49 protein-coding genes (1 of these 49 running past the window's edge) are annotated in these 56216 nt (G+C 71.4%); 16 read left to right on the forward strand and 33 right to left on the reverse strand.

All coding sequences use genetic code 11. The annotated features are described in order from the left end of the window. Positions 1-484: 484 nt before the first annotated feature. Together ACW9J6_RS29280 and ACW9J6_RS29285 are read right to left on the reverse strand one after the other, a co-directional pair. Positions 485-2071 (reverse strand): DHA2 family efflux MFS transporter permease subunit, encoded by a 1587-nt coding sequence (locus ACW9J6_RS29280; protein ID WP_457119944.1) that lies wholly within the window; start codon positions 2069-2071, stop codon positions 485-487. A gap of 5 nt (positions 2072-2076) precedes the next feature. Then, positions 2077-3297, reverse strand: coding sequence for an HlyD family secretion protein (locus ACW9J6_RS29285; protein ID WP_457119872.1), 1221 nt, complete (start codon positions 3295-3297; stop codon positions 2077-2079). A gap of 322 nt (positions 3298-3619) precedes the next feature. Between ACW9J6_RS29285 and ACW9J6_RS29290 the strand changes: the two genes are divergently transcribed. Further along, positions 3620-4234 carry an HdeD family acid-resistance protein gene (locus tag ACW9J6_RS29290; protein ID WP_457119873.1) on the forward strand — a complete coding sequence of 205 codons (615 nt, stop codon included), beginning with the start codon at positions 3620-3622 and terminating at the stop codon, positions 4232-4234. 116 nt (positions 4235-4350) lie between these two features. On the opposite strand, the gene ACW9J6_RS29295 is transcribed toward ACW9J6_RS29290, so the two are convergent. Together ACW9J6_RS29295 and ACW9J6_RS29300 are read right to left on the reverse strand one after the other, a co-directional pair. Beyond that, positions 4351-5274: an ROK family protein gene (locus tag ACW9J6_RS29295; RefSeq protein WP_457119874.1), complete on the reverse strand. Its 924-nt coding sequence runs from the start codon at positions 5272-5274 to the stop codon at positions 4351-4353. Further along, entirely contained in the window at positions 5271-6623 is a 1353-nt protein-coding gene (locus ACW9J6_RS29300) for a dicarboxylate/amino acid:cation symporter (RefSeq protein WP_457119875.1), read from the reverse strand. Before ACW9J6_RS29300 ends, ACW9J6_RS29295 begins: the two co-directional genes overlap by 4 nt. Positions 6624-6931: 308 nt before the next feature. Between ACW9J6_RS29300 and ACW9J6_RS29305 the strand changes: the two genes are divergently transcribed. Then, complete coding sequence (locus ACW9J6_RS29305; RefSeq protein ID WP_457119876.1) at positions 6932-7354, forward strand: L,D-transpeptidase; 423 nt, start codon at positions 6932-6934, stop codon at positions 7352-7354. Positions 7355-7363: 9 nt separating this feature from the next. Here the strand turns inward: ACW9J6_RS29305 and ACW9J6_RS29310 are convergent, their stop codons facing one another. Together ACW9J6_RS29310 and ACW9J6_RS29315 are read right to left on the reverse strand one after the other, a co-directional pair. Continuing rightward, positions 7364-8191, reverse strand: a complete 828-nt coding sequence (locus ACW9J6_RS29310; protein WP_457119877.1) for a hypothetical protein — start codon at positions 8189-8191, stop codon at positions 7364-7366. A 236-nt stretch (positions 8192-8427) separates the two neighbouring features. Further along, positions 8428-9027 (reverse strand): TetR/AcrR family transcriptional regulator, encoded by a 600-nt coding sequence (locus ACW9J6_RS29315; RefSeq protein WP_457119878.1) that lies wholly within the window; start codon positions 9025-9027, stop codon positions 8428-8430. Between the two features lie 76 nt (positions 9028-9103). Between ACW9J6_RS29315 and ACW9J6_RS29320 the strand changes: the two genes are divergently transcribed. Beyond that, positions 9104-10402 carry an MFS transporter gene (locus ACW9J6_RS29320; RefSeq protein ID WP_457119879.1) on the forward strand — a complete coding sequence of 433 codons (1299 nt, stop codon included), beginning with the start codon at positions 9104-9106 and terminating at the stop codon, positions 10400-10402. Between the two features lie 2 nt (positions 10403-10404). Here the strand turns inward: ACW9J6_RS29320 and ACW9J6_RS29325 are convergent, their stop codons facing one another. The 9 genes from ACW9J6_RS29325 to ACW9J6_RS29365 all read right to left on the reverse strand — a co-directional run bounded on the left by ACW9J6_RS29325 (position 10405) and on the right by ACW9J6_RS29365 (position 19417). Continuing rightward, positions 10405-10653 carry a DUF6894 family protein gene (locus ACW9J6_RS29325; RefSeq protein ID WP_457119880.1) on the reverse strand — a complete coding sequence of 83 codons (249 nt, stop codon included), beginning with the start codon at positions 10651-10653 and terminating at the stop codon, positions 10405-10407. A gap of 238 nt (positions 10654-10891) precedes the next feature. After that, on the reverse strand, positions 10892-11893 hold the full coding sequence (locus ACW9J6_RS29330) for an asparaginase (protein WP_457119881.1): 1002 nt from the start codon (positions 11891-11893) through the stop codon (positions 10892-10894). 73 nt (positions 11894-11966) lie between these two features. Further along, entirely contained in the window at positions 11967-12209 is a 243-nt protein-coding gene (locus tag ACW9J6_RS29335; RefSeq protein WP_457119882.1) for a hypothetical protein, read from the reverse strand. A gap of 74 nt (positions 12210-12283) precedes the next feature. Further along, entirely contained in the window at positions 12284-13123 is an 840-nt protein-coding gene (locus ACW9J6_RS29340; protein ID WP_457119883.1) for an ABC transporter ATP-binding protein, read from the reverse strand. Between the two features lie 231 nt (positions 13124-13354). Further along, a complete protein-coding gene (locus ACW9J6_RS29345; protein ID WP_457119884.1) occupies positions 13355-14635 on the reverse strand; it encodes an ABC transporter substrate-binding protein in 1281 nt (426 codons plus the stop codon). A gap of 60 nt (positions 14636-14695) precedes the next feature. Beyond that, a complete protein-coding gene (locus ACW9J6_RS29350; RefSeq protein WP_457119885.1) occupies positions 14696-15769 on the reverse strand; it encodes a branched-chain amino acid ABC transporter permease in 1074 nt (357 codons plus the stop codon). An 8-nt stretch (positions 15770-15777) separates the two neighbouring features. Next, positions 15778-16671: a branched-chain amino acid ABC transporter permease gene (locus ACW9J6_RS29355; RefSeq protein WP_457119886.1), complete on the reverse strand. Its 894-nt coding sequence runs from the start codon at positions 16669-16671 to the stop codon at positions 15778-15780. A gap of 5 nt (positions 16672-16676) precedes the next feature. Beyond that, on the reverse strand, positions 16677-18608 hold the full coding sequence (locus ACW9J6_RS29360) for an AMP-binding protein (protein WP_457119887.1): 1932 nt from the start codon (positions 18606-18608) through the stop codon (positions 16677-16679). Then, on the reverse strand, positions 18608-19417 hold the full coding sequence (locus ACW9J6_RS29365) for an ABC transporter ATP-binding protein (protein ID WP_457119888.1): 810 nt from the start codon (positions 19415-19417) through the stop codon (positions 18608-18610). The genes ACW9J6_RS29360 and ACW9J6_RS29365 overlap by 1 nt, the downstream gene beginning before the upstream one ends. A 407-nt stretch (positions 19418-19824) precedes the next feature. Between ACW9J6_RS29365 and ACW9J6_RS29370 the strand changes: the two genes are divergently transcribed. Beyond that, positions 19825-20487, forward strand: coding sequence for a TetR/AcrR family transcriptional regulator (locus ACW9J6_RS29370; protein WP_457119889.1), 663 nt, complete (start codon positions 19825-19827; stop codon positions 20485-20487). Here the strand turns inward: ACW9J6_RS29370 and ACW9J6_RS29375 are convergent. From ACW9J6_RS29375 to ACW9J6_RS29410, 8 genes are all read right to left on the reverse strand, one after another. Next, entirely contained in the window at positions 20459-21691 is a 1233-nt protein-coding gene (locus ACW9J6_RS29375; protein ID WP_457119890.1) for a phenylacetate--CoA ligase family protein, read from the reverse strand. The two genes, ACW9J6_RS29370 and ACW9J6_RS29375, sit on opposite strands and share 29 nt — an antisense overlap. A 53-nt stretch (positions 21692-21744) precedes the next feature. Further along, positions 21745-22242, reverse strand: a complete 498-nt coding sequence (locus ACW9J6_RS29380) for a DUF3368 domain-containing protein (protein WP_457119891.1) — start codon at positions 22240-22242, stop codon at positions 21745-21747. Between the two features lie 3 nt (positions 22243-22245). Continuing rightward, on the reverse strand, positions 22246-22509 hold the full coding sequence (locus ACW9J6_RS29385; RefSeq protein WP_457119892.1) for a UPF0175 family protein: 264 nt from the start codon (positions 22507-22509) through the stop codon (positions 22246-22248). A gap of 51 nt (positions 22510-22560) precedes the next feature. Next, a complete protein-coding gene (locus ACW9J6_RS29390) occupies positions 22561-23433 on the reverse strand; it encodes an HpcH/HpaI aldolase/citrate lyase family protein (RefSeq protein WP_457119893.1) in 873 nt (290 codons plus the stop codon). Beyond that, entirely contained in the window at positions 23433-23945 is a 513-nt protein-coding gene (locus ACW9J6_RS29395; RefSeq protein ID WP_457119894.1) for a MaoC family dehydratase, read from the reverse strand. Before ACW9J6_RS29395 ends, ACW9J6_RS29390 begins: the two co-directional genes overlap by 1 nt. Beyond that, positions 23942-25915 (reverse strand): ATP-binding protein, encoded by a 1974-nt coding sequence (locus ACW9J6_RS29400; protein ID WP_457119895.1) that lies wholly within the window; start codon positions 25913-25915, stop codon positions 23942-23944. Before ACW9J6_RS29400 ends, ACW9J6_RS29395 begins: the two co-directional genes overlap by 4 nt. Before the next feature lie 466 nt (positions 25916-26381). Continuing rightward, the gene (locus ACW9J6_RS29405) at positions 26382-27989 is read right to left on the reverse strand and encodes a carboxyl transferase domain-containing protein (RefSeq protein ID WP_457119896.1); all 1608 of its coding nucleotides are present in this window, start codon (positions 27987-27989) and stop codon (positions 26382-26384) included. Positions 27990-27997: 8 nt separating this feature from the next. Then, positions 27998-29170 (reverse strand): isovaleryl-CoA dehydrogenase, encoded by a 1173-nt coding sequence (locus ACW9J6_RS29410; RefSeq protein ID WP_457119897.1) that lies wholly within the window; start codon positions 29168-29170, stop codon positions 27998-28000. 106 nt (positions 29171-29276) lie between these two features. On the opposite strand from ACW9J6_RS29410, the gene ACW9J6_RS29415 reads away from it, so the two are divergent. The 4 genes from ACW9J6_RS29415 (at position 29277) to ACW9J6_RS29430 (ending at position 32703) form a co-directional block, all read left to right on the forward strand. After that, the gene (locus tag ACW9J6_RS29415; protein ID WP_457119898.1) at positions 29277-30974 is read left to right on the forward strand and encodes an AMP-binding protein; all 1698 of its coding nucleotides are present in this window, start codon (positions 29277-29279) and stop codon (positions 30972-30974) included. 276 nt (positions 30975-31250) lie between these two features. Beyond that, a complete protein-coding gene (locus ACW9J6_RS29420; protein WP_457119899.1) occupies positions 31251-31562 on the forward strand; it encodes an ArsR/SmtB family transcription factor in 312 nt (103 codons plus the stop codon). Next, the gene (locus ACW9J6_RS29425) at positions 31562-31993 is read left to right on the forward strand and encodes an SRPBCC family protein (protein ID WP_457119900.1); all 432 of its coding nucleotides are present in this window, start codon (positions 31562-31564) and stop codon (positions 31991-31993) included. The genes ACW9J6_RS29420 and ACW9J6_RS29425 overlap by 1 nt, the downstream gene beginning before the upstream one ends. A 74-nt stretch (positions 31994-32067) precedes the next feature. After that, a complete protein-coding gene (locus tag ACW9J6_RS29430; RefSeq protein ID WP_457119901.1) occupies positions 32068-32703 on the forward strand; it encodes an ATP-dependent Clp protease proteolytic subunit in 636 nt (211 codons plus the stop codon). A gap of 251 nt (positions 32704-32954) precedes the next feature. Here ACW9J6_RS29430 and ACW9J6_RS29435 read toward each other — a convergent pair whose 3' ends face one another. Next, positions 32955-33986: a cysteine synthase A gene (locus tag ACW9J6_RS29435; protein WP_457119902.1), complete on the reverse strand. Its 1032-nt coding sequence runs from the start codon at positions 33984-33986 to the stop codon at positions 32955-32957. 223 nt (positions 33987-34209) lie between these two features. Here ACW9J6_RS29435 and ACW9J6_RS29440 point away from each other — a divergent pair, with 223 nt between their 5' ends. From ACW9J6_RS29440 to ACW9J6_RS29450, 3 genes are all read left to right on the forward strand, one after another. Continuing rightward, positions 34210-37695, forward strand: a complete 3486-nt coding sequence (locus ACW9J6_RS29440) for an indolepyruvate ferredoxin oxidoreductase family protein (RefSeq protein WP_457119903.1) — start codon at positions 34210-34212, stop codon at positions 37693-37695. A gap of 295 nt (positions 37696-37990) precedes the next feature. Further along, positions 37991-40345: an Orn/Lys/Arg family decarboxylase gene (locus ACW9J6_RS29445; RefSeq protein WP_457119904.1), complete on the forward strand. Its 2355-nt coding sequence runs from the start codon at positions 37991-37993 to the stop codon at positions 40343-40345. Positions 40346-40432: 87 nt separating this feature from the next. Next, a complete protein-coding gene (locus ACW9J6_RS29450) occupies positions 40433-41485 on the forward strand; it encodes a serine hydrolase domain-containing protein (RefSeq protein WP_457119905.1) in 1053 nt (350 codons plus the stop codon). Between the two features lie 58 nt (positions 41486-41543). Here the strand turns inward: ACW9J6_RS29450 and ACW9J6_RS29455 are convergent, their stop codons facing one another. Continuing rightward, the gene (locus ACW9J6_RS29455) at positions 41544-42284 is read right to left on the reverse strand and encodes a sulfite exporter TauE/SafE family protein (protein WP_457119906.1); all 741 of its coding nucleotides are present in this window, start codon (positions 42282-42284) and stop codon (positions 41544-41546) included. Positions 42285-42468: 184 nt separating this feature from the next. Here ACW9J6_RS29455 and ruvC point away from each other — a divergent pair, with 184 nt between their 5' ends. Further along, positions 42469-43101: a crossover junction endodeoxyribonuclease RuvC gene (ruvC, locus tag ACW9J6_RS29460; RefSeq protein WP_457119907.1), complete on the forward strand. Its 633-nt coding sequence runs from the start codon at positions 42469-42471 to the stop codon at positions 43099-43101. Here the strand turns inward: ruvC and ACW9J6_RS29465 are convergent. Both ACW9J6_RS29465 and ACW9J6_RS29470 read right to left on the reverse strand, forming a co-directional pair. After that, positions 43001-43636: a glutathione S-transferase N-terminal domain-containing protein gene (locus ACW9J6_RS29465; protein WP_457119908.1), complete on the reverse strand. Its 636-nt coding sequence runs from the start codon at positions 43634-43636 to the stop codon at positions 43001-43003. The genes ruvC and ACW9J6_RS29465 overlap by 101 nt on opposite strands. 67 nt (positions 43637-43703) lie before the next feature. Next, the gene (locus ACW9J6_RS29470; RefSeq protein WP_457119909.1) at positions 43704-43934 is read right to left on the reverse strand and encodes a DUF1127 domain-containing protein; all 231 of its coding nucleotides are present in this window, start codon (positions 43932-43934) and stop codon (positions 43704-43706) included. A 105-nt stretch (positions 43935-44039) separates the two neighbouring features. On the opposite strand from ACW9J6_RS29470, the gene gcvA reads away from it, so the two are divergent. From gcvA to ACW9J6_RS29485, 3 genes are read left to right on the forward strand one after another with little or no spacing between them, the layout of a single operon-like run. Beyond that, a complete protein-coding gene (gene gcvA / locus ACW9J6_RS29475) occupies positions 44040-44957 on the forward strand; it encodes a transcriptional regulator GcvA (RefSeq protein ID WP_457119910.1) in 918 nt (305 codons plus the stop codon). A gap of 54 nt (positions 44958-45011) precedes the next feature. Further along, positions 45012-45632 (forward strand): DUF1007 family protein, encoded by a 621-nt coding sequence (locus tag ACW9J6_RS29480; protein ID WP_457119945.1) that lies wholly within the window; start codon positions 45012-45014, stop codon positions 45630-45632. Then, on the forward strand, positions 45623-46633 hold the full coding sequence (locus tag ACW9J6_RS29485; RefSeq protein WP_457119911.1) for a nickel/cobalt transporter: 1011 nt from the start codon (positions 45623-45625) through the stop codon (positions 46631-46633). Before ACW9J6_RS29480 ends, ACW9J6_RS29485 begins: the two co-directional genes overlap by 10 nt. Before the next feature lie 608 nt (positions 46634-47241). Here the strand turns inward: ACW9J6_RS29485 and ACW9J6_RS29490 are convergent. From ACW9J6_RS29490 to ACW9J6_RS29510, 5 genes are all read right to left on the reverse strand, one after another. Beyond that, the gene (locus tag ACW9J6_RS29490; protein ID WP_457119912.1) at positions 47242-48573 is read right to left on the reverse strand and encodes a sulfatase-like hydrolase/transferase; all 1332 of its coding nucleotides are present in this window, start codon (positions 48571-48573) and stop codon (positions 47242-47244) included. A 141-nt stretch (positions 48574-48714) separates the two neighbouring features. Next, positions 48715-49584, reverse strand: a complete 870-nt coding sequence (locus tag ACW9J6_RS29495) for an MBL fold metallo-hydrolase (protein WP_457119913.1) — start codon at positions 49582-49584, stop codon at positions 48715-48717. A 163-nt stretch (positions 49585-49747) separates the two neighbouring features. Further along, positions 49748-52447, reverse strand: a complete 2700-nt coding sequence (locus tag ACW9J6_RS29500; protein WP_457119914.1) for an ABC transporter ATP-binding protein — start codon at positions 52445-52447, stop codon at positions 49748-49750. Positions 52448-52563: 116 nt separating this feature from the next. After that, positions 52564-53529, reverse strand: coding sequence for an oxidoreductase (locus tag ACW9J6_RS29505; protein ID WP_457119915.1), 966 nt, complete (start codon positions 53527-53529; stop codon positions 52564-52566). A 23-nt stretch (positions 53530-53552) separates the two neighbouring features. Continuing rightward, positions 53553-53888 (reverse strand): hypothetical protein, encoded by a 336-nt coding sequence (locus ACW9J6_RS29510; RefSeq protein ID WP_457119916.1) that lies wholly within the window; start codon positions 53886-53888, stop codon positions 53553-53555. 255 nt (positions 53889-54143) lie between these two features. Here ACW9J6_RS29510 and ACW9J6_RS29515 point away from each other — a divergent pair, with 255 nt between their 5' ends. Next, positions 54144-54527 carry a response regulator gene (locus ACW9J6_RS29515; RefSeq protein WP_457119917.1) on the forward strand — a complete coding sequence of 128 codons (384 nt, stop codon included), beginning with the start codon at positions 54144-54146 and terminating at the stop codon, positions 54525-54527. Between the two features lie 15 nt (positions 54528-54542). On the opposite strand, the gene ACW9J6_RS29520 is transcribed toward ACW9J6_RS29515, so the two are convergent. Further along, positions 54543-56216 carry the 3' portion of an EAL domain-containing protein gene (locus tag ACW9J6_RS29520; protein WP_457119918.1) on the reverse strand. 1206 nt of this gene lie beyond the right edge of the window, so 1674 of the gene's 2880 nt are visible here — the last part of the coding sequence; the start codon falls outside the window, past its right edge; it ends in the stop codon at positions 54543-54545.

Here is a 56216-nt window from a genome sequence, read left to right on the forward strand (position 1 = left end):
CCACCCGGAACGATGCGGACGTCGAGGGTCTTTGCGGCGACGTCCACTCCACAGATGATCTGGGTCACGGTAACCTGCCTTGTGCGTGCGATGGGCGATCAGGCGACTGTCCGGTCGTGCGTGACAGTGGCGACGGTCCCAAAGCTCACCAGCGGTTGCAGCCAGAGGGGGCGCGGGAGCCGTCCGCCACGCGCGGGGACCGGCGGCCGCCGGTCCCCGCGCAGCCCTCATCACATCATCCAAAAGGGCCGGCTTCCAGATACAAGGGGGCCGTGCCGGATGTGGCTCCTCCGGAACCGCCCCCTCACCTTCGGGCCGATCGCTTCGCGATCGGTGCGCCGCCTCGTCTCGCCCCCGGCAAGGGGGGCTCGACCCTCTCCCCGCACGCGGGGAGAGGGCATGCGAACCACCCGAAGTGTGAATCCGCAACCCCGCATGAGGGGGAGGATCACGCATCGCGTCTCCGGCACTCCGGCGGGCCGCCTCAGTGCCCGACCGCCTGGGCACCGCCTTCGCGCTTGACCGATTTGAGGATCATGGCGAGCGGGATCGCCGAGGCCGACACCATCGCGAGCACCCAGAACACGTCGATATAGGCGAGGAAGGCCGACTGCGTCGCGACCTGCTGGCCGATCCAGGCGACCGCCTGGTTCTGCGCGTCGACGCTCGATCCGCCCTGGCTGGCGAAGTAATCCGTCGCGCGCCGCAGCGTCTCCTGGTAGGCGGGCGCGGAGGGCACGACGTGCTCCACGAGCCGGCTGGTGTGGAATTGCTGGCGGTAGGCGAGGACGTTCTGGGCCAGCGACACGCCCATCGACCCGCCGACGTTGCGCGCCACGTTGATCAGGGCCGAGGCCTGGTCCGTCTGCTCCCGGGAGATCCCCTCGTAGGACGCTGCGGTGATCGACAGGAAGATCATCGGCAGGCCGATGCCGATGTAGATCCGCGACCACACGAAGAACCCGAAGTTCAGGTCGCCGTAGAGGTTGGTCAGATCATACATGGCGAAGGCGATGATCGTCGCACCCGCCGCGATCAGGTATTTCGGCTGCACGAAGGACGAGACGCGGCCGATCACGAACATCATCAGGCAGGTGACGAGGCCTCCCGGGGAGAGCGCGAGGCCGGCCCAGGTCGCGGTGTAGCCGAAGTAGTCCTGAAGCACCTGGGGCAGGAACTGCGTGGTGGCGATCAGGATCGCGCCCGTCGCCATCATCACGAGGAAGCAGGAGCCGAACTGGCGCCTGCCGAGGAGGCGCAGGTCCACCACCGGGTTCTTGCGCGTGAGTTCCCAGGGGATCATCGCCACGAAGGACACCACCATCAGGCAGGCGAAGACGATGATCAGGGTCGAGCCGAACCAGTCCTTGCGCTGGCCCTCGTCGAGGACGACCTCGAGCGAGCCCAGGAACGTGGCGACGAGGAGAAAGCCGACAAGGTCGAACTCGACGCCCTCGCGGCGCATGCGGCGGCGCTCCTCGACGGCCGATTTCGGGTCCTGCACCAGGATCTGGATCAGCACGAGGGCGAGCACGCCCACGGGCGCGTTGATCAGGAAGCACCAGTGCCAGGAATAGGTGTCGGAGAGCCAGCCGCCCAGCGTCGGGCCGACCACCGGCGCCACCACGATGGCGACCCCGTAGAGCGCGAAGGCCTGCCCACGCTTCTCGGGCGGGAAGGAATCCGCCAGGATCGACTGGGCGAGGGGCGCCATGCCGCCGCCGCCCAGCCCCTGCAGCACGCGGAAGAACAGGAGCGATTCGAGGCTCCAGGCGAAGCCGCACAGGACCGACGAGACGGTGAAGAGCCCGATCGCCACCATGAAGAAGGCCTTGCGGCCGTAGCGCTTGGCGATGAAGCTCGACGCCGTGAGCACGATGGCGTTGGCGACGAGGTAGCTCGTGACCACCCAGGCCGCCTCGTCGGGGCCGACCGCGAGGCCCCCCGAGATGTAGCGCAGCGCGACGTTCGCGATGGTGGTGTCGAGCACCTCCATGAAGGTGGCGATCGCCACCACCACCGCGACGATCCAGGGATTGTGGTCGCCGGCCGCGCTGTCGGCCGGGGACATCCCGCTCACCGCACCCTCACGGTCGGGACGACCGAGAGGCCGGGACCGATCGCGACGTCGTCGGGCCAGCGCGCGACCACGATCTTCACGGGGACGCGCTGGACCACCTTCACGTAGTTGCCGGTGGCGTTCTCGGCCGGGAGCAGGCTGAAGGCGGTGCCGGAACCGGGCTGCACCGAGTCGACCGTCCCGGAGATCTTCCGGTCCGGATAGGCGTCGATCTCGACGTCGACGGACTGGCCCGGCCGCATGTCGGTGATCTGGGTCTCCTTGAAGTTCGCCGTGACCCAGATTTCGTCGGGCACGAACATGCTGAGCGCTTGGCCCGCCTGGGCGTACTGCCCGACCGCGCCGGTCAGGCGCACGACCCGTCCGGACTGGGCCGCCGTGATCGTGGTGTAGCCGAGGTTCAGCCGGGCCTGCGCCTCCTGCGCCCGCGCCTGGGCGAGGCTCGCCTCGGCGCTCGCCTTCTGGGCCTCGAGCGAACCGATCTGCTTCTGCGCCACCGTCACCGCGGCTTTCGCCCGCGACAGGTTCGCCTGCTGCTGCTGCAGGTTGGAGGTCGATTGCTGCGACTGCTGCACGCTGCCGGCGCCGCGCTGGGCGAGGTCCTGGTAGCGGGCGGCGTCCTGGCGGGCGAAGCCGAGCGCGGCGTTGGCCTGCTCGACCTGGGCCTGGGCCTCCTCGATGCTGCCGTACTGCGCCTGGATCTGCGCCTCGATGTTGCGGATCGAGGCCTCGGCCGCCGTGACCTGCGCCTGCGCCTGCTGGAGGGCGACCTCGTAGTCGCGCGTGTCGATCCGGAACAGGACGGCGCCCGCCGCGACGTGCTGGTTGTCGGTGACCGGGACCTCGGCCACGTAGCCGGAGACCTTCGGGGCGATCGAGAACTGGCGGGCGGCCACGAAGGCGTCGTCGGTCGACTCGTAGGGATGGACGAAGACGAGCCAGTACCAGAACACGGCCGCGCCCGTCGCCACGAGCAGGATCGCGCCGAGGAGGAACCAGAGCGGATGCCGCCGGATGATGGACGGTTTCCTGCCGCCCTGCTCCTTCGCGCCCCGATCGTCCTCCCCGTCGCTGTCCGCGGCCTTGCCCCGCGGCTCGCTCTCGTCCTCGCGCCGGCTCGGCTCGCGCGCCTGCGGCGGGGCGGATTGGTCTCCGGGCGCGCGGACAGCCCCGTCCCGCCCGTCGCGGCCGGCCGCCCGGGATTGTTCGTCCAGCATGTCTGATATCCCTGGTGCGGCCGCTGTCGCGGCCGCCGCACGGGCCCGCCTCGCGCAGGACAATCGCAAGCCCGCGTTCCGGTTCCGCTAGGTGACGAATTCGCGCAGACCTTCATCTCGGGCCGGCGCATCGGAACGCCTTCCGCCGCTTTGCGTTCTGCGCGCAGGACGACGGCGGTCGAGCTTCCGGTTTGTCCTCGGGAGTCGAACCAAGCGCGGTGTCCCTCGACCGGGATCGGTCGCGGCGGCGCTTGATCCGTCTCATGGCGACCGGGCCTGGACCGAAGCACAATCCGTCGGACATCATCTCGGGAGCTTCACGATGACCTCTGGACCCACGGTTCCGCCGGCCGGCACCGCGCCGGACCGGATCAGTGCCATGAGCGCCGTGCTCGCGCGCAACTGGTGGCTCCTCGCCCTGCGCGGCGTCTTCGCGATCCTGTTCGGGATCGTCGCCCTCGTTTCGCCCTTCGCGACGCTGCTGACGCTCGTGATCGTGTTCTCGGCCTATATGCTGGTGGACGGCACCGCCGGCATCGTGGCGGCCGTGCGTGCCGCCGAGCGCCACGAGCGCTGGGGCCTGCTCCTCGCCGAGGGTCTGCTCAACATCCTGGTCGGGGTCGCCGCCTTCCTGATGCCGGGCAGCGCGCTCCTGGCCTTCGTCTATCTCACGGCCGCCTGGGCGCTGGTCACCGGCGCCCTGATGGTCGCGGCCGCGTTCGGCCTGCACCTCGATCACGGGCGCTGGTGGCTGGTGCTCGGCGGGTTGTGCTCGGTGCTCTTCGGCGTCGCGCTCCTGGTCAACCCCGTCGTGTCGCTGGTGGTGCTGACGACCTGGATGGCCGCCTACGCGATCGTCTTCGGCGGGGTGATGCTGGTCCTGGCCTTCCGGCTGCGCAACCGGCACGGGGCGGTCGGGCCGGCGCGGGCGGCGTGACGGCGGCCGGCCACGTGCTGACCGCCTGAGGCGTCGCGAGACCGCAGGGGAGGGCCTCCGTCCGGAAGAGGAGAGGGAGACGAGCGGCGGGTCTCCGGTCCGAGCGCCGAGGCCCTCTACCCCACCGCCTCCTTCCACAGCCACGCCGCGCCGCGCACACCCGAGGCGTCGCCGTAGCGGCTGCGCCGGATCGGCGTGGTGACCACGTCCGAGATCACGTGCGGCGCCACGGCCTCAATCAGGCCCGGATAGACCTCGTCGATCGTGGAAAGGCCGCCCCCGAGCACGATCGCGTCCGGGTCGAGCACGTTGATCACCGCGGCGAGGCCGCGGGCGAGGCGGTCGCGCCAGCGCGCGAAGCTCGCCGAGGCCCCGGCGTCGCCCGCCCGCATCGCCGCGACGATGGCCTCGCCGGTCATCACTTCGCCGGTGACGCGGGCGTGGTCGGCGGCGAAACCCGGACCCGACAGCCACGTCTCGACGCATCCGTGCCGGCCGCAATAGCAGGCCGGTCCCGGGAGTTCGTCCGCCCGCGGCCCGGGCAGCGGGTTGTGGCCCCACTCGCCCGCGATGCGGTTGCGCCCGGACAGGGCGCGCCCCGCGACCGCGATGCCGGACCCCACTCCCGTTCCCAGGATCACCGCCCACACCACGGGCGCGCCCGCACCCGCCCCATCCACCGCCTCCGAGACGGCGAGGCAGTTGGCGTCGTTCTCCAGCCGCACCGGCCGGCCGAGCGCCCGCTCCAGATCGCCGTGGAGCGGGCGGCCGATCAGCCAGGTCGAGTTGGCGTTCTTGACGAGCCCGGTGGCGGGCGAGACAGCCCCCGGGATGCCCAGGCCGACCGTGCCGGTGCCGCCGGCCGCCTGCTCCAGGGCCGCCACGAGCCCGGCGATGGCCCGCACGGTCCCCTCGTAGTCGCCGCGCGGCGTCGGCACCCGCCGCTCCGCCACCACGCGGGCGTCCTCGGTGAGGACGATGCCGGCGATCTTGGTGCCGCCGAGATCGACGCCGACCCGGAGCGGCGGGGCGGAGGTCACGGCGAGACGGGGATCGGCTTCTCGTCCGAGATCTCGGTGCCGATCTCCACCGGATGCGCCATCACCTCGCGCAGCTTGACCGGATCGAGCTCACCCTCCCAGCGGCTGATCACGATCGTCGCCACCCCGTTCCCGACCAGGTTGGTGAGCGCCCGGCACTCCGACATGAACTTGTCGATGCCCAGGATCAGCGCCATGGCGGCGACCGGGACGGGCTGGCCGGGGATCGCCGCCAGCGTCGCCGCGAGCGTGATGAAGCCCGCCCCGGTGACGCCCGAGGCTCCCTTCGAGGTCAGCATCGCCACCACGATGATCGTCGCGTACTGGCCGAAGCTGAGGTCGGCCCCCACCGCCTGCGCCAGGAACAGCGTCGCGAGGGTCATGTAGATGTTCGTGCCGTCGAGGTTGAACGAGTAGCCGGTCGGGATGACGAGGCCGACCACCGAGTCCGAGGCCCCGAGCCGCTTCATCTTCTGCATCATGTGCGGCAGCACCGTCTCCGAGGAGGAGGTGCCGAGCACGATCAGGAGCTCGTCCTTGATGTAGGCGAGGAAGCGCAGGATCGAGAAGCCGCAGAAGCGGGCGATCAGGCCGAGCACCACCAGCACGAACAGGAGGCTGGAGAGGTAGAAGGTGGCCACGAGGCCCGCGAGGTTGCCGAGCTTGCTGATGCCGTACTGGCCGATGGTGAAGGCCATCGCCCCGAAGGCCCCGATCGGCGCGAGCTTCACGATCAGCCCGATGATCCGGAAGAAGATCTCGCCCGCCACATCGATCGCGTGGGTCACGCCCTTGGCCCGCTCGCCGAGGCCGGTCACCACCACGCCGGTCAGGATCGCGATCAGCAGCACCTGCAGCAGCTCGCCGGAGGCGAAGGCGTCGAAGAAGCTCCTCGGGATGATCGCCAGCAGGTGGGCGACCGTCGAGTCGTCGGCCGCCTTCTTGGCGTAGCCGGCCACCGCGGCCGCGTCGAGCTTGGCCGGATCGGCGCCGAAGCCGGCCCCGGGCCGGATCACCTCGCCGACGATGACGCCGATGAGCAGCGCAAGCGTCGACACCGCCTCGAAGTAGAACAGAGCCTTCAGGCCGACCCGTCCGACCTTCTTCAGGTCGCCGATCGACGCAATGCCGTGCACGATGGTGCAGAAGATGACTGGCGCGATCATCATCTTGATCAGCGCGATGAAGGCGTCGCCCAGCCACTTCATCGACTTGGCGGTGTCGGGAGCGGCCCAGCCGAGAAGGACGCCGAGCGCGATCGCGATCAGCACCTGGATGTAGAGCACCTTGTACCAGGGCTGATGCGCCGGCGCCGTGTCTCGGACGGCCGGGGCGGCGGGGGCTTGCATGACGATTCCTCCCTCGTTCGTTCACGGGCCCGGACACCGGCCCGCCGACATTCCTCGATGGCCGGATCCGGGTGGCGGGGCCACCGCTCCCGATGCCTGTTCTTCTCCCGCGCGGGACCCGACGCCCCGCGTTCCTGCCTCCCGCGCGCAGGACGACACGGCACTCCGCAGCGTCACGACCTCACTCGGCAATCGACCACACAAGTTCCTCGGGGAAAAGCGCCGCGTGGCCGGCCCGAGGACCTTCTCCGTTCGCCGCGGCCCGCCGAGAGTGAGCGATAGCGCAACTTCTCGGCGACCTGAACCCCGTGTACCACCTCACCCTCCGCACCGCGGCGCGTCTCGGCGCGCTCATCCCCCTCGCCTGGGCCGCACCGGCCGCGGCCGGCATCGTCGCGCTGGTCGACCGCGACGCGCAGCAGATGCGCGTCTACGTCGACGGCGCCCTGGTGCGCGTCTGGCCGGTCTCGACGGCCCGCAGCGGCTACGTCACGCCCGCGGGCCAGTACCGCGTCCTCTGGACCACGCCCTACTGGTGGTCGCACAAGTACGGCGGGGCGATGCCGCACGCGATGTTCTTCCGCGGCGGCTACGCCATCCACGGCACCGCCGCGACCGGCCGGCTCGGGCGCCCGGCCAGCCACGGCTGCGTGCGGCTGGCGCCGGGCGCGGCCCGGGAGCTCTACGGCATGGTGCGCCGGTCCGGCGGGGCGCGCGTGACGATCCGCTGACCGACCGGATCAGGTGGGCTGCGGGTTGCGCCGGGGGCGCACGGTCCAGCGCTCGAAGGCGGCGCCCTCGTCGCGCGCGCCCTCGCCCGGCACCGAGGCGCCGAGGGCCTGGGACAGGCTCTCGATCACGTCGTCGATGCGGGCGCTGCCCGATTCCTCCGGCCCTTCCACGGGGGCGGGCGGCGGGGGTGGAACGGGCGCTGGCGGCGGCGCGGCGGCGTCGGCCGGGGGACGGGTGGCGAGCCGGCGCAGGGCGTTCGTCACGGTGCTGGCCTCATCGGGCCGGCCCCCGCCGAAGCGGCCGAAGCCGTAGCGGTGCTCCACGAGATCGAGGACGGCGTCGAGGGCGGCGTTGCTCAGCGCCACCTCGCCGGGCTGCGGCGGCCCCTGGATCGCGATGGTGGGGCCGAGATAGGCGGGATCCTGCGACACGTCCGGCCCGAACCACGCGGGCGGCGCGAAGCCGTTGGCCTCCTCCGGCGTGTCGAAGCCGACCGAGACGAGGTCGATGGTGCCGGGGGTGAGGTAGCGGTCGACCAGGGCGTCGCGCCCGTTGCCGAGCGCGATCACGGTGCGGTCGTAGGCGGCCTTGCCGGCGCAGACGTCGAGGAGGGCGTCGCCGTGGGCGCGCGGCACCTCCGTGCGCTCCTCGCCGGTGGCGCCGCTCTCGTCGGAGGTCACCAGGACGAGGTGGCACTGCGTGCCGTCCACCCGCACGAAGGAGGTGCGGCCCGCCTGGGGCGGGAAGTAGCCCTCCGTGATCCGCGCCGCGCCGCGCTCCTTCCGGATCAGCCGGACCAGGGATGGCGCCACCAGGAAACGCCGCACGAGGGTCATGGCCGCAACTCCACTCTCGGGGCCGGCATGAGCCGGCCTTCCAGGCCGGCATACCGGCTTACCCGGACGAACGTCCTACCTGAACCGGAGGGCCGATCAATGGTCAACCGACAATCGGGCCGCGCCAGACGGCGTGAATCCCCCGCGGCGGCGGCCGCAGAAAGCGGCCGAGACCGGACCCGGGCCGGGTGGTCGCAGGTCCCGGAACTTGTGCATCGCGCCGATACGACGGGGCGTCAGTCCGCAACACTGCTGCTGATCAGCGCGTCGGCGGTCCGCGTGAGGCTGCGGGCGGGTCCGCCCGGGCCGAAGATCTGTCCGGACGCGAAGGCGCCCTCGATCAGGAGCAGCAAGCCGTCGGCAAGCGCGCCGGGGTCGCGCGCCCCGACCTCGGTGGCGGCCCGTTCCAGGCGCGCGTGCAGCGCGCGCTTGCTGGCGAGCGCCGCCGCCCGTGCCGGATGGTCCGGGTCGGGATGCTCGATCACCGCATTGGACAGGCCGCAGCCGCGGTAAAGGGGGCGTGCCGTGCGGTCCGCAAGGTCGGTGAGGAACGCGAGCAGCCCGGCCCGCGGGTCGCCCGGATGCGCCGCCAGCATCGCGTCCAGGCGCGCCTCGAAGGCGGCCGCGAAATCCTGCAGGCAGGCCACCGCCAGCGCGTCCTTCGAGGCGAAGCCCCGGTAGAGGCTCGGCTTGGTCACGCCCGCCCGCGCCACGATCTCGTCGACGCCAACGGCCCGGATCCCGCGCCGGTAGAACAGGTCGCGCGCCGCTTCCCGGATCCGGTCCCGCGCCCGCCCGCCCGCCTCCCGCATCGCCGCCGCGCTCTCGTCCGCCATCGTGGCCCTTGCCATTCCGCCCGCAGATGTTACTGACCGGTACGTCACACGATAGCACGGATTCGGAGTGCGTCCCATGTCGAATGCCATCGCCGCGGGGGGCGTGCCTCCGGTCTCGCGCCGGCCCTTCGGCCGCAACTACGCCTTCGTGGTGGTGGGTGTGGTCTTCCTGGCGCTTCTCTCCGCGGCGGGCCTGCGGGCGGCGCCGGGCGTGCTGATCCTGCCGCTGGAGCAGGCCTTCGGCTGGAGCCGGGCGACGGTCTCGTTCTCGGCGGGGCTCGGCATCTTCCTGTACGGGCTCGTCGGGCCCTTCGCGGCGGCGCTGATGCAGGGGTTCGGAATCCGCCGCACGCTCCTCTGCGCCCTCGTGCTGATGGCGGTCTCGACCGGCCTCTCGGCCTTCATGAGCGAGCCTTGGCACCTCGTCGCGACCTGGGGCGTGCTGTCGGGCCTCGGCAGCGGCTGCGTCGCCATCGTGCTCGGCGCCACGGTGGTCAACCGCTGGTTCGTCGTGCAGCGGGGCCTCGTGATGGGCCTGCTGACGGCGAGTACGGCGACCGGGAGCCTGATCTTCCTGCCCGGCCTCGCGGCGATCGCCGAGGCGGGCGGCTGGCGACCGGTGGTGCTCACCGTCGCGGCCGTCGTCGCGGCGCTGATCCCGCTGGTCGCCTGGCTGCTGCCGGAGCGTCCGGCCGATATCGGGCTCCTGCCCTACGGGGCCACGCCGGGCAGCGTCGTCGAGCCGCCGCGGCGGGCGAACCCCTTCCGCGCCGCCATCGACGGGCTGGTGCGGGCGAGCCGCACCGGCGATTTCTGGCTGCTGTTCGGGACCTTCTACATCTGCGGGCTCACCACCAACGGGCTGGTGGGCACGCACCTGATCTCGTTCTGCGCCGATATGGGGCTGCCGGAGGTGCGGGCGGCCGGGCTGATCGCCATGATGGGCGTCTTCGACATGGTCGGCACCACCGGCTCCGGCTGGCTCACCGATCGCTTCGACCCGCGCAAGCTGCTCTTCGTGTATTACGGCGTGCGCGGTCTGTCGCTGATGGTGCTGCCCTTCACCGACTTCTCGTTCTACAGCCTGTCGCTGTTCGCGGTGTTCTACGGCCTCGACTGGATCGCGACCGTGCCGCCGACCGTGCGGCTGACGAACGAGGCCTTCGGCGAGCGCGACGCGCCGATCGTGTTCGGCTGGATCGCCGCCGGGCACCAGGCGGGCGCCGCCACCGCGGCCTTCGCGGCCGGCCTCTCGCGCACCCTGGAGGGCCGCTACCTGGAGGCCTTCCTGGTGGCGGGCCTCACCGGGCTCGTCGCCGCGCTGCTATCGCTGATGATCGGCCGCAGCGCTCGCCGAAGCCTCGCTGCCGCCTGACCTCAGGCCGCCGAGGCGTGGTCGGGCCCGACGGCCTCGGCGAAGGGCAGGTCGATCACCACCATGCCCTCCTCGTCCGTGACGACGAGGCTCGCCGCCATCAGGGTCTCGCGGTGGCGCGGCTCGCGCATCATCGCCGAGGCGACGGCCAGGGAGGCGTGCCAGGCCTGCTCGGCGTTGGGGAAGGCTTCGCCGGCGAGGTCGGCCACGAGGGTCTCACCGATCTGGGCGTTGAAGTAGAAGCGCTGCATCGGTCGGTCTCCGGATCGGGCGCGGCCCCGGGGGGCCGTTCTCGGCGGATGAGGACGCGCTCTCCCGTGAGGGGATCGAGAACGATCAAGCCCATCGGGTGCTCCTGTCTGAGTTCCCCGCCGCCCGGAGCCGATCACGACGGCGAGTTGTGGCGGAGATAAGGCGGTTAACAATAAATTAACATTGGTTATTCAGGTCTTCGCAGATTTCCACCGACGAAGACCTGATCGGTGCGGTTCAGTAGGTCGCGAAGATCTCGGCGACGTCGGCAGGATCGGCGGTGACCGTGAGGGCGAGCGCGAGCAGGATGCGGGCCTTCTGCGGCGTCAGGTTGTCGGCGCTGAGGATGCCGCGCTGGCGCAGGCGGGTGGTCAGGGGCACGACACCGCTGCCCGCCCGCGTCGATTGCACGACGATTACGCCCCCGCGGGCGGCGGCTTCGAGGGCCTCGGCCTCGGCGGGCGGGGTCATGCCGGGCGCCAGGCCGGCCGAGACGAGGCCGCGGGCGCCCGCGGCGAGGAAGGCCCGCACGGCGGTGCCGTCGGCATCCGCGTAGCCGTAGGAGATGTCGACCCGCGGCAGGGCCGCGCGGTGCCGGATGTCGAAGGGCGTGCCGGGGGCGTGGCGGCGCTCGCCGCGGCGGTAATAGGTGACGGACGGCCCGTCGACCTGGCCGAGAATGCCGAAATCGGCGCTGCGGAAGGTCTGCAGCCGTGCCACCGAGGTCTTGGTGACATCGCGCGCGGCCTGGATCTCGTCGTTGAGGAGGACGAGCACGCCGCGGCCGCGCGATTGCGGCGCGGCAGCGGTGCGGATGGCGTTGACGAGGTTGAGGGGCGCGTCGCTCGACAGACCGCTCATCGGCCGCTGCGAGCCGACCAGCACCACCGGCACGTCCACCGTCAGGGTGAGCGAGAGCGCGTAGGCCGTCTCCTCCAGGGTCGCGGTCCCGTGCCCGATGACGATGCCGGCGAGGTCCGGATGGGCGGCGACCTGGTCCTCGCAGAGCCGCACGAGGTCGCGCCACTCCGAGAAGCCGATGGCGGGGCTCGGGACCGCCCGGAACCGCACGGGAATCACGTCGGCAACGGCGCGGGCCTCGGGGACGGCGTCGAGGATCGCGTCGGCCTCCAGCCGGCGGTCGGTGGCCGTGTAGTCGAGGAGGTCGAGGCTGTCGCGTCCCAGGGAGGAGAGCGTGCCGCCCGTCCCGATGAAGGCCACTTTCGGCCGCTGCGTCATGATCCGCTCCTTCGTCCCGCGCGCTCGCGCTGGGGCGAGAGAGAGGCGAGAAACGGGCCGCGGCGCAAGGGCGCTACTGCAACTCCACGGCCGCCTGGATGACGTGGGCGGGCGGCAGCACCACCGGATCGGGCACGATCGCCAAGTCCGGGACCGGGATGGGCGACGGGGACCGCACGTAGCAGCACTGGATCGCGTGCCAGAAGGCGGCCTGCATCTCCGGCAACTGGCGGCCGAGGCTCACGTTGAGGGCCTCCTCGCCGGCCAGCGCGTAGGCCTCGACCTCGTCCGGCGACAGATGGGTGGTCATGGTCATCCGCGTCTGGCTCCTTGGCGACCGGATGTAACGCGCCAAAGTTGCGTTTGGTGCCGCCCCACTGCGAAAAGAGGTCAGATCCAGCGCTTTCGCCGCTTGAAGCTCTTCAGGTTCTTGAAGGTCTTGCGCTGGTCTCCGGCGCCCCCGAGGTAGAACTCCTTGACGTCCTCGTTGGCGCGCAGCTCCTCCACGGTGCCGTCGAGCACGACCTTGCCCTGTTCCATGATGTAGCCACGGTCGGCGACACCGAGCGCCGCGCGGGCGTTCTGCTCCACGAGCAGGATGGTGACGCCGAGGTCGCGGTTGATCTGCCGGATGATGGCGAAGACCTCCTTCACCAGAAGCGGCGACAGGCCCATGGAGGGCTCGTCCATCAGGATCAGGCGGGGCTTGGCCATCAGGGCGCGGCCGATCGCCAGCATCTGCTGCTCGCCGCCCGAGAGGTAGCCCGCCGCGCCGGTGCGCTCCTTCAGGCGCGGGAAGTAGGTGAGCACCCGGTCGAGATCCGCCGCGATGCCGCCGCGGTCGCGCCGCGAGAAGGCGCCGAGCCGGAGGTTCTCCAGCAGCGTCATGTCGGCGATGATCCGGCGGCCCTCCATGACCTGGAAGATGCCCCGGCGCACGATGAGGTCGGGCTCGACGCCCTCGATGCGCGCGCCGTCGAACAGGATCTCGCCGCGCGTGACCGCGCCGTTCTCGGAGCGGAGCAGGCCCGAGATGGCCTTGAGGGTGGTCGATTTGCCGGCGCCGTTCGCCCCGAGCAGCGCGGTGATCGAGCCCGCCGGCACGTCGAGGCTGAGGCCGCGCAGCACCAGGATGACGTCGTCGTAGACGACCTCGACGTTGCGCAGCGCCAGGAGCGCCGCGGGCACAGCCTCGGCGGCGGGGCGTTCCAGGGTCATGATCTGGGACATGCGGGGCTCCGCAACCTCGACGAGTAACGTTCTCAGGTCGAGCGCCGGATCCCCTCTCCCGTGTGGGAGAGGGGTAGGGGTGAGGGACGGACGCTTCAGCAAGAAGACGGGACCGTGCCGCTGACAGCTCGGCGGTTCAGATCGATCCTGAACCCGAGCCACCCTCACCCCTGGCCCCTCTCCCACTCGGGAGAGGGGAAACGCGCTCATTCTTCGAGGGGTGTTCCAGCCCTACCAGCCGAACCATTCCGGCTTGCGCGGCAGTTCCACGGTCTTGACCGGCTCCAGCTTCACGGTCCCGGCCTTGATCAGGTCGGGCAGCGCGGTGTCCGTCGGGCCGGATACCTTCGCCCGGTAGATCGCCACGCTCATCATGCCGCGATGGTCGGTCTCGGCCCAGGTCGAGGGCACGCAGACACCCTCCATGCCCGCCGGCACCCAGTTCTTCTTCTGATAGAAGCCCTTGCGCACGGTCGGGCCGGTGATGCCGCCATTGTCCTTGGCCCAGGCCATCGCCTCGGTCATGTAGAGCGCCGCGCAGACGCCTGAGAGGTAGTGGACCGGCCGGTAGGCCGTGCCGCTCGGGTCGGATTCCCGCGAGATCTCCGCCACGGTCTTCAGCCCCGGCGCGTCGCCGCCCGTCACCGCGGCGGTGCGGACCGGGAAGACCACGCCGTTCGCGGCCTCGCCCGCGGCCTTGGCGGCGTTCTCGTCCATGCCCCAGACGTTGCCCATGAACTGGATGTCGGCGCCCGCCGCCTTGCAGGATTTCAGCAGCGAGATGTTCGAGCCGCCGGTGTTGCCGAGATAGGCGTAGTTCACCCCGGCATTCTTGGCGGTCAGGCACTGGGCCGTGTAGTCGCCGGGCGCCAGCGCGAAGACGATCGCCGGGAGCACCTCGAAGCCGAGGTCCTTGGCCATCGCCTCGCCGGCCTCCTTGGGCGAGTTCGGGTAGGGGTGGTTGCCGCCCATGTGGACGTATTTCGGCTTGCCGGGCTTGCCCTTGGCCTTCCAGTCCTCGGCCGCCCAGAGGAGCATGGCGCGCAACCCGTCCGAGTAGGTCGGCCCGTAGAAGAAGTTGTAGGGCGCCGCCTTGGCCTTGCCGCTGGCGCCGGTCGGGTCGCTGACCTGCGCGGCGTAGGAACCCGAGATGTAGGGGATCTCGTCCTTGGCGACGAAGGCCGAGAGCGCCTCGGTGTCGGCGGTGCCCCAGCCCTGGATCGCCGCGACCTTGTCGCGCCCGCTCGTCCACTTCTTGTACTGCGCCACCGCGCGCGGCACTTGGTAGCCGTAATCGACCGACTCGACGGCGAGCTTGGTGCCGCCGATGCCGCCCTTGCGGTTGACCCAGGCCAGCGCGTCCGCGACGCCCTGGGCGTAGGGCACGCCGACGTCGGAGGTGGCGCCGCTCTGGTCGGCGAGGTGACCGACTGGCACGTCGGCGGCACGGGCCGGGAGCGCGAGGGCGAGGCCCAGCGCCAGGGCCGGGACGAGGGGAGCGGGGCGAAGCATCGGTCGGGGTTCCTCTAATTTCGTCGGTCGGCCGTTCGGCCCGTCTTGGTTCCCGCCGGTTCAGTGCGAGAACGGGTAGAGCTTCCAGTACGCCTTGATCTGCCGCCAGCGATGGGCGAGGCCGTCCGGCTCGAAGATCAGGAAGAGGACGATCACGAGGCCGATCGCCATCTCGCGCAGGAAGGAGAGGTTGTCCTTGAGGGCGAGCGCCCGGTCGAGGGGCGAGCCCTTCACCGCGTCGGTGAGCCAGCCCATCGCCTCGGGCACCAGCACCATGAAGGCGGTGCCCATCAGCGTGCCCATGATCGAGCCGAGGCCGCCGATGATGATCATGCCGAGGAACTGGATCGACAGCAGGATCCCGAAGCCCTCGACCGAGACGTATTGCAGGTAATGGGCGTAGAGCCCGCCGCCGATCCCCGCGAAGAAGGCCGAGAGGCCGAAGGACAGGGTGCGGTAGCGGGTGAGGTTGATCCCCATCATCTCGGCGGAGAGGTAGTGGTCGCGCACCGCCACCAGCGCCCGGCCGTCGCGGGTGCGCATCAGGTTCGTGGCGAGCAGGAAGGTCACGATCACGTAGGCCAGGACCACGTAGAAGTAGCGGTGGTCGGTGTCGAAGGCGAAGCCGAGGATCGAGAACGGCTCGGCCGGCGTGCCGGCGACGCCGCCGCTGAACCAGTTCGCGCGGGCGAAGAAGTCCTGCAGGATGTACTGCGCGGCGAGCGTCGCGATGGCGAGGTAGAGGCCCTTCAGCCGGGCCGCCGGCAGCCCGAAGACGAGGCCGACCGCCGTGGTGATCACGCCCGCGAGCGGGATCGCGAAGAAGACCGGGACCGCGAGGTTGTTCGACAGCCAGGCCGAGGCGAAGGCCCCGAAGCCGAAGAAGGCCGCGTGCCCGATCGAGATCTGCCCGGTGAAGCCGACCAGGATGTTGAGGCCGAGCGCCGCAACCGCGAAGGTGCCGATCTGGATCAGCAGCGACAGCCAGTAGCGGTCGAGGACGAGGGGGGCGCAGGCCAGGAGCGCGATCCCGGCCAGCACCGCGTAACGGCTGCCGGCGGTCGGGAAGATGGTGGTGTCGGCCGCGTAGCTGGTGCGGAAGTCGCCGGCCGGGATGAGGCTCTGCGTCGCCATGATGCTCCTCAGACGCGCTCGATGTCCCGGGTCCCGAACAGCCCGTAGGGCTTGAGCATCAGGATCACCACCAGGACGTAGAAGGGCACGATCTCGTAGAGGTTGCCCCAGTGCAGGAACTGGCCGTCGACGTACTGGGCGAGGTTCTCCAGGAGACCGATCACCAGCCCGCCGATCACCGCGCCGACGACCGAGTCGAGGCCGCCGAGGATCACCGCCGGGAAGACCTTGATGCCGTAGAGCGACAGGGCCGAGGAGACGCCGTTGACGATGCCGACCACGACGCCCGCCACCGACGACACCACCGCCGAGATGGCCCAGGCCATGGCGAAGACGTTGCGGACCGGGATGCCGAGCGATTGCGCCACCTGCTGGTCGAAGGCGGTGGCCCGCATGGCGAGGCCGTGGCGCGAGTAGCGGAAGAACCATGCGAAGGCGGCCATCATGGCGACCGAGATGCCCAGGCTCATCACGTAGGCAGTCTGGAACTCGAAGCCGAGCACCGAGACCTGCTGCGCGGCGAAGATCGGCGGGAAGGGCTGCGCGAAGACGCCGAACAGCCACTTGCACAGGGCCTGGAAGACGATCGACAGACCGATCGTCACCATGATCACCGAGATGATCGGCTCGCCGATCAGCGGGCGCAGCACCACCACCTGCAGGGCGATGCCGAAGATCAGCATGAAGGCGAAGGTGATGCCGAGGCCGACCAGGAAGGGCAGCTGGTAGGTGGTCAGCAGCCACCAGCAGATCCAGGCGCCGATCAGCAGGAACTCGCCCTGGGCGAAGTTCACGACCTGGCTCGCCTTGTAGATCAGGACGAAGCTCATGGCGACGACGCCGTAGAGCGCGCCGACGATGAGCCCGTTGAGCACGAGCTGGAGGAGGAGGTGGGCGTTCATCGGGCCTACTCGGCGGCGGCGAGGACGGGGGCGGCCGGGCGCAGGTCCGTCACCGGCAGGGTCGTGCGGATACGCTGCGTCGAGCCGTCCTGGAAGCGGATCACCGTGTCGACCCGGTAGCTGGGCTGGCCCGCGTAGATCGCCGCGATCAGGTCGGCGTATTTCTCGTTGATCACGCCGCGGCGGACCTTGCGGGTGCGGGTGAGTTCGCCGTCGTCGGCGTCGAGTTCCTTGTACAGGAGCACCACCTTGGCGATGCGCTGCGGCTCGGCGAGCGAGGCGTTCACCCGCTCCACCTCCTCCCGCAGCAGGGCGATGGTCTCGGGCTTGGAGGCGAGGTCGCTGTAGGTGGTGAAGGCGATGCGGTTCTTCTCCGCCCACTTCGCCACCACGGCGTAGCGGATGCAGATCAGCGCCGCGAGGTAGTCGCGCCCGGCGCCGAGGATCACCGCCTCGGCGACGTAGGGCGAGAATTTGAGCTTGTTCTCCAGATATTGGGGCGAGAAGCGCTCGCCGCGGGCGTTGGTGGCGAGGTCCTTGACCCGGTCGATCACCACGAGCTCGCCCTTGGCGTCGAGGTAGCCGGCGTCGCCCGTGTGCATCCAGCCGTCGACCACGTCGCCCGTCCCCTCGGGCGCCTTGTAGTAGCCGAGGAACATGTTGGCGTGGCGGGCGTGAATCTCGCCGATGCCGTTGCGGTCCGGGTCGACGATGCGGATCGTGATGCTGCCGTCGAAGGGCACGCCCACCGTGTCGAAATCGACCGTGTCGCCGCGGTGGAGCGTGTAGGCCCCGAGCGCCTCGGTCTGCCCGTAGAGCTGGCGCAGCGGCACGCCGAGCGCGCGGAAGAACCGGAACGTGTCGGGGCCGAGCGCCGCGCCGCCGGTCGCCGCTGAGCGCAGGCGCGTGAAGCCGAGGCGGTCGCGCAGCGCCCGGAACAGGAGCAACTCGGCGACCGGCGAGCGTCCTCCGGTCTCCAGGGCCTTGAGCCCCCGCTCCACCCCACGGGCGAACAGCCACTGCTTGAGGGGCGAGGCATCCATCATCCGGGCGCGCACGTCGGCGGCCACCGCCTCCCAGACCCGGGGGGCGAAGAGCACGAAGGTCGGGGCGATCTCCCGGAAGTCGTGCATCAGCGTGTCGGCCTCCTCGACGAAATTGACCTTCATCCGCGAGAGGAGCGCCTGACCCAGCGCGTAGACCTGCTCCATGATCCAGGGCAGTGGCAGCACCGAGACGTAGTTGTCCTCCGGCCCCTTGGGGTCGGCCGCGAGATAGCTGGCGCAGTGGCGCAGCACCCGTCCTGCGCTCAGCATGGCGAGCTTCGGGCGCGCCGTGGTGCCGGAGGTCGTGCAGAGGATCGCCACCGCCTCGCCGTCGGTGGCGTCGACGAGCCGGTCGTAGAGGCCCGGCTCGGCGGCTTCGAGGGCGGCCCCGCGCCGGGCCAGCTCCTCGGCCGAGATCAGCCGGCGGTCGTCGTATTTCCGTAAGCCCCGCGGGTCGCAATAGACGATGTGGCGAAGCGCCGGGAGCCGGTCCGCGAGGGTCAGGAGCTTGTCGACCTGCTCCTCGTCCTCGGCGAAGACCACCTGGGCCTCGCCATAATCGAGCAGGTAATGGACCTCTTCTTCCAGCGCGTCGCGGTAGAGGCCGAGCGACAGAGCGCCGAGCGCGTGGGCGGCGATCTCGCCGGCCACCCAGTCCGGGCGGTTGTCGCCGATCAGCCCGACGACGTCGCCCTCGCCGAGGCCGAGGTCGCGAAGCCCGAGCGCGAAGGACCGCACGCGGTCCTGGTAGGCACCCCAGGAGATCTCCCGCCAGAGGCCGAGATCCTTCTCGCGCAGGGCCACCGCCTCCGGGTGCTCGCGGGCGTTGAGCCGCAGGAGCTTCGGGAAGGTGTCGGCCTGCACGGCGCGGGAGGCGAAGTCGGTCGCCATCACGACACCGCCCGGACCGGGACGGCTTTCTCCTCCACCTCGTCCTCCTCGCCCAGATAGGCGCGGCGCACATGCGGGTCCGCGAGCACCGCCTCGGGCCGCCCGAGCGCGATCCGGCGGCCGAAATCCAGCACCATCACCCGGTGGGAGATGTCCATCACGACGCCCATGTCGTGCTCGATCATCACCACCGTCATCCCGAACTCCTCGTTCAGGTCGACGATGTAGCGGGCCATGTCCTCCTTCTCCTCGAGGTTCATGCCGGCCATCGGCTCGTCGAGAAGGATGAGCTTGGGTTCGAGCGCCATGGCGCGGGCGAGCTCGACCCGCTTGCGCAACCCGTAGGAAAGGGTGCCGGCCGTCGCCTTGCGGTAGGGCTGCAGGTCCAGGAAGTCGATGATCTCCTCGACGCGCCGCCGGTGCGCAAGCTCCTCGGAGCGCACGCCCGGCAGCCAGTAGAGCGAGCCCGTCAGGAAGTTGTTGCGCAGGAGGTGATGGCGCCCGACCATGATGTTGTCGAGAACGCTCATGTGGTGGAACAGCGCGAGGTTCTGGAAGGTGCGGCCGATGCCGAGCTTGGGCCGCGCGTTCGGGCTCGCCTGCGTGATGTCGCGACCGCCGAACAGCACCTGCCCCTCGGTCGGCCGGTAGCGGCCCGAGATGCAGTTGAGCATCGAGGTCTTGCCGGCGCCGTTGGGGCCGATGATCGAGAACAGCTCGCCGGGCTCGACCGTGAAGCCGACCTCGGTCAGGGCCTTCACGCCGCCGAAGCGCAGCGAGACCTGGCGCACCTCGAGGGCATCCGCCACGTTGAACCTCCCTCCGGTCCGGCGGCCGCCCTCTCGCTCGGGGCGGCTCTGCCGTGCAGGCCCTCGCTGGGCGAGGCGGTGCCATGCACCTTGAAAATACGTTCGACTGTTTTTTTCCGAGCGTCAAGTGATAGGGTGGGGCGACGTTCGTCGTATGGGGCGGGAGTCCGTGCCATCCGTCCGAACCTGAGTTTCGAATGCAGGCGCGATTCCCCTCTCCCGGGTGGGAGAGGGGTCAGGGGTGAGGGTGGCTCGGCTTCAGCGAGTAGACTGAACGGTCGAGCTGCCCGGCGGGACGGTTCCGGTTTCTCACGGCAGCGTCCGGCCCTCACCCTACCCCTCTCCCACCCGGGAGAGGGGATCCCGCGCCTGTGAGATGAGCCGTCGAGAGGGGATGCAGGTTCACCATGGCGCGTATCGCGGGCTCGTCCGGGCCCAGGACCGAGGAGGCGATTCGCCGGGCCGGCCTGCAGCTCCTCTACACGCACGGCTACGCGGCCATGAGCCTGCGCCAGCTCGCGGGCGCGGTCGGCATCCAGCAGGGGTCCCTCTACAACTACTTCCGCAACAAGCAGGAATTCCTGTTTGACCTGATCCGCACCCACATGCGCGACCTGCACGCGGCCCTCGATGCGGCGCTCCTGCCCGAGGGCAGCGCCGTCGAGCGGCTGACGCGGTTCGTGGAATTCCACGTCGCCTACCACATCGAGCGGCCGCAGGAGGTCTTCATCTGCTACTCCGAGCTGCGCAGTCTGGAGCCGGAGAACTACGCGGCGATCGTCGCCCTGCGGCGCGACTACGAGGACAAGCTGATCGAGATCCTCGAATTCGGCCGCGTGACCGGCGCCTTCCGGTTCGCCGACACCAAGATGGCGGCCTACGCGATCCTCGCCATGCTGTCGGGCATCTGCACCTGGTACCGGCCCGGCGGGCGCCTGACCAAGGACGACGTGCAGGAGACCTTCCTCGGCATGGTGTTGTCGCTGGTGAGCGGGGCCGGCATGGCCGAGAGCCTGCCCGCGCCGCCGCGCCTCGTCGAGGTCAGCCGGTCGGGCGCTCGTCGGCAATGACCTTGCCGTCGTTCGGCAGGGTCCCGGGCGTCACCAACTCCACGCTCCCGCGCAGCTTCGTCACCGCCCGAAGGGTCTCGCCGACCGCCTCCGCCAGGGCCTGATTCGTCGCGGTGCTCTCCGCCCGCAGGGTCATGGCATCGGTCTCGTCGGCGCGCGTCACCACGAGGCGCAGGCGCCCGAGCTCCGGATGCCGCCGGCCGATCTCCGCCACCTGTTCGGGACGCACGAACATGCCCTTCACCTTGGCGGCCTGATCGGCGCGGCCCATCCAGCCGCGGATGCGCGGGGCCGTGCGCCCGCAGGCGCTCGGGCCGCTCAGCGCCGCCGTGAGGTCGCCGAGCGCGTAGCGGATCAGCGGCCGGTCGGGATCGAGCACGGTGACGACGATCTCGCCGACCTCGCCGTCCGGCACGGGGTCGCCGGTGCCGGGACGCACGATCTCCAGGATCAGGTCCTCGTTGACGACGAGCCCGTCGCGGGCGGAAGTCTCGTAGGCGATGAAGCCGACATCCGCCGTCGCGTAGGCCTGGTAGGCGTCGATTCCGAACCTGGCCACGATCTCCTGCAGGCTCTTGGGGAAGGCCGCGCCGGAGACGAGGGCGCGCTTGAGCGAGGAGACCTCCCGGCCCGCCGCGCGCCCGGCCTCGACCAGGATCCGCAGGAAATCCGGCGTGCCGCAATAGCCGGCGGGTCGGTAAGCCTCGATCAGATCCAGCTGCTGCTCGGTGTTGCCGGGGCCGGCCGGGATCACCGCGCAGCCCAGCGCCCGCGCCGCCGTGTCGAAGATGAAGCCGCCGGGCGTCAGGTGATAGCCGAAGGTGTTGAGGACGACGTCGCCTGGCCGGAACCCGGCGGCGAAGAGGGCGCGCGCGCCGCCCCAGGGATCCTCGCCGCTGCGCTGCGGCTCGAAGATCGGGCCGGGCGAGGTGAAGAGCCGGGGGAAGCGCCCCGGCGCCGCCGGCACGAAGCCGCCGAACGGGAGGGCGCCCCGCTGCGTCTCGGGCATCTCGCCCTTGCGCAGGACCGGCAGGCGGGCGAGCGCGGCGCGGTCCGTGACGGAAGCCGGATCGAGGGCGCCGAGATGCGCCGCGTAGGCGGGGGCGGTCAGGGCCGCCGCGAGCGCGGCCGGCAGGCGGGCGAAGAGGGCGGCGTCGCGGGATTCCGGGCTGTCGATCTCGCGGGCATCGTAATGGCCGGGCATTGGTTTCCTCCCTGGCGGCTTGGATGCCACCTCTATCCTGCGTCGCGCCTCTCTCAGCGCCGCTCGCCGACACCATCGCGTTGGTGGTCTTCCAGGAGTACGTCGAGGAGTGCGGGGCGGCATCGGAAATTCGTCGCGCGAAGCGCCGCGAACGCCGCCTCGAGATCGACGAGCTTCCTGCGGGCTGCGAGCGTGAGGAGCCCGAGCGTTCCGGTGACAGCGAGCCCGCTTGCCCGCGCGGCTGCAACACCGGCCCGGTCGTCCATGAGGAGCAGGTCTCCCCTGGTCGTCGAAGCCAACAGAAGGGCGGCGCGCTCGCCAGCGTCGAGCTTGGGGAAAGCTGAGGCGTCGGCCGTCGGCGCGGGCTGGATGGTGAGCCAAGGAGGGGGGTCGACCATCCAGGAGCGAACCACGGGCGGCGCGTCCGGGTGCCGCAACTCAGCAGCCACCTCCTCGGGAATGGCGATCCTCTCGAAAAGATTTGGAAGAATCGAAATTTGCTCGATCAGCACAAGATAGTTGAGCGGTCCGGTATCTGCGACAACGCGCAAGCGTCAGAACCCGAGATTGGCGAGGTCCGCCCGATCGCGATCAACGTCGGCGAGGTCGATATCCATGTAGATGCCGCGAGCCTTCAGGAAGGCGTCCAGGGCCGAGCGGGTGCCGAAGCCGAGCAGTCGACGAAGCTCGGCCAAGCTCACGCGCCCCGCGCGATATTCCTCGACCGCGAACGCCTCCAAGACCCGTCGCGCGAGATCCTCGCCGTCCGAAGAGAGGCGCTCGGCCAAGTCGTCCGGAATGGGCAGGGTCAGGTTCACGGATGTCCTTCGCGTTCAGTGGGTCTGGATGAGTCTCGCACGGGAAGCGCCTCACGGGAAGACGCCGACCCGCCCCAGCAGCCGCTCCGCCCGCCGCAGGTGAGGCCGGTCCAGCATCTGACCGTCGAGGCCCACCACCCCCGTCCCGGGCGCCCGCGCGAAGGCCGCGACCACCGCCCGCGCCCGGGCGATCTCCTCCTCGGACGGCGTGAAGGCGGCGTTGATCACCGGCACCTGCGCCGGGTGGATCGCCATCTTGCCGATGAAGCCGTCGCGTCGCGCCTCGCCGCACTCGCGGGCGAGCCCGTCGAGATCGCGGAAAGCGGCGTTGATCGTGTCGATGGCGTCGACCTCCGCGGCGGCGGCGGCGAGCAGCGCGAGGTTGCGGGCGAGGCGGAACGGGCCGCTCCACCCGCTCTCGTCGCGGTTCGTCTCGGCGCCGAGATCGGCCGAGAGGTCCTCCGCCCCCCAGGTCACGCCGATGAGCCGTGGGCTCGATCCCGCCAGCGTGCCCAGCGCGAAGACCGCGCGGGCCGTCTCGGTGGCAATGGGCAGGATGCGCGTGGCGCCGTCCGGCAAGCCGGCCTCGGCCTCGTGCACGGCGAGCCGGGCGCCGAGCGCCGCCACGTCCGGGCCGCCCGCCGCCTTCGGCAGCACGATCCCGTCCGGACCCGCCGGCATCACGGCGGCGAGGTCGTCGTCGATGAGGCCGGTGTCGAGGGCGTTGACCCGCACGTAGAGCCGGGGGCGGTCCGGGAGGGCGCGGATCCGTGCCAGGAAGGCCGCCGTCGTGGCACGCGCTGCGGCCTTGCCGTCGAGGGCGACCGAGTCTTCCAGGTCGAGGATCAGGGCGTCGGCCCTCGCCTCCAGGCCCTTGTCGAGTTTGCGCGGAGAATCCCCCGGCACGAACAGGAGCGAGCGCATCAGGCCGTCTCCACCACCGGCTCGCCCGCGGGCCGCCGCCGCATGAAGGCCTGCCGCTTGCACTCGGCCACCAGCGTGCCGTCCTGCTTGTAGGCGCGGTGGATGAACTCGACGAGGCCGGCATCCGGCCGCGAGCGCGACTCGCGCTTGCTCGCCACCTCGGTCTCGACCCGGATCGTGTCCCCTTCGAAGAGGGGCGCGGGGAAGCGCACGTCGGTCATGCCGAGATTGCCGATCGTGGTGCCGACCGTCGTGTCGTTGACCGAGATCCCGATCATCAGCCCCAGCGTGAACAGCGAGTTCATCAGCGGCCGGCCCCACTCGGTCTCGGTGGCGCAGAAATGCGCGTCGATGTGGAGCGGCTGCGGGTTGAGCGTCATGTTGGAGAACAGCATGTTGTCCATCTGCGTCACCGTGCGGGTGAGCCGATGGTGCAGCACGCGGCCGACCTCGAAATCCTCGAAGTAGAGCCCGCCGCGGGGATGCGTCGAGGTGGGAAGCGGGCTCGTCATGCTGCGTCCTCCGTGCCGCCGGTCTCGGCGGACCGGATCCCGATGAGGCGCGCCCCTTCGGCGACCTGGGCGCCGGCCTCTGCCGTCACCTCGGTGACCTCGCCGTCCGCGGGCGCCGTGAGCGCGTGCTCCATCTTCATCGCCTCGACGATAGCGAGGCGCTGGCCGCGGGTGACCCGGTCGCCCGGCGCCACGAAGACGGCGACGAGCCGCCCGTGCATCGGTGCCTTGACGCTGCCGCCCTCGCCGATGTGGTCGAGGTCGACGTCGAACGGGTCGGGCGGCGCGAGCGCCACCTGCCGCCCGCGCGCCACCACGAGCACGCCGCGCTCGGTCTCGACCACCCGGACCGGACTTGGCGCGGGGGAGGGGGCTCCGGCCTCGATCGCCAGCGCGCCGCCGCCCTCCGGCCAGGAGAGATCCACCGCGCTCGCCTCGCCCTCGACGAGGATCGGCCAGGACAGGCGCCGGCCGCCGCCGAGCTGGAACCCGTCGGCCACGTCCCACGGCGAGGGCGGTCCTGACGGGACGACGCGATCGCGGTCGAGGAGGGCGGCGACGCCGTGCCGGATCGCCTCCGGGTCGGGGGCGGCCCCGCGGCCGGTCAGCGCGTCGAGGTTGCGGTCGATGAAGCCGGTGTCGAACCGCCCGGCCCGGAACTCGGGCGCCTCGGCCAGCGCCTTCAGGAAGGCGACGTTGGCCTTCGGGCCGGCCACGAGGGTGTGCTCCAGGGCCCGCGCCAGCCGGTCGAGGGCCTCGTCGCGGGTGGCCCCGTGGGCGATGACCTTCGCGATCATCGGGTCGTAGAAGGGCGAGACGGTGTCGCCCGCCCGCACGCCGGCATCGACCCGGACGCCCTCGCCTGTCGGCAGGTCGAGAGCGCGCAGCCGCCCGGTCGAGGGCAGGAAGCCGCCGGCCGGATCCTCCGCGTAGAGCCGCGCCTCGACGGCGTGCCCGTCGATGGCGAGGTCGTCCTGGGTCTTGGGCAGCGGCTCGCCCGCGGCGACACGGAACTGCCACTCCACGAGGTCGAGCCCGGTGATCGCCTCGGTCACCGGGTGCTCGACCTGCAGCCTCGTGTTCATCTCCATGAACCAGAAGCCGTCCGGCCTCAGGCCTTCGCGGCCGTCGGCGATGAACTCGACGGTGCCGGCGCCCACGTAGCCGACCGCGCGGGCCGCTTCGACGGCGGCCCGGCCCATCGCGGCGCGCACCTCGGCCGGCATGCCCGGCGCGGGGGCCTCCTCGATCACCTTCTGGTGGCGGCGCTGCAGGGAGCAGTCGCGCTCGAACAGGTGCACGGCGTTGCCGTGGCCGTCGCAGAAGACCTGGATCTCCACGTGGCGCGGGCTCAGCACGTACTTCTCGACGAGGACGCGGGGGTCGCCGAAGGCGTTCTGGGCCTCGCGCTGGGCGCCTTCGAGGGCGGCGGCGAAGTCCTCCGGCCCCTCGACCCGGCGCATACCCTTGCCGCCGCCGCCGGCCACCGCCTTGATCAGCACTGGGTAGCCGATCGCGGCGGCCTCCGCGGCGAGGAAGTCGGGTTCCTGGCGGGCGCCGTGATAGCCCGGCACGACCGGCACGCCGGCCTTCGCCACCAGGGCCTTCGCGGCGTCCTTGAGGCCCATGGCGCGGATCGCCGCGGCGGGCGGGCCGACGAAGACAATCCCGGCCTCCGCGCAGGCATCGGCGAAGGCGGGCCGCTCGGAGAGGAAGCCGTAGCCCGGATGGATGCAATCCGCGCCGGCACGCCGGGCGGCGTCGAGAATGCGGTCGATGCGCAGGTAGGATTCGGCGGCTGGCGCCGGGCCGATCGGGTGGGCCTCGTCGGCGAGCGTGACGTGCAGCGCGTGCCGGTCGGCCTCCGAGTAGACCGCGATGGTGCGCAGGCCGAGTCGCCGGGCGGTGCGGATGATCCGGCAGGCGATCTCGCCCCGGTTGGCGATCAGGACGGAGCGGAGCGCGGTCATGCGGATCTCCTTCGATCGCGTGGTGTGGGTGGCTGTGGGGAGGAGGCGCGCGATGAGCCCTCCCCCCTCCGCACCGGGACTGTCCGGGGAAAAGAAGGAGCGCGTCTCCCCTCTCCCGATTGGGAGAGGGGTCGGGGGTGAGGGTGGCTCGGGTTCAGCAAGGAGACGCAACCGGGCCGCCGGCAGCTCAACGGTTCAGTCTGCTTGCTGAAGCGTCCGTCCCTCACCCCTACCCCTCTCCCACTCGGGAGAGGGGATCCCGCGCCTCGTTCCAGTACCCGTACATCATGAGAACCATAGAGGAGAACGGCACGACGCTTCGTCTGATATTTGCCGTCGTCACGCCTGAGGCATGTCGTGAAACGCGGTTCCTCTCTCCCGCCCCGGCACGAGTGCTTCGCACTCGCAGCGGGGCACCCTCCCCCGCAGAGGGGGGAGGGTTCAGGCGCGCGCGCACGCATCCCCGTCACATCCGGAACAGCCCGAACCGCGTCTCCTCGACGGGCGCGTTCAGGCCGGCGGAGAGAGCGAGCCCGAGCACCCGGCGGGTCTCCTCGGGCAGGATGATGCCGTCGTCCCACAGCCGGGCCGTGGCGTAGTAGGGCGAACCCTCCGCCTCGAACTGCGCCCGGATCGGGGCCTTGAAGCCCTCCTCCTCCTCAGGCGACCAGGCGCCGCCCGACGCCTCGATGTTGTCGCGGCGCACCGTGGCCAGCACGCTCGCGGCCTGCTCGGCGCCCATCACCGAGATCCGCGAGTTCGGCCACGCGAACAGGAAGCGCGGCCCGTAGGCGCGCCCGCACATGCCGTAATTGCCCGCCCCGTAGGAGCCACCTACCAGCACCGTGAGCTTCGGCACGCCCGCCGTCGCCACCGCGGTGACGAGCTTGGCGCCGTTCTTGGCGATGCCGCCCGCCTCGACCTCGCGCCCGACCATGAAGCCGGAGATGTTCTGCAGGAACAGCAGCGGCACCCGGCGCTGGCAGCACAGCTCGATGAAGTGCGCCCCTTTCAGCGCGCTCTCCGAGTAGAGGATGCCGTTATTGGCGAGGATCCCGACCGGCATGCCCCAGAGCCGAGCGAAGCCCGTCACCAGCGTGGTGCCGTAGAGCCGCTTGAACTCGTCGAATTCCGAACCGTCGACGAGCCGGGCGATCAGCTCGCGCGCGTCGTACTGCTTGCGCAGGTCCACCGGCACGAGCGCGTCGAGGTCGCCCGCGTCGTGGAGCGGCTCGCGGGGCGCCGCGATGTCGAGGTCGGGCCGCTTGACGCTGTTCAGCGTGCCGACGATCCGGCGCAGGATGGCGAGCGCGTGCGCGTCGTCGGTGGCGTAGTGGTCGGCGACGCCGGAGAGCCGCGCGTGGACATCCGCCCCGCCGAGATCCTCCGCCGTCACCACCTCGCCGGTCGCGGCCCGCACCAGCGGCGGGCCGCCGAGGAAGATCGTGCCCTGGCGGCGCACGATCACGCTCTCGTCCGACATCGCCGGCACGTAGGCGCCGCCCGCCGTGCAGGAGCCCATCACGCAGGCGATCTGCGGGATCCCCGCCGCCGACATCTGGGCCTGGTTGTAGAAGATCCGCCCGAAATGCTCGCGGTCGGGGAAGACCTCGGTCTGCTGCGGCAGGTTCGCGCCGCCGGAATCGACGAGGTAGAGGCAGGGCAGGCGGTTCTGCGCCGCGATCTCCTGCGCCCGCAGGTGCTTTTTCACCGTCACGGGATAGTAGGTGCCGCCCTTGATGGTGGCGTCGTTGCACACGACCATCACCTCGCGGCCCGCCACCCGCCCGATCCCGGCGATCACGCCCGCCGCGTGGATGGCGTCGTCGTACATCCCGTAGGCGGCAAGCCCCCCGATCTCCAGGAAGGGCGAGCCCGGATCGAGGAGCCGCATCACCCGGTCGCGCGGCAGGAGTTTGCCGCGGGCGAGGTGGCGCTCGCGGGCCTTGGCCGGACCGCCCGCGGCAGCCTCGGCCCGGCGGGCCTTCAGGGTCTGGCGCAATTCGCCCCAGGCGTCGCGGTTGCGCGCCGCCTCCGGGGAGGCGAGGTCGGCGCTCGTCGGCAGGATCGCCATGGCGCCGCTCAGGCCGACTTGGCGAAGAGTTCGCGGCCGATCAGCATCCGGCGGATCTCGCTGGTGCCGGCGCCGATCTCGTACAGCTTGGCGTCGCGCAGGAGCCGCCCGGTCGGGTAGTCGTTGATGTAGCCGTTGCCGCCCAAGAGCTGGATCGCGTCGAGCGCGCATTGCGTCGCCCGCTCGGCCGCGTAGAGGATGGCGCCGGCCGCGTCCTCGCGGGTGGTCTCGCCGCGGTCGCAGGCCTGCGCCACCGCGTAGACGTAGGCCTTGGCGGCGTTGGTCGACACGTACATGTCGGCGAGCTTGCCTTGGACGAGCTGGAACTCGCCGATCGGCTGCCCGAACTGCTTGCGCTCGTGCACGTAGGGCAGGACCACGTCGAGGCAGGCCTGCATGATGCCGAGCGGCCCCGCCGCCAGCACCGCGCGCTCGTAGTCGAGGCCGGACATCAGCACGTTGACGCCGCGCCCGACCTCGCCGAGCACGTTCTCCTCCGGCACCTCGCATTCCTCGAACACCAATTCGCAGGTGTCCGAGCCGCGCATGCCGAGCTTGTCGAGCTTCTGCGCCGTCGAGAAGCCCTTCATCCCCTTCTCGATCAGGAAGGCGGTGATTCCGCGGGGGCCCGCCTGCGGGTCGGTCTTGGCGTAGACCACCAGCGTCTCGGCGACCGGGCCGTTGGTGATCCACATCTTGGAGCCGGTGAGCACGTAGCGGTCGCCGCGCTTCTCGGCGCGGGTGCGCATCGAGACCACGTCCGAGCCCGAGCCCGGCTCGGACATGGCGAGCGCCCCGACATGCTCGCCGGAGATCAGCTTCGGCAGGTACTTGCGCTTCTGCGCGTCCGTGCCGTTGCGTCGCAACTGGTTCACGCAGAGGTTCGAGTGGGCGCCGTAGGACAGTCCCACCGAGGCCGAGGCGCGCGACACCTCCTCCATGGCCACGCAATGCGCGAGGTAGCCGAGCCCGAGCCCGCCATACTCCTCCTCGACCGTGATCCCGTGCAGGCCGAGCGCGCCCATCTCCGGCCAGAGGTCGCGCGGGAAGGTGTTGGTGCGGTCGATCTCCTCGGCGCGGGGCGCGATGCGGTCCTGCGCGAAGCCGCGCACGCTGTCCCGGATCGCCTCGGCCGTCTCGCCCAGGCCGAAATTGAACTCGCGCATGGCGTTCGGGATCATGGGCGTCCTCCGGTCGTTTCCCGTATCTATACGAACGATCGTTTTTAAAGCAAGGTGGATTCGCCGAGTCGGCCCGAGAGCCGCCGGCGCCAAGCCGGAGGACGCCATGACGACAGAAGCGCAGCCGAGCTACGTGCACGGGGCCGTCGACGCGCCGCTCATCGGCCTCACGATCGGGCAGGCGCTCGGCGCCGCGGCCGCGCGCTGGCCCGACCGCCCGGCGCTGATCGCGCCGGCGGGCGGCGTGCGCTGGACCTGGGCCGCGCTGAACGAGAAGGCCGAGGCCTTCGCGGCGGGGCTGCTGGCGCTGGGGTTGGAGCGGGGCGACCGGATCGGGATCTGGTCCCTCAACAACGCCGAGTGGGCGCTCACCCAGTTCGCCGCCGCCAAGGCCGGGCTGATCCTGGTGACGGTGAACCCCGCCTACCGGCTGGCGGAGCTGGAATACGCCCTGAACAAGGTCGGCTGCAAAGCGCTCGTGACCGCGCGCGCCTTCAAGACCAGCGACTACATCGGCATGCTGACGACGCTGGCGCCCGAGCTGCGCGAGGCCGAGCCGGGAGCCCTGCGGGCGGAGCGGTTGCCGCACCTGCGCATCGTCATCGAGATCGGTGGCGAGGCCTCGCCGGGGACGCTCGCCTTCGGGGCGGTCGCCGCACGGGCCGGCGAGGCCGAGCGGGCGCGGATCGCCGCGAATGCCGGGGCGCTGCAGTTCGACGATCCGGTGAACATCCAGTTCACCAGCGGGACGACGGGCAGTCCCAAGGGGGTGACGCTCACCCACCACAACATCCTCAACAACGGTTCTTTCGTCGGGCGCGCGATGCGCCTGGAGCCGGAGGACCGGATCTGCATCCCGGTGCCGCTCTATCACTGCTTCGGGATGGTGATGGGCAACCTCGCGGCCGTCACCTCCGGGGCGGCCATGGTCTATCCGGGGGAGGGGTTCGATCCGCTGGCGACCCTCCGCACCGTCGAGGCCGAGCGCTGCACGGCGCTCTACGGCGTGCCGACGATGTTCCTGGCCCAGCTCGACCACCCGGATTTCGACCGCTTCGACCTCGCCAGCCTGCGCACCGGCATCATGGCGGGCTCGCCCTGTCCGATCGCCGTGATGCAGCGGGCGGTGGACCGGATGCACCTGACCCAGCTCACGATCTGCTACGGCATGACCGAGACGAGCCCGGTGAGCTTCCAGAGCGCGGTGGACGACCCCCTGGAGCGGCGCGTCTCGACGGTGGGCCGCATCCACCCGCACACGGAGGTGAAGATCGTCGATGCGGAGGGGCGGATCGTGCCGCGCGGCACGGCCGGGGAACTCTGCACCCGCGGCTACAGCGTCATGCGCGGCTACTGGGACGATCCCGAGAAGACCGCCGAGGTGCGCGACGCCGCCGGCTGGATGCACACGGGCGACCTCGCGACGATCGACGGGGAGGGGTTCTGCAACATCGTCGGGCGGATCAAGGACCTCGTCATCCGCGGCGGCGAGAACGTCTATCCGCGCGAGGTGGAGGAGTTCCTCTACCGGCACCCGGCGATCCAGGAGGTGCAGGTCTTCGGCGTGCCGGATCCGCGCTACGGGGAGGAGCTCTGCGCCTGGGTGAAGCTGCGCCCGGGGGCGGAGCTCACCGCGGAGGATCTGCGCGCCCACTGCACCGGTCAGATCGCCCACCAGAAGATCCCGCGCTACGTTGAGTTCGTGGACGCGTTTCCGATGACCGTGACGGGGAAGATGCAGAAGTACCTGATGCGCGAGGCGATGGTGGAGAAGCTGGGGCTCCGGGCCGAGCGGACGGCGTAAGGCGAGGCGGGCAGGACGCGCGCTGGAACCCTACCCCCTCTGCGGGGGAGGGTGGCGAACGGAGTGAGCGCAGCGGGACGCAGTCCCGCCGAGAGGGGAACCACGCTTCAGAATGTGGCGCCCTTCACCACGGTTCAGGATCATTCGGCACCGGGGATCCCCTCCCCCGCCCGGCTCCGCCGGGCACCCTCCCCCGCAGAGGGGGGAGGGATCGGGCGGCGCGCGACCCTCACATCTCCGCTTGCCAACAAATAAGTCTACGCTTATGAATCCGTCATGACCGACGCGGATCTCTTCCGTCTCCTGGCCGACCCGACCCGCCGAGCCCTGTTCGAGCGGCTGACCGGTGCCGAGATGACCGTGTCGGAGCTGAAGGCGGGCTCCACCGTCTCGCAGCCCGCCATCTCGCAGCACCTCGCGGCCCTGAAGGGGGCCGGGCTGGTGCAGGAGCGGCGCGAGGGGCGCTTCTCCTTCTACCGGGCCGATCCGGGGGCGCTCGCGCCCCTGGTCGACTGGGTCGACCGCTACCGCACCTTCTGGCCCGAGCGCCTGCAGCGCCTCCGGGACGTCGTCACGAGGATGGACTGATGGACGCTGCATCCGACACGGACGACCACGTCACCGCCGATTGCGACCTCCCGGCGCCGCCCTCGACGGTCTGGCGCGCCCTCACCGTGCCGGAGATCCTGGCCGAGTGGCTGGCGCCCGCCGCGCGCGATCCCCGGCCCGGCGCGCCCCTGCGGCTCGACCTGCCCGCCGCCGAGGGCGGGCCGGTCACCTGCGACCTCGTCGAGGCGGTGCCGCACGAGCGCCTGTCCTACCGCTGGCGCGACGCCGAGGGCGACTCGGTCGTGACCTTCCGGCTGACGCCGCTGCCGGAGGGCGGCACGCATCTCCGCGTCGTCCATCGTCCCCTCGCGGCCCGCCGCGCCGGACCGGCCCGCCCGCTCGCGATGCTGCGCCCGCTGGGCCGGCGGGCGACGCCTCCGCCCGTCATGCGCCTGCGCCGCGCCGCCTGATCCTCGTCATAACCCGGTTTCGTCGGCCGGCGCTGTCGCGCCGGAGGGCGGAGCTTTGCCCTAAGGAGATGACCATGCTCGATCCCGTCACCCGCTACGCCAGCCTCGTCCCCATGGTCATCGAGCAATCGAGCCGCGGCGAGCGCTCCTTCGACATCTACTCGCGGCTCCTGCGCGAGCGCATCATCTTCTTCACCGGGCAGGTCGAGGACCAGTCGGCCTCGCTGATCGTGGCGCAGCTGCTGTTCCTGGAGGCTGAGAACCCGAAGAAGGAGATCTCCCTCTACATCAACTCGCCGGGCGGCGTGGTGACGGCGGGACTGTCGATCTACGACACGATGCAGTTCATCCGCTGCCCCGTGACGACGCTCTGCGTGGGGCAGGCCGCCTCGATGGGGTCGCTTCTGCTGGCCGCCGGGGCGCCCGGGCAGCGCTTCGCCATGGCCAACGCGCGGATCATGGTCCACCAGCCGCACGGCGGCTTCCAGGGCCAGGCGACGGACATCCTCATCCACGCCCGCGAGACCGAGGCGACGAGACGGCGCATGACCGAGATCTACGTGAGGCACACGGGCCAGGACTACGCCACGATCGAGCGGGCGCTGGAGCGCGACTCCTTCTTCGGGGCGGAGGCGGCGCGCGACTTCGGGCTCATCGACGGCGTGCTCGCGCGGCGGCCGGAGCCCGGAGAGGCGCCGGCGGCGGGCTGAGGCCAAGCGGGGGGAACCATCGGTTCCACCCTTTTCCGGGCGCATGAAGCGCCAGCGGAATGCGACCCGGAAACCAGCGCAGGACTCCGCGAAGCGTCCGCTTGTCAGCACCCGTACTGGTATACGGAGCCGCTTCGCGGCGTCTTCTTGCGGTTCCCGGATCTCCTTCCGCTGTCGCCGCAGTCGTCCGGGAAAGGGGAGCTCGAAGGAACAGAGGCGCTTCGGTGGTCTGCGCCAGGGCCCCCGCTCCCTCACACCAGCCCCGGATCGATCACCCGCGGCGACGCCAGCCACGCCGGCACCGGCAGCCCTCGCTCGCGGAGGAAGCCCGGGTTGAACAGCTTCGAGGCGTAGCGGGTGCCGAAATCGCACAGGATCGTCACGATCGTGTGCCCGGGACCCAGTTCGCGGGCGAGCCGGATCGCCCCCGCCACGTTGATCCCCGACGAGCCGCCGAGGCCCAGGCCCTCCTCGGCCAGCAGGTCGAACACGATCGGCAGCGCCTCCGAATCGGGGATCTCGTAGGCCACGTCCGGCGTGAACCCGGCGAGGTTGCCGGTGATGCGCCCCTGGCCGATCCCCTCGGTGATCGAATTGCCCTCCGCCTTGAGCGTGCCGGTCGCGTAATGGCGGTAGAGCGCCGAACCCTGCGGGTCCGCGAGCCCGATCCGCACCGCCGGGTTGCGGGCGCGCAGGGCCTCGGCGGTGCCGGCGAGCGTGCCGCCGGTGCCCGCCGCGCAGATGAAACCGTCCACCTGGCCGCCGGTCTCCTCCCAGATCTCCGGGCCGGTCGTCGCCACGTGGGCGGCGCGGTTCGCCACGTTGTCGAACTGGTCGGCGAAGAAGGCGCCCGCGGGCTCGCTCGCGGCCAGCCGCTCGGCGAGGCGGCCGGCCACCTTCACGTAGTTGTTCGGGTTGGCGAAGGGCACCGCCGGCACCTCGACCAGGGTCGCGCCGGCGAGCCGCAGGGCGTCCTTCTTCTCCACCGACTGCGTCTCCGGGATCACGATCACCGTGCGGTACCCGCGGGCATTGCCCACCATCGCCAGCCCGATGCCGGTATTGCCCGCCGTGCCCTCCACGATGGTGCCGCCCGGCCGGATCAGCCCCGCGCGCTCGGCGGCCTCGACCATGAACAGGGCCGCCCGGTCCTTCACGGACTGGCCCGGATTCATGAATTCCGCCTTGCCCAGGATCGTGCAGCCGGTCTCCGCCGAGGCCCGGCGCAGGAGGATCAGCGGCGTGCGGCCGATGGCGGCGAGGACGTCGGGTCTGGGCGGCATTGGCGGGTCTCGCGGTGGGAGCGGCTTCGCCGTGTGATGCCGAGAATCGCCGTGACCGGCAAGGCCGCGGCCGCCCAAAGATGACGTAGCGGAATGGCGCGCGAAGCGCATTGACCCCCGTACCAAAGAATGTCAGCATTGCTGACATAATCGGGTGACAGGGCAGGGCCGGCGGAACCGGGCCGCCAGCGTCCGGTGGGGGGAAGTTCCTGGAGGTGTCCCGATGGGCAGCCAGTCGGCGGTCTCGTCCCTTCGATCCGTCAGCCTCGACGACAAGTACGACCTCTCGCGCGAGCAGGTCTTCGTCACCGGCACGCAGGCGGTGATCCGGATGCTGCTGATGCAGCAGGCCCGCGACCGGGCCGCCGGGCTCAACACCGCGGGCTTCGTCTCGGGCTACCGGGGCTCCCCGATCGCCGGCCTCGACCAGAACCTGTTCCGGGCACGCAAGGTGCTGGAGCAGGCGAACATCGTCTTCCAGCCCGGCCTCAACGAGGAACTGGCCGCCACCGCCGTCTGGGGCTCGCAGCAATCCGCGATCCGCGGCGAGGGGCGCTACGACGGGGTGTTCGGGCTCTGGTACGGCAAGGGACCGGGCGTCGACCGCTCGGGCGACGTTTTCCGCCACGCCAACATGGCCGGGACGGCGCAGCATGGCGGCGTGCTGGCGCTGATGGGCGACGACCACACGGCCGAATCCTCCACGGTCGCCCACCAGTCGGAGTTCCACTTCGTCGACGTGATGTCGCCGATCCTGAACCCGGCCGGCGTGCAGGAGATCCTCGATTACGGCCTCTACGGCTACGCCATGAGCCGCTATTGCGGCGCCTGGGTCGCCTTCAAGTGCGTCAAGGAGAACATCGAGTCGACCGCCAGCGTCGACGCGCGCCTCGACCGCGTGAGGATCGTGCTGCCGGACGACTTCCTGATGCCGCCGGGCGGCCTCAACATCCGCACGCCGGACGGGATCCTGGAGCAGGAGGCCCGCCTCCAGGATTTCAAGCGCGACGCGATGCTGGCCTTCGTGCGGGCGAACAACCTCAACCGCATCGTGCTGTCGGGCGGGCGGCAGCCGAAGATCGGCGTCATCACGGTGGGCAAGTCCTACCTCGACGTGCGCCAGGCGCTGGACGACCTCGGCCTCGACGAGGTGACGGCGAACGACATGGGCCTGCGTCTCTACAAGGTCGCCTGCCCCTGGCCGCTGTCGCAGCGGGAACTCGTCGCCTTCGCGGACGGGCTCGACCTCATCATGGTGGTTGAGGAGAAGCGCTCGCTGATCGAAGTCCAGGTCCGCGAGGAGCTCTACGGGACGGCCAACCAGCCGATCTGCATCGGCAAGAAGGACGAGCGCGGCCAGTGGCTCTTCCCCGTGAAGGGCGCGCTGGACCCCAACGACATCGCGGTGGCGCTCGGCGAGCGCCTGCTGCGCTACCACCGCAGCGACGCGCTCGCGGCCCGGGTGGCGACTCTCCGGCAGGCGCAGGAGGTGCTGGCCGCGACCACCGACGTGGCGACGCGCACCCCGCACTTCTGCGCGGGCTGCCCGCACAACACCTCGACGAAGGTGCCGGAGGGCTCCCGCGCCTATGCGGGCATCGGCTGCCACTACATGGTGCAGTGGATGGAGCGCGGCACCGACGGCTTCACCCAGATGGGCGGGGAGGGGGCGAACTGGATCGGCGAGGCGCCGTTCTCGAAGCGCGGCCACGTCTTCCAGAACCTCGGCGACGGCACCTACAACCATTCCGGGTCGCTGGCGCTCCGCTGGGCGGTCGATACCGGCACCACCATCACCTACAAGATCCTGTTCAACGACGCGGTGGCGATGACCGGCGGCCAGCCCCACGAGGGCGGGCTCACGGTCGACCGCATCGCCGCGCAGGTCCGGGCGGAGGGCGTAGAGCGCATCGCCCTCGTCACCGACGAGCCGGACAAGTATCCGCCCGGGATGCGCTGGCCCGACGGGCTGACGATCCACCACCGGGACGAGCTCGACGCGGTGCAGCGTGACCTCGCCACCGTGCCGGGCGTGTCGGTGCTGATCTACGACCAGACCTGCGCCTCCGAGAAGCGGCGGCGGCGCAAGCGCAACGCGTATCCCGATCCCGACAAGCGGGTGATCATCAACGACCTCGTCTGCGAGGGCTGCGGCGACTGCTCGGTGCAATCGAACTGCGTCGCCGTGCAGCCGCTGGAGACCGAGTTCGGCCGCAAGCGGCGGATCGACCAGTCGAGCTGCAACAAGGACTTCTCCTGCGTGAACGGCTTCTGCCCGTCCTTCGTGACGGTGCACGGCGCCAAGCCCCGCACGAGCCCGCCCGTGGCGGTGACGGGCGCGCCGGACGAGGGCCTGGCCGAGCCGGCGCTGCCGACGATCGACGGCACCTACAACGTCGTGGTCACCGGCGTCGGCGGCACCGGCGTGGTGACCGTTGGGGCGATCCTCGGCATGGCGGCCCATCTTGAGGGCAAGGGCCTCGGGATGATCGACATGGCGGGCCTCGCCCAGAAGGGCGGGGCGGTGTTCAGCCACGTGCGGCTGGCGAATCACCAGGACGACATCCACGCGATCCGCGTCACGGCGGGCGCCGCCGACCTGATCCTCGGCTGCGACCTCGTGGTGACCGGCACCCGCAAGGTGCTGGCGGCGGTGCAGCCCGGGCGCACGCATCTCGTCGTCAACACGGCCGAGATCATGCCGGGCGACTTCACCCGCAAGCCGGACTTCTCGCTGCCGGCCGAGCGGATCAAGCGGGTGATCCGCGAGAAGGCCGGGGCGGCGCACGCGGACCTCACCGACGCGACAGGGCTCGCCGTCGCGGCGCTCGGCAATGCGCTCGCCGCCAACATGTTCATGCTCGGCTACGCGTGGCAGCGCGGGCGCATCCCGCTGTCGCGGGCGGCGATCCTGCGGGCGGTCGAGCTGAACCGCGAGGCGGTGCCGATGAACCTCGCGGCCTTTGCGTGGGGGCGGCGGGCCGCGGCTGCGCCGGAGAGCCTGGGCGTGCTCGCAGCGCCGCCGGAGGCCGAACTCGCGCCGGACCTCGACGCGCGGATCGCCCGCCGGGTCGCCTTCCTGACGGCGTACCAGAACTCCGCCTATGCGCGGCGCTACGCCCGCACGGTGGCATCCGTCCGCGAGCGCGAGGTTGCCGTGCATCCGGGCGGCACGCCGCTCACCGAGGCGGTGGCCCGCTCGCTGTTCAAGCTGATGGCCTACAAGGACGAGTACGAGGTGGCCCGCCTCTACACGGACGGTCACTTCGAGGCGCAGGTGCGCAGCGCCTTCGAGGGCGAGAACCTGCGCTACGAGTTCCACCTCGCGCCGCCGCTCCTCGCCCGCACCGACCCGCGCACGGGCCGGCCGCGCAAGATGCGCTTCGGGCCGTGGGTGATGAAGGCGTTCCGGGTACTCGCCGCGATGAAGCGCCTGCGCGGCACGCCCCTCGACGTGTTCGGCTACACGCAGGAGCGCCGGGAGGAGCGTCGTCTCGTGCGCGACTTCGAGGCCCTGGTGGCCGAGATCCTGCGCGACCTGACGCCCGCGAACCACGCGACGGCGGTCGGCCTCGCCAACCTGCCGCAGAGCATCCGCGGCTTCGGCCCGGTGAAGGCGGCGAACCTCGCTAAGGCCAAGGCCGAGGAGGCGGCTTTGCTCGCGCGGTTCCGGGCGCCGGAGGTGCCGCTGCCGCAGGCGGCGGAGTGAAACGAAGCGCCGCCTGAACCCTCCCCCCTCTGCGGGGGAGGGTGCTCCACGGAGTGGGGCGGGAGAGGGGAACCACGCTTCAGGAGAGATCTGAGCCGTCGTGCAGGGCGCTTCGTGGATCAGCGTCGCGCCGTCCTCTCGGCGGGACTGCATCCTGCTGCGCCTGTCCGCAAATCACCCTCCCCCGCCGAGGAGGGGGGTTCACGCTCGCGCTTGCCCCTTCGGCAGCCTCCGTCATCCAACCGTCACACCCCTCCCCGAAAGCTCCGACCGCCTCGAGCCCGGAGCCGACCGCATGGACTTCCACCGCCGCTTCACCGTGCTGATGTGCACGCCCGCCTTCGATCCCGACGACCTTGAGGGCGTCCGCGTGAATCAGATCGTGGCGGCGGTCGAGCAGCGGGGCTTCGAGGTGGTGCGCGCCCGCCGGGTGGAGGACGCGGCGATCGCCGTCCAGACCGACGCCGCCGTCGGCTGCCTCGTGGTCGACTGGGGCAAGCGCGGCCTCGACGGCAAGGCCGCCGCGCTCATCGACATGATGCGCAAGCGCGGCCTGGAGATGCCGATCGTCATCATGGTCCGGCGCAAGCGCCTGGAGGACATCCCGGTCGAGCTCCTCGACTTCATCGACGGCTACATCTTCCTCGCCGAGGAGACGCCGGAATTCATCGCGCGGGGCCTCGTCTCCCGCGTCACCCAGTACGCCGAGACCCTCAAGACCCCGTTCTTCGGCGCCCTCGTCGACTACGCCGAGAAGGGCAACCAGCTCTGGACCTGCCCGGGCCACAACGGCGGCATCTTCTACAACCGCTCGCCGATCGGCCGGATCTTCGTCGAGCACCTCGGCGAGGCGATCTTCCGCGACGACCTCGACAACTCGGTGCTCGATCTCGGCGACCTGCTCACCCACGAGGGGCCGGCCTTGCGGGCGCAGAAGGAGGCGGCCCAGATCTTCGGGGCGGAGAAGACCTACTTCGTCCTCAACGGCACCTCGGCCTCGAACAAGATCGTGCTCTCGTCGCTCGTGGCCGAGGACGACCTCGTGCTGTTCGACCGCAACAACCACAAGGCGGCCCATCACGGCGCCCTTCTCCTCGGCGGCGGCATCCCGATCTTCCTGGAGACCGACCGCAACGCCTACGGGCTGATCGGCCCGATCGACCACGACGCCCTCGACGAGGCGGCGATCCGCGAGAAGATCCGCCGCAACCCGCTGGTCACGGACAAGGAGGCGTGGCGCAAGCCGCGCCCGTTCCGCGCCGCGGTCATCGAACAGTGCACCTATGACGGCACGATCTACGACGCCCGCGAGATCCTGGCGCGGATCGGCCCGCTCTGCGACTACATCCTGTTCGACGAGGCCTGGGCCGGCTTCATGAAGTTCCACCCGCTCTATGCGGGCCGCTTCGCCATGGGACTGGAGGGTCTGACCCCCGAGTCGCCCGGGATTATCGCGACGCAATCGACCCACAAGCAGCTCGCGAGCTTCAGCCAAGCGTCGCAGATCCACACCAAGGACGGGCACATCCGCGGCCAGAGCCGCCGGGTCGAGCACCGGCGGCTCAACGAGAGCTTCCTCGTCCACGCCTCGACCTCGCCCTTCTACCCGCTCTTCGCCTCCCTCGATGTCGGCGCCCAGATGATGAAGGGGCGCTCGGGCATGATCCTGTGGGACGACACGATCCGGCTCGGCATCGAGTGGCGCAAGAAGGTGCGGGCGATCCGCAAGGAATTCGAGGAGAACGAGGCCGACCCGGCCCGGCGCTGGTTCTTCGATCCCTTCGTCCCCGACGTGGTGGCGGGGCCGGACGGCGCCGAGGTGCCCTGGGAGAGCGTGCCCACCGACCTCCTGGCCGGCGATGCGCGCTACTGGGAACTCGCCCCCGGCGCGCGCTGGCACGGCTTCACCAAGGTGGCGCCGGGCTACGCCATCACCGACCCGAACAAGCTCACGGTGCTCACGCCAGGCTTCGACCGCCGGACCGGCGCCTACGCGGATCACGGCGTGCCGGCGCCGATCGTCGCGCAGTACCTGCGCGAGAACCGCATCGTGGCCGAGAAGAACGACCTGAACTCGCTCCTCTTCCTGCTGACGCCGGGCGTCGAATCCTCGAAGGCCGGGACGCTGATCTCGGGCCTCGTCGCCTTCAAGCGGCTGCACGACGACAACGTGCCGCTGGAGGAGGCCATGCCGGATTTCGTGCGCCGGCGGCCGCAGCGCTACCAGGGCGTGCGCCTGCGCGACCTCTGCGCCGAGTACCACGCGTTCCACCGCGAGGCGAACACCTCGGCGCTGCAGCGGCGCCAGTTCATGGCCGAGCACCTGCCCGAGATGGTGCTGCCGCCCAAGCAGGCGGCCCAGATGCTGACCCGCAACAAGGTCGACTTCGTGCCGATCGCGGAGGCGGCGGGCCGGATCGCCACGACCCTGATGCTGGTCTATCCCCCGGGCATCGCGACGGTGCTGCCGGGCGAGCGGCTGGACGGCCGGGCCAAGCCCATGCTCGACTACTTCACGATGTTCGAGGCCTCGGCGAACCTGTTTCCGGGCTTCGAGGCGGAGATCCAGGGCGTCTACCGGCAGGTCGAGCCGGACGGGCGCATCCGGTTCTACACCTACGTGTTGCGGGAGGATGCTGCCGCAAGGTAATCTGCGCGCCGCATGATCAGCCGCCGCGAGATCCTGGCCGCCGCAGCCGCGTCGGCCCTTCCGTCCTTCTCGACCGCGAGGAGCGCCATGGCTGTCGAGCAGGCATCGCCCCCTCCGGGTGAGCAGGATCTCGGGGCGCGCCTCGACGATGCGGTGGCGCGCAACCGCGTCTGGAACCTGCACGGCGTCGTCGTACGGCGCGGCGGCGAGATCGTGCTCGAACGCTATTTCGAGGGCGAGGACAATGCCCGCGGGCGTCCCCTCGGCCGGGTGGCCTTCGCGCCGGAGACCCTGCACGACCTGCGCTCGGTGTCGAAGAGCATCGTCGGCCTCCTGTACGGCATCGCCCTGGCGCGGGGCCGGGTGCCGCCGCCCGAGTCGCCGCTCTACGCCGCCTTCCCGGAACATGCCGATCTCGCCCGCCAGCCCGGGCGCGAGCGCATCACCGTCGCGCACGCCCTCACGATGTCCCTCGGGCTCGCCTGGGACGAGACCAGCCGCAGCTACGCGGATCCCGAGAACAGCGAGATCGCGATGGACCGGGCGCCCGACCCGATCCGCTTCGTGCTGGAGCGGCCGGTCCTGCACCCGCCGGGGCTGCGCTTCACCTATTGCGGCGGGGCGACGGCGCTGCTCGCCCGGCTGATCGCGCGGGGAACCGGGACCGCCCTGCACGACTACGCCCGCGAGGTGCTGTTCGAGCCCCTGGGCCTCGGCCCGACGGAGTGGCTGGCCGCGCCCGACGGCACGCCCTACGCGGCCTCGGGCCTGCGCATGGCGCCCCGCGACCTCGCCCGGATCGGCGAGCTGGTGGCGGGCGGCGGCAGCCTGGAGGGCGTGTCGATCGTGCCCGCCGACTGGATCGCCGCCGCCACGACGCCCGCCGTGAGCATCGATGAGGTGCGCCGCTTCGGCTTTCACTGGTACGTGTGGGATGTCGCGTCCGGACGGACGCTGGGCTGGGTACCCGAGCATCTCGACCGGGTCTGGGCCTGCTACGGGGAGGGTGGGCAGCGCCTCTTCATCCTGCCCGGGCGGGACCTCGTGGTGGCGGTCACGGCCGGCAACTACCTCGCCGAGGACCAGTGGATCCCGCCCAATCGGGTGCTGCGGGACGTGGTGCTGGCCGGATTGGCCTGAGGGCGTGCCCGTTTTCCCGCGTCGGACGTTACGCACCAGCCACTGAACCGCCCGCTCCCTACCGGAGCGGCAGCGCGAGGCAGACCGCCGCCAGGATCACCGCGTAGGCGACGCGTCGAAAGAGCCTTTCGGAGGCGGCGTGGAAGCCGCGCGCGCCGGCCATCAGCCCGAGCCCGTACGGGACGAGGAGCGGCAGCGCGAGCGCCGCGCGGTCCGCCGTCAGCACGCCGCCGGCGGTGAGGACCATCCCGGAGATGAGGGTGGAGAGGCCGAAATAGGCCATCAGGTTGTGGCGGACCTGCGCCGCCTCGGCGGATTGGCTGGCGAGCCAGAACACCGCGAGCGGCATCCCGCCCAGCGAGGCGAAGCCGTTGGCGAGGCCCGAGGCGCCGCCGACGGCGACGGAGAGCCCGAGCGAGGGCCGCCCGCGGTAGCGCCACCCGGTCATCAGGGCGGCGAGCCCGGCCAGGATCGCGCCCGCCGTGAGCCAGCGCGCCAGGACCGGGTCGAGCCGCGTCACCAGCCATACGCCGGCCGGGAGCAGCGCCGTCGCGCCCGCGAGCAGCGGCAGCACCTCCCGCCAGGTGGCGTGCCGGGTCGATCGCGCGCCGAGCCAGAGCGAGAACGGCGCGTCCACGATCCAGATCAGACCCACCGCGGCGGCGGGCCCCACCACCGCTGCGGCGAGCGGGACGAACACCATCGCGAAGCCGAACCCGGTGAAGCCGCGCACGACCCCGCCGAGAAGGGCGGCGGCGAGGAGTGGGCCGCCGATGGAGGCGTTGGCGAGGGGGGACATCGTGCGGATCCGGTTGGCGCGGGGCGGCCGCAACCCAGCCGGGCCGGTCACGCTTCGTCAAGGGCGGGACGCTATGGCGTCGAGGGGGCGGGACGGCTAGACCCGCCCGTCGACCGCACTGGTCGCGGCGCCGGATCGGAGCGATGCTGACCGGCGCAACCCGGCCGAGGCGAAGGAACCCGTCATGGCACCGACCGAACCGGTCCGCATCCTCGGCATCGATCCGGGCCTCCGCCGCACCGGCTGGGGCCTGATCGCGGTGACCGGCACGCGGCTCGCCTATCTGGGCTGCGGCGTGCTCACCTCCGACGCGGAGGACGCGCTCGCCCTGCGCCTGCGCGACCTCCACCACGGCCTCTCGCGCGTGGTCGAGACGACGCGGCCCGACGAGGTCGCCGTGGAGGAGACCTTCGTCAACAAGGACGCGCAGGCGACCCTCAAGCTCGGCCATGCCCGCGCGGTCGCCCTGCTGGTGCCGGCCCTGGCCGGGCTGCCGGTGGCGGAATACGCCGCCAACCTCGTGAAGAAGACGGTGGTGGGCGTCGGCCACGCCGAGAAGGACCAAGTCGCCGCGATGGTGCGCTTCCTGCTCCCCAAGGCCGACCCCGCCACCGCGGACGCCGCCGACGCGCTCGCCATCGCCATCACGCATGCCCAGCACCGGGCCGCGCGGGCGCGGGAACTCGCCTACGCGGCGCCGGCCAAGGCCCCCCGGCCTACGCCGCCAGGACCTGCATCCCCTTCTGGACCGCCGGGCGCGCGCCGACCGCGGCGAGCCAGCGCTGCAGGGCGGGCTTCCCTTCCAGGCTCTCCCTGAGCGGTTCCTTCAGGAACGTCGTCGCGGCGACCATCCAGGGATAGCAGGCGATGTCCGCGATCGAGTAGTCCTGGCCCGCCAGGTACGGGACCTCGGACAGGCGCCGCTCCATCACGCCGAGGAGCCGGCCAGCCTCGTCGGTGAATCGCCCGATCGCGAGCGGGGCCTTCTCGGGGGAGCGCACCGCGAAGAAGCCGAGCTGCCCGAGCATCGGGCCGAGGCCCCCGACCTGCCAGTGCAGCCATTCCAGCGCCTTGAACCGCGCCGCCCCGGACGGCGCCAGGAAGCGCCCCGAGGTCTCGGCGAGGTAGGTCAGGATGGCGCCGCTCTCGAAGATCGTCAGCGGACCCTCCGGCGCGTCGTCGACGACGATCGCCGGGATCTTGTTGTTGGGTGAGATCCGCAGGAAGTCGGGGGCGAACTGCTCGTCCTTGCCGATATTCACCGGATGCACCGTGTAGGGCAGGCCGAGCTCTTCCAGCAGGATCGGCGGCTTGCGCCCGTTCGGCGTGGTCCAAGTGTAGAGGTGGATCATGGCGGCCTCGCGCGGCGTTGCCCGCCCGTTGTAGGGCGCGGCCGCGCAAGGCCCAATACAGTGAGTTTCACGCCCTCCAGAACGGCTTCTCGGCCTCGCGGGCGACGTCGGCGTGGGACAGGCCGAGATCCTTCAGCATGCCGTCCGGGAGCTGCTGCAGGTCGAGCCGCTGGCGGCGGCGCTGCATCCAGAGCTCGATCCGCTCCATCAGCGAGACGGCCCGTGGCGGGCGGGTATGCCGCAGCGGCATGACGGGAACGAGGCGCAGATTTCCTTCGCCTCCGGCGAGCGTCGCCATGGCGTCCTCCAGGACCGTGTGTCAGTCGATGAGAGAGAACTTGCGCCGATGCGGCCCGCGGAGCAAACCAGAAGCTCTGCGCTGTTGCCGGAGAAAATCTACGTCATGGCCCCGCGCCGTCTGCCGCCCCTCAACGCCGTGCGGGCCTTCGAGGCCGCCGCCCGCCACCCGACCTTCCAGGCCGCGGGCGAGGAACTCGGCGTCAGCGCCGGGGCCGTCGCCCAGCAGGTCAAGGCGCTGGAGGCGTGGTTCGGCCTCCCGCTGTTCCGCCGCCTGCCGAGCCGCGGCGTCGTCCCGACCCGCGCGGGCGCCCGCTTCGCCGGCGCGGCGGGCGTGCTCCTCGACGGTCTCGCCGAGGTGGCGCTGACCCTGCGCCGCCAGAGCGAGGACGCGGTGCTCGCGGTGAACACCAGCCACTCCTTCGCGTCGCTGTGGCTGATCCCGCGGCTCGGGGCCTTCCGGGCGGCGAATCCGGACCTCGACGTGCGCATCGTCGCGAACAACCAGCTGATCGACTTCGCGCGCGACACCGCCGACGTGGCGATCCGCCACGGCAAGGGCCGCTACGCGGGCGTGCGGACCGAGCTGCTGTTCGGCGACGCCCTCTTCCCGGTCTGCAGCCCGCGCCTGCGCGACGGGGACCCGCCGCTGCGCCGGGTGCGCGACCTCGCCCATCACACCCTCCTGCACGACGACGATCCGCTCGACGCGGATACGGTCGGGTGGCCGGAATGGCTGGCGGCGGTCGGGGCGGGGGACATCGCGCCGCGGCGCGGCCCGAGCTTCACCCACACCTTCATGGTGCTCCAGGCCGCTGCCGCCGGGGAGGGCGTGGCCCTCGCCACCCGGGTCCTGGGCGGCGACCTGCTGCGGCCCGAGAGCCTGGTGCGGCCCTTCGCCGAAGAGGTGCCGAGCCCCTATTCCTACTTCGTCGTGACGCCCGACGAGCCCGATCCGCCGAAGGTGGCACGCTTCCGCGCCTGGCTGCACGCGCAGGCCGGCGCCGCGCTTTCGCCGCTTTGACACGGGAGTTTCACGGGCGATTCACCATCGGCGCGGAGCTTGCGCGGCGTGACCATGACGATTCGCACGCTCGCCCTCGCGGCCGGCCTCCTCGCCGCCTGGATCCTCCCGGCCCAGGCCCATCCGCACGTCTGGATCACGACCCGGGCGACGATCGTCTACGGGCCGGACGGGCGCGTGAGCGCGATCCGCCACGCCTGGACCTTCGATCCCTCCTACTCGGCCTTCACGGTGCAGGGCCTGGGCGACAAGGCGCCGAGCCCGGAGGCGCTGGCCGCGCTCGCCCGGGACAATGCCGAGAACCTCGCCGATTCCGCCTACTTCACCAGCCTCAGGATCGACGGGCGCAAGCAGGATTTCGGCCCGCCGCGGGAGGAGGCGATGAGCTACGCGGATGGGGCGCTCACCCTGCATTTCACGCTGCCGCTCAAGGCGCCGGGCAAGGGCAGCCTCACCCTGGAAGTCTACGACCCGACCTACTTCGTGGCCTTCAGCCTCGCGGACGGCGAGGGCGTCGCGACGCTGGAGGGCGCGCCGTCCGCCTGCAAGGCGATCGTCCACCGGCCGAAGGCGGCCCCCCAGGCCGCGATGTCTGAATCCCTGTTCGCGGCGCTCACCGACGCGGCGACCTACGGCGTGCAATTCGCCAACCGGATCACCGTCGCATGCTCGTGAGATCCGCCAGCCTGCCGCTCGCGCCCCGGCGCGGTGCCGCCCTGCGGCTGACCCTCGCTGCCGCCGCCGTGCTGATGGCCGCCCTCATCCTGGCGGGACTCGTCGCGCTCGTGGCGCCGGGCTTCGCGCCGCCGCCGCCCTCGCCCTTCGGCATGGGCTTTCGCGAAGCGGCGCCTTCGGCGGCGACCAGCCTCGGGGCCTGGCTGCTGGCGATGCAGGCGGCCTTCTCGCGCAGCCTGCAGACGGCCGTCGGGGCAGTCCGGTCCGGCAGCGGCGGCTACGGGCTGCTCGCCGGGCTCGGCTTCACCTACGGCGTCTTCCACGCGGCCGGCCCCGGTCACGGCAAGGCGGTGATCGCCGGCTACATCGTGGCCGGGGAGCGGGCGCTGGCGCGAGGCGTCGCGCTCAGCGCCGCGGCGGCGCTCATCCAGGCCGCCATCGCCCTCGCCCTCGTCGGCGGCGGTGCGGCGATCTTGCGGCTCACCGCCGCCGGGCTCATCGAGGCAGGGCGTTTCGTGGAAACGGCGGGCTTCGCCTGCGTGGCGCTGCTCGGCCTCGCCGTCACCTGGCGCAAGGCGGGAATGCTGGCGCAGCGCCTCCAGGGCGAGGAGGCCGCCTGCGGTCCCGATTGCGGTCACGCTGCCCTCGCCGATGCCGGCCGGATCGAACGCCTGCGCGGCCTGCGCGAGCAGGCGGGCGTCGCGCTCGCGGCCGGGAGCCGGCCCTGCGCCGGGGCGATCCTGGTCCTGGTCTTCGCCCTCTCCCAGGGCGTCTTCCTGGCCGGCGTGCTGGCCACCCTGGCGATGGCCCTTGGGACCGCGCTCACCACCTCGGTTCTCGCTGCCCTTGCGGTCTTCGCCAAGCGGCTCGCCCTGCGTCTCGCCGGGGGGCGCGGCGCGGCCGGAGCGGTGCTCGTTGGCGCCCTCGAACTCCTCGCCGCCGCCTTCGTGCTGGTGCTCGGCGCCGCGCTGCTGGCGGGTTACGCCGTCGCGGTGGTGTGAGACGGGATCGGCTTGTTCGACGCGGTGTCAGGATGAGGTGCCCACCGGCTTCGCGGTCTCCTGCGGACGAACCGGTGTCTTGGTCTGCGGCAAAGACATTCCATCCTTGATGGTGGCGCTCCAAGATCCGCGGGATCCCCTCTCCCGCACGGGCCACCGTGTGCACACATCTCGATAGCCTGCTCATCAAATGAACGCGCCTGGAGTGCGCGAGTATCCTCATGCTGAGGTGCCGCGCAGCGGCCTCGAAGCACTCAGAACGTTCATCCAAGAGAAAAGGCGCCTTGGACGAGACGCTCTGGGGTGCTTCGAGGCCGCTTCGCGGCACCTCAGCATGAGGAGGTGGATTTATTGCCGTTGATGGATATTATGGTCTGTTTTGAGTTGTTATTGCTGTATTAAATCTGATGCGCATCCAGGATGTTCGGCTGAGAATTTTCACCGGCGCAGCAAACCCGGGCGTTTGAAACCGAGACACACCCGCTCGATCAAGGCTCCTCTTTTTCGGATCGCCTTCTGGTGGCGTGGAAGAGCCTGAAAAGGGGGAGGCCAGAGGTGGGCCCGCGAGCGCCGCCGCCCCCAGTCGGCTTCCGATCGCGGCGGCGCGGTCAACCGGCCACCCCAGGGTGCGCGCGCGGTGAGAGCCGGATCCAGGGTACCCGGTCCGGCGCGAACAACGCCCGCGCGGAGCGACGCCAGAGCGGCGGCGCGTGATCCCCGACGAGCAGGATCTCCGCGTTCGGGTGTTCGAGGGCCAGGCGCTTGACCGCCTCGAAAACATCGATCCAGACCTCGGCCATCGCGCAGACCTCCGGGTCGCCGAAGGGGCCGCCGGTCTCGCAGGCGAAGCGGCGCGTCGCCTCCCCGGGCCTGACCGGGACGTGCGAGTTGAGCGTCAGCCAGTACACGAACAGGGGCTCGCGGGCCTGATCCATGCGCGCGCGGATCAGGGCGCCGAGGTCGGGATCGCAAGCACCCCGGAAGGTGCCGCCGCACCGGCGCGCGAGACCGTCGGTCAGGCTGTCGAGGAACAGGGTCTCGGCGAAGCCGATCGGCCCGTACCAGTCCCGGCGCTGGTAGAAATCCGACGAGAAACCGTGCACGGCCAGGGTCCGCACCCCCTGCCGCGTCAGGGCGGCGGGCAGGCACTCGGGACGCGCCCCGCCCACGACCGTGCGATAGGCGTTCCGTGTCAGACACAATTCGCGCATCTCGCCCTGCGTGGTCGCGCCCCAGAAGGGCACGGTTCCGCGCTGCACCGTGAAGGCCCCGTTCAGCGCAGGATCGTCGAAGGACGCGAACAGCGCGTCGCGGTGCGCAGCAGCGCGCGGCTCCCCGAGGCTCTCGACGAGCACCAGCAGGGCGTGTCGCGCGGTGCCCGATCCGCGCACCGCCTCGCCGAAGCCCGACCGGGCGGTCGCCGCGTCGAACCCGCGGGCGCTCCATCCGCCGAGGCCCAGGGCCGGCATGCCCGTGCCCGCCCCATCGGCCAGGAGGAGGGCGGCGAGGACGATCGCGGCCACGCGGCGGTCGCCGCCGCGCATGGCCGGCGCGAAGTGCCACAGATAGGCGAGGTTCGTGCCCGCCACCGCCGCGAGCGCGATGAGGAGCATCGCGTAGAAGGGTGAGGCCATGAGGCGCAGATCCGGCAGCATCCACATCCAGCGGGCGACCGCATCAAGATCGAGAAAGAACATCTGCGCGATCAGCAGGGTGGCGTCGATTGCCAGGGCGCCAAGGGAGAGACCGAGCACTGCCCAACGTGGGATTCGGCCGGCTATCAATGCGACCGCCCCGTAGAGGCACAGCGCGCTCTGCCGGGGCGGAAACGCCAGCACCATGCCCACGAGGGCGAAGGGCAGGTTGGGCAGGATGATGCCGCCGAGGAGCAGGAGGGTGCCGCGCGCTGTATTCGCCCCAGCCGGCGATGATCTGCCCATGACGCTCCCCACGCCTCAGATGACGCAGGGTAAAGATCACGTCAGTGCGCGAGACGCTAGGGAAGAAATTCGGCGCGAAGGGTCTCCGGTCGCCTGTCCGCGGCCGTCGCGACGATCACCGCGAGCTTTCGCCGATCGAAATCAGAAGAATTCCGGAACCCGGACCTCGGCGGGAAGGACGATCTTCTGACGCTCGCGGGCGATGAAGGAATCCGGCATCGCGGCCTGGAGCGCCCGCTCCATCTCCCGCAGCTCCGCGTCGCCGTGCTGGGGGTAGAGGTGGATGATGGCGAGGCGACGGACATTCGCCGCCCGGCAGAGCTCGACGCCCTTCTCCCAGGTGGAGTGGCCCCAGCCGCGGCAGGCCGGGTACTCGCCCGCCGTGAACATGCCGTCGTAGACGACGAGGTCGGCGTCACGCACGAAGTCCAGCAGCCGGGGCTCGGGCCAGGGCTCGGTGTGCTCGATGTCGCTGATGTAGCAGGCGGTGCGGCCCGCGTGGCGGAACCGGTAGCCCGTCGCACCCTGCGGGTGCTGCAGGGGCAGCGTGTCGACGACGGCCCCGTCGTCGAAGCGCAGGCTCTCGCCGGCCCGGAAGCCGTGATGCACGAAGCGGGCGGGAAACTGGGCGAGGGTGATCGGGAAGAGCGGCGGCGAGAACAGGCGGTTCAGCGGCTCCTCGGCGCTCTGGCCATCCAGATTCCCGCAATACGTGTGGATCTCGCGGTTCCGGTCGAGCACCGCCGGCTTGAAGAAGGCGAGACCGGTGACGTGATCGAGGTGGAGGTGGCTGAACAGGACGTCGATTCGCTGCGGCAAATCGGTGCCGTGATAGGCACCGAGCGCGTTGATCCCGGTTCCGGCATCGATGACGAACAGACGCTCTCCGCATCGCAGCTCGACACAGGGCGTGTGCCCCCCGAACTCCACGATGTTCGGACCGGACGCGCTGATCGATCCCCGAACGCCCCAGAAACGGAGCGTGAGGCCGTCGCATGCCGGGAGACCCATGTGTTTCATGGATGCACGGTGATCCGCTTGCTCGCAGAAGAATGTGCGTCTGCGCACAGCACCGCCCTCGTCCACACGCCGCGCTGCGTTCCCGGACCCGGCCGCGGCGTCGTCGCGACGCCGATGGTTCGGTCCCCGCGCCGATTCGGAACGTCGGTCACTGTCACGCGCTCACTCCATGACGAACGGATGTCTCGCGCACGAGGTTCCCCGGATCCGCCGTCGGAGGCAAGGGGGGCGAAGCGACAAAATCGCCCGAGGGTTGCATGATGGCTGCAGTGCTGCGCTCGGTGCGCAGGACGACGTCGAAGGGCGCATCCGCGGGCAGGCTCGACTCGTCGGGCAGGCAGACGACGAGCCCGCGGCCGGCCCGGGCGGCGCGCAGCCGGCCGAGCGCCGTCCGGATCTCGCCGGGACTGCGCTCGTCCAGGGCGAGACCCACGACCAGGATGTCGGGTTGGCGGACGAGGCAGCGCGCGAGGTCGATCGCCCCGCGCTCGGCCGCCGTCAGGGCCCCCTCGCGGGTGCCGAGGCCGCTCTCGGCGGCGCGGGGATCGACCTTGGCCGCAAGGCCGAACCGGACCACGGCCCGGTCGAGCCCTCTTTCGGCAAGGACGCGTCCCATCACGGCGCGCACCCGCGCTTCAGCGCCCGCCTCCGCGCCCGCGATGCGCCCGAACAGCAGGTTCTCCTCCAGGCTCGCCGCGATGGTGACCCGGGCCGGATCGTAGAAGGCCACCGCGGCGCGCAGCCGCGCGGGCACGAGTGCCGCGAAGGTGCGCCGCGCGGCCACCAGCCGGGCCTCGAAGGCAGCGTCGATGAGCCCGAATCGGTGCCGGCTCTCGGAATAGCGCAGGGCGAGGCCGATCAGCCGCGCGCGGTCGCGCTGCCCGGCCGGTCCGCGCCGCCAGCCGGTTGCCTCGGGCTGGCGGGCCACGAGGTCCTCGAAGAAGCCGCGCTCAGCAGCCGGGAAGAGCGAGAAGGCGTCGAACAGGGGATGGTCGTCGGGCAGATCGGCGAAGATCTCGACCGTGGCGCGGGCGATGGCGAGGCCCATCTCGATCATCGGGCGCGTCAGCCCCTCGGCCTCCAGCACCGCCCGGGTGAAGGGATGGCCGGCCAGGCGCTCCTCCGAGAAGGCGCGGCCCACGGGCTCGCCGAACAGCAGGTTCTCGCCCACCGTGGCCTGGGCGTTGTAGCGGTCGGGATCGAAGGGCTCGATCAGGTGCGAGGCGTTCTCGGCCGCGAGCGCCTCCCTCAGGGCGGCGCGGGTCTCGACGATCGCCGCGGCGGTGCCCGGGTCGATGCTCGGCGCGACGAGGCTGGCCAGACCCCGCGCCCGCACCAGCGCGTCGAGCCCGGTGACGGCGAGGGCCTCCACGAGGCGCTCCTCCAGGTGGGGGGCGTGGGCGGGCGGCGCGTCGGGGTTCGGCGCCGAACCGTCCACGAAGGCGAGGTCGCCGTAGAGCAGATTCTGCAGCAGGCTCCCGGCCACCAGCACCGGTTCGTCGCCCGCGAAGGCGATGCGGCGCGCCCGCTCCGAGGCGTCGAGGGCGCGCAGGTCGACGCCCCCGTAGGTCGCCCGCCCGACGGTGGGTTCGAGCTGCCCGGCGAGGAGCGCGGCGAGCACCCGGCTGCCGCTGCCCCGCCCGCCGAGGATCGCCGCGTGTCTCGGCATCGGGAGGACGAGGTCGAGGCCGGTCAGCCTCTCGCCGGAGGCCGGATCGTAGGCGGCGGCGCCCGCGAGCGCGAGCGCGCCGGAGGGCGGGAAATGGGCCGGCGCGGCGCGCCGCCGGGCCGCGCGGGCGCGCGCCTCCAGCGCCTCCACGAGGCGGCCGATCTCACCGAAGGCCGGGAGCGCCGCGCGCCGCCGCTCGTTCTGCCGCAGGAGGAGCGCGAGCAGGCTCGCGGCGAGACCGAGGGCGCCGAAGGCCGCCGAGAGCGCGCCCGCCGTCACCGGATGCGCCGGCCCGTCCCCGTGCCAGAGCGCGGTCGACAGCAGGGCGGCGGGAAGCAGGACGAACAGCGCGAGGGCGGGCGCGCGGGCCCGCGCCAGGGAGGCCTCGGCCCGCGCGAGGCCGCGCCGGGCCGCCGATGCGGCGTGGCCGAGGCGCGCCCGCTCGAAGGCGGCGGTGCCGTGCGCCCGCACGGCCGGCAGCCGGCGCACCAGGTCGGTGAGAGCCTTCTCCAGGGCGAGGCTCTCGTCGCGCCGCTTCTCCATCTGGCGGTTGGCGCGTCGGATCAGGAGCGCCCGGGCGAGCGCCGCCGCGACCACGCTCACCGCCACCGCGGGCACGAGGCGGGGCGCCGCCGCGGCGGCCGCGAGCAGCGCCAGGAGCACGGCGCCCGCGGTGAGCGCCGGCAGCAGGAGGCCCACCGCCAGCAGCGCGTCGACGGCGCGCAGCCCCTCGCCGACCTGGAGCGCGAGCGCCCGCGCGTCCTCCCGCCCGACCGGGCCGGAGCGCAGGATGGCCTCGGCGGCGCTGCGGCGCAGGCGCTCCACGGCCGCGGCCTGGCCCGCGAAGGCGAGGCGGGCGGTGATCCAGCCGATCCCCGCGAGCGCCACGCCGACCAGGACGAGGCCGCCGATTGCCCAAAGGGCGAGCGACCCCTCCGGCAGCGGCCAGCCGTCGAGCAGGGTGAGAGGACCTCCGAGGCGCCCGGGCAGCGGCAGAACCACCCGCAGGAGGTGAACCGGCATCCCGCCGACGTCGGCGGCCGTGCTCAACGTGTCGATGAGATCCCGCACCAGGGCGAGGCCGAGCCCGGCCACGGGCAGTCCGAGACCGACCGATGCGGCGATCGCCGCGGCGTGCTGGCGCGGGGCGCTGCGCCACGCATACGCGATCGGATCCCGCTCCATCCTCGACCCTTGTCCGTCCGCCTCGCCCCCGGGGAAGGGGACAGTGTGTCCCACCAGCGCGGCAATATCGCGGCGGGCCTCCGGATCGGATGGGACACCGAGGCTGCCGGGCGAGCCTAGCGACCGAGCGTGAGGTCCCGCTCGCCCGGCGTGACGAGGCTGCGGGCCCGGCTCACGCTCGGCAGGAACGGGATGCCGGCGCAGGTGGCGCCGGCCGCGCCCGCGAGGCGCTCGACCGCGCGCACCACCTCGGGTGGGCCGGCCGCGTAGACGCTGTCGCCCGGGGCGAGCGGCGGCAGGTGGGCGGTGATCGGGCCCGAGCGCACGTCCGGGGCGCCGCCCGGGTCGCGGGAGGCCACCAGCACGATCCGCCCGACGCCAGTGCCGCGCAGCCACGCGAGGGCCGGGCGCATGTAGAGGTCCTCCGCGCGCTCGGCGCCTGCGACGAGGACCATCTCGCGCTCAGGCTCGACGTAGCGCGCCGCCCGGGCGATCGCCCAGATCGGCGCGAAGCCGGTCTCGGCCGAGACGAGGACGAGCCGGCCGAGGCCGGTGCGGTAGGCCGCCCCGCCGACCGGGCCGCGCAGCCGCACGGAGTGGCCCGGACCGATCGCCTCGCCCAGGGCGCCGCCGAGCGATCCGGAGGTGCGCAGGTGGAAGACGAGTTCGTTGAGTTCCGTCGCGCCGTCGAGGCGCTGGGTCGGGCAGAGCGCGCGCGCGGGGAAGCCCGCGAAGCCCGCCTCCAGGGCCTGGCCGGGCTTCAGGTCGAGCGGGCGCGAGACCGTCACGACGACCTCGCGGACATGCTCCGACAGGGGCGCGACAGCGAGCACGGTGCCGGCGCGCTTGGCCGCGCGCAGGGCCGCGAGGGGGGAGGGGGCCGGAACCTGGCGCGTGGCGCCGTCCCCGAGCCGGGGCCGGGCGCGGCCGGTCTGGGACAGGCGCGGGACGGCGTCCTGGGCGGGGGCATCCGATCCGGCGGCGGCCCCGGCCGCCAGGGTCGGTTCGAAGGGCGTGTCGCCGGTCGCGACGCGGACGGTCTTGCCGTTGACCACGAGCGAACAGCGGGGGTGGCGGATCATGAGGGAAGCCGGGGCGGCGCGCGTCAGCGGGGTGCGAACAGCAGTCGCTCGACGAGGTTCGCCCAGCGGTCGCGGTCGGCGCGGATGTCCTGCAGGGTCTCGCTCTCGTCGGCCGCCTCCAGCCGGGCCCGCAGCTCGGCCGTCTCGGCGCGCTCCGACTTGAGCGCGGCCTTGATCACGAGGTTCTCGGCTTCGAGGAAGGAGACGATCTCCTCCAGGTCGTCCTCGTCGTCCGCCACGGCGGCGACGGCGAAGTGAGCGTCGAGCGGCCGGGCCGGCGGACGCAGCAGCAGCCGCTGCAGGAGCGCCGAGCCCGGCGAGCGCTCGTCCGCGTCGTGATCCCGTGCCGCCGCGCCCATGACCACTCCCTCACCCGGCCGACGCGGCGTGCCCTGCTTCGACGCCGCGACCACGCCCGGACGATGTGGCGAGTATGGTTAAGGAGCGCTTAAACCACATGGTTAAGCTTTGGTTGATTGACCGCGGCAGCGCGGGGATTCAGGGTGAAACCGGGCGATTCGGCGCTCCCGAGCGCCGCCGGGGGGTCGCTCCGTCCCGACGAGTCGGCGATCCGACGTCACGAGCCGGTCCCCATGGGGACCCGGAGGTGCTGAATGTTGTCTGGACGGCGGGTCCTGATCGTCGAGGACGAGATGCTGATCGCACTCGAACTGAGCGACCTCGTCGCCGACGCCGAGGGCTGCCCGGTCGGACCCGCGCGCACCAACCGGGAGGCGCTCGCCCTCCTCGATCGCGAGGCGGTCGACGTGGCGATCCTCGACCTCAACCTCGCGGACGGAGAGGCCACGCCGACGGCCGAACGGCTGATCCGCGGCGGTATCCCGGTCCTGGTCTGCACCGGAGGCGTGCTTCCGCGGGCGATGCGGCTGATGTGCCCCGACGTCCCGGTCCACCGCAAGCCGCTCAGCGGCGACCGCCTGATCCGGGCGCTGGAGGCCCTGTGCGCGCCCGTCGACGAGGCGCCGCGGGTGAGCTGACGGGTCCGTCGGGTCTCACGCCGCCGCCGGCGCCGCCCCCACGAGCTGGCGGGCCTGGTGGATCGACATCGGTTCACCGAAGGCGAAGCCCTGGGCGTAGTCGCAGCCGAGATCGGCCAGCGCCTGCGCGTCCGCCTCGGTCTCGGCGCCCTCGGCGACGATCTCCAGGCCGAGCTCCTGTGCCATGCGCACGATCGAGCGCAGGATCACGGTCCGGCCGCTCGCCATCTGGCGCACGAAGGACTGGTCGATCTTGAGCGTGTCGAAGGGGAAGCGCTGCAGATAGGAGAGCGCCGAGTAGCCGGTGCCGAAATCGTCCAGCGACAGGCCCGCTCCGAGCTCGGCGATCCGCGCCAGCATCTGGGCGGCGTATTCCGGGTTCTCCATCACCAGGCTCTCGGTGAGTTCAAGCTTGAGCGAGCCCGGCGCGACCCCGGTGCGGGCGAGCACGGTCTTCACGTCGTGCAGGAGGTCGTGGCGCAGGAGCTGGCGGGAGGAGACGTTGACGGAGGCGAAGAGCGGCGGCTCGACCACGAGCGCCTGCTGCCAGGCGGCAAGTTCCGCCGCCGTGCGCTCCAAGGCGAAGACGCCGAGATCGACGATGAGCCCGGATTCCTCGGCGATGGGGATGAAGGTCTGGGGCGAGATGCGCCCGTGCTTGGGGTGGTCCCAGCGCAGCAGCGCCTCGAAGCCGGCGACGGTCCGGTCCTCCAGCCGCACGATCGGCTGGAACAGCACCTTGATCTCGTTGCGCTCCAGCGCCCGCCGCAGGTCGTTCTCCAGGAGCATCCGCTCGCCGCGGTCGTTGCGCATGGTCGGCCGGTAGACCTCGATCCGGTCCCCGCCCTGGCGCTTGGCCTGGATCATGGCGATCTCGGCGTTCTTGAACACCTGGTCGCGCTTGGGGTTGGCGCCGGTCTCGTACAGGACGGCGCCGATCGAGGGCGTGAGGAAGATCTCCCGGTCCGCGTAGGTGATCGGCGTCGTGATGGTGCGCCGGATCGATTCCGCGAAGGCGATGATGCGGTCGGCGTCGCGCTCGGAGACCAGGATGATCGCGAACTCGTCGCCGGCGATCCGCGCCAGGCTGTCCTGCGGGCGCAGCAGACGGCCGAGGCGCCGCGACAGGGTGAGCAGGATCGAGTCGCCCGCCGAGAGGCCGATCGCATCGTTGACCTGCTTGAACCGGTCGATGTCGAGGACGAAGACCGTCGGCTTCAGGCGCGGGTCCTGCCCGGCCAGCGTCAGGGCGGCGTCGAGGCGGTCGTTGAACAGCTCGCGGTTGGGCAGGCCCGTGAGGTTGTCGTGGACCGCGTCGTGGAGCAGGCGCTCCTCGGCGATCTTGACCTCGGTCACGTCCGCGATGGTGCCGACGATGCGGATGACCTCGCCGTCCGCCCCGATCACCGGCCGCGCCCGCAGGCGGAACCAGTAATAGGGGCCGGAGGCCGCGCGCAGCCGGAAATCCTGCGAGATGCGCCCGCGCCGCTCCTCGATCACCGTGTCGAGGGCGGCCGAGTAGCGGTCGACGTCGAAGGGGTGCAGGAGCGACAGCCAATTGGCGGCCGGCCCCTCCAGGGCGCCGCGCTTGAGGCCGAGCTGGCCCTCGATCTCCGGCCCGACGAAGACCCGGTCGCCGGGCACGTCCCAGTCGAAGACCACGTCGCCGGCCCCCGTGAGCGCCAGCGC

Source organism: Methylobacterium sp. JK268, from assembly GCF_054052225.1.

Excerpts from the sequence above, each read along its gene's own strand:
- ACW9J6_RS29360 (WP_457119887.1), bottom strand. The coding sequence starts at position 18,608 with ATGGCGACCGACTTCGCCTCCCGCGCCGTGCAGGCCGACACCTTCCCG.
- ACW9J6_RS29445 (WP_457119904.1), top strand. The coding sequence starts at position 37,991 with ATGGACTTCCACCGCCGCTTCACCGTGCTGATGTGCACGCCCGCCTTC.
- ACW9J6_RS29390 (WP_457119893.1), bottom strand. The coding sequence starts at position 23,433 with ATGCGCTCGCTCCTGTTCGTGCCGGGGGATTCTCCGCGCAAACTCGAC.
- ACW9J6_RS29495 (WP_457119913.1), bottom strand. The coding sequence starts at position 49,584 with ATGGGTCTCCCGGCATGCGACGGCCTCACGCTCCGTTTCTGGGGCGTT.
- ACW9J6_RS29440 (WP_457119903.1), top strand. The coding sequence starts at position 34,210 with ATGGGCAGCCAGTCGGCGGTCTCGTCCCTTCGATCCGTCAGCCTCGAC.
- ACW9J6_RS29485 (WP_457119911.1), top strand. The coding sequence starts at position 45,623 with ATGCTCGTGAGATCCGCCAGCCTGCCGCTCGCGCCCCGGCGCGGTGCC.
- ACW9J6_RS29395 (WP_457119894.1), bottom strand. The coding sequence starts at position 23,945 with ATGACGAGCCCGCTTCCCACCTCGACGCATCCCCGCGGCGGGCTCTAC.
- ACW9J6_RS29285 (WP_457119872.1), bottom strand. The coding sequence starts at position 3,297 with ATGCTGGACGAACAATCCCGGGCGGCCGGCCGCGACGGGCGGGACGGG.
- gcvA (WP_457119910.1), top strand. The coding sequence starts at position 44,040 with ATGGCCCCGCGCCGTCTGCCGCCCCTCAACGCCGTGCGGGCCTTCGAG.
- ACW9J6_RS29350 (WP_457119885.1), bottom strand. The coding sequence starts at position 15,769 with ATGGCGACGCAGAGCCTCATCCCGGCCGGCGACTTCCGCACCAGCTAC.
- ACW9J6_RS29340 (WP_457119883.1), bottom strand. The coding sequence starts at position 13,123 with ATGTCCCAGATCATGACCCTGGAACGCCCCGCCGCCGAGGCTGTGCCC.
- ruvC (WP_457119907.1), top strand. The coding sequence starts at position 42,469 with ATGGCACCGACCGAACCGGTCCGCATCCTCGGCATCGATCCGGGCCTC.
- ACW9J6_RS29280 (WP_457119944.1), bottom strand. The coding sequence starts at position 2,071 with ATGTCCCCGGCCGACAGCGCGGCCGGCGACCACAATCCCTGGATCGTC.
- ACW9J6_RS29330 (WP_457119881.1), bottom strand. The coding sequence starts at position 11,893 with ATGACGCAGCGGCCGAAAGTGGCCTTCATCGGGACGGGCGGCACGCTC.
- ACW9J6_RS29510 (WP_457119916.1), bottom strand. The coding sequence starts at position 53,888 with ATGGGCGCGGCGGCACGGGATCACGACGCGGACGAGCGCTCGCCGGGC.
- ACW9J6_RS29300 (WP_457119875.1), bottom strand. The coding sequence starts at position 6,623 with ATGCAAGCCCCCGCCGCCCCGGCCGTCCGAGACACGGCGCCGGCGCAT.
- ACW9J6_RS29420 (WP_457119899.1), top strand. The coding sequence starts at position 31,251 with ATGACCGACGCGGATCTCTTCCGTCTCCTGGCCGACCCGACCCGCCGA.
- ACW9J6_RS29325 (WP_457119880.1), bottom strand. The coding sequence starts at position 10,653 with ATGCAGCGCTTCTACTTCAACGCCCAGATCGGTGAGACCCTCGTGGCC.
- ACW9J6_RS29345 (WP_457119884.1), bottom strand. The coding sequence starts at position 14,635 with ATGCTTCGCCCCGCTCCCCTCGTCCCGGCCCTGGCGCTGGGCCTCGCC.
- ACW9J6_RS29315 (WP_457119878.1), bottom strand. The coding sequence starts at position 9,027 with ATGGCGGACGAGAGCGCGGCGGCGATGCGGGAGGCGGGCGGGCGGGCG.
- ACW9J6_RS29450 (WP_457119905.1), top strand. The coding sequence starts at position 40,433 with ATGGCTGTCGAGCAGGCATCGCCCCCTCCGGGTGAGCAGGATCTCGGG.
- ACW9J6_RS29310 (WP_457119877.1), bottom strand. The coding sequence starts at position 8,191 with ATGACCCTCGTGCGGCGTTTCCTGGTGGCGCCATCCCTGGTCCGGCTG.
- ACW9J6_RS29405 (WP_457119896.1), bottom strand. The coding sequence starts at position 27,989 with ATGGCGATCCTGCCGACGAGCGCCGACCTCGCCTCCCCGGAGGCGGCG.
- ACW9J6_RS29515 (WP_457119917.1), top strand. The coding sequence starts at position 54,144 with ATGTTGTCTGGACGGCGGGTCCTGATCGTCGAGGACGAGATGCTGATC.
- ACW9J6_RS29465 (WP_457119908.1), bottom strand. The coding sequence starts at position 43,636 with ATGATCCACCTCTACACTTGGACCACGCCGAACGGGCGCAAGCCGCCG.
- ACW9J6_RS29480 (WP_457119945.1), top strand. The coding sequence starts at position 45,012 with ATGACGATTCGCACGCTCGCCCTCGCGGCCGGCCTCCTCGCCGCCTGG.
- ACW9J6_RS29505 (WP_457119915.1), bottom strand. The coding sequence starts at position 53,529 with ATGATCCGCCACCCCCGCTGTTCGCTCGTGGTCAACGGCAAGACCGTC.
- ACW9J6_RS29335 (WP_457119882.1), bottom strand. The coding sequence starts at position 12,209 with ATGACCATGACCACCCATCTGTCGCCGGACGAGGTCGAGGCCTACGCG.
- ACW9J6_RS29455 (WP_457119906.1), bottom strand. The coding sequence starts at position 42,284 with ATGTCCCCCCTCGCCAACGCCTCCATCGGCGGCCCACTCCTCGCCGCC.
- ACW9J6_RS29500 (WP_457119914.1), bottom strand. The coding sequence starts at position 52,447 with ATGGAGCGGGATCCGATCGCGTATGCGTGGCGCAGCGCCCCGCGCCAG.
- ACW9J6_RS29290 (WP_457119873.1), top strand. The coding sequence starts at position 3,620 with ATGACCTCTGGACCCACGGTTCCGCCGGCCGGCACCGCGCCGGACCGG.
- ACW9J6_RS29400 (WP_457119895.1), bottom strand. The coding sequence starts at position 25,915 with ATGACCGCGCTCCGCTCCGTCCTGATCGCCAACCGGGGCGAGATCGCC.
- ACW9J6_RS29320 (WP_457119879.1), top strand. The coding sequence starts at position 9,104 with ATGTCGAATGCCATCGCCGCGGGGGGCGTGCCTCCGGTCTCGCGCCGG.
- ACW9J6_RS29375 (WP_457119890.1), bottom strand. The coding sequence starts at position 21,691 with ATGCCCGGCCATTACGATGCCCGCGAGATCGACAGCCCGGAATCCCGC.
- ACW9J6_RS29435 (WP_457119902.1), bottom strand. The coding sequence starts at position 33,986 with ATGCCGCCCAGACCCGACGTCCTCGCCGCCATCGGCCGCACGCCGCTG.
- ACW9J6_RS29415 (WP_457119898.1), top strand. The coding sequence starts at position 29,277 with ATGACGACAGAAGCGCAGCCGAGCTACGTGCACGGGGCCGTCGACGCG.
- ACW9J6_RS29430 (WP_457119901.1), top strand. The coding sequence starts at position 32,068 with ATGCTCGATCCCGTCACCCGCTACGCCAGCCTCGTCCCCATGGTCATC.
- ACW9J6_RS29355 (WP_457119886.1), bottom strand. The coding sequence starts at position 16,671 with ATGAACGCCCACCTCCTCCTCCAGCTCGTGCTCAACGGGCTCATCGTC.
- ACW9J6_RS29470 (WP_457119909.1), bottom strand. The coding sequence starts at position 43,934 with ATGGCGACGCTCGCCGGAGGCGAAGGAAATCTGCGCCTCGTTCCCGTC.
- ACW9J6_RS29425 (WP_457119900.1), top strand. The coding sequence starts at position 31,562 with ATGGACGCTGCATCCGACACGGACGACCACGTCACCGCCGATTGCGAC.
- ACW9J6_RS29370 (WP_457119889.1), top strand. The coding sequence starts at position 19,825 with ATGGCGCGTATCGCGGGCTCGTCCGGGCCCAGGACCGAGGAGGCGATT.
- ACW9J6_RS29490 (WP_457119912.1), bottom strand. The coding sequence starts at position 48,573 with ATGGGCAGATCATCGCCGGCTGGGGCGAATACAGCGCGCGGCACCCTC.
- ACW9J6_RS29410 (WP_457119897.1), bottom strand. The coding sequence starts at position 29,170 with ATGATCCCGAACGCCATGCGCGAGTTCAATTTCGGCCTGGGCGAGACG.